The sequence below is a fragment of the Burkholderia sp. 4M9327F10 genome, assembly GCF_005503145.1.
Classification (GTDB): Bacteria; Pseudomonadota; Gammaproteobacteria; order Burkholderiales; family Burkholderiaceae; genus Paraburkholderia.
In genome coordinates this window covers 1-56914 of the sequence record NZ_SCNV01000040.1, presented here as the reverse complement: position 1 = coordinate 56914, position 56914 = coordinate 1, and the positions used below count along the sequence as shown (strand labels likewise).

At 63.2% G+C, this 56914-nt stretch carries 49 protein-coding genes and 1 pseudogene (1 of these 50 cut by a window edge); 28 read left to right on the top strand and 22 right to left on the bottom strand.

Annotated features, from left to right (window positions below):
* A protein-coding gene (locus FFS45_RS28430; RefSeq protein ID WP_137957963.1) for a mechanosensitive ion channel family protein crosses the window boundary here: on the top strand, positions 1-561 show its 3' portion. The gene continues 2064 nt to the left of window position 1, outside the view; 561 of the gene's 2625 nt are visible here — the last part of the coding sequence; the start codon falls outside the window, past its left edge; its stop codon occupies positions 559-561.
* Here the strand turns inward: FFS45_RS28430 and FFS45_RS28425 are convergent.
* Positions 558-1160, bottom strand: coding sequence for a cysteine dioxygenase family protein (locus FFS45_RS28425; RefSeq protein WP_249362967.1), 603 nt, complete (start codon positions 1158-1160; stop codon positions 558-560). The genes FFS45_RS28430 and FFS45_RS28425 overlap by 4 nt on opposite strands.
* A gap of 195 nt (positions 1161-1355) precedes the next feature.
* Here FFS45_RS28425 and FFS45_RS28420 point away from each other — a divergent pair, with 195 nt between their 5' ends.
* The 5 genes from FFS45_RS28420 to FFS45_RS28400 are packed head-to-tail and all read left to right on the top strand — an operon-like array spanning position 1356 to position 5535.
* The gene (locus tag FFS45_RS28420; protein WP_137957961.1) at positions 1356-1823 is read left to right on the top strand and encodes an Lrp/AsnC family transcriptional regulator; all 468 of its coding nucleotides are present in this window, start codon (positions 1356-1358) and stop codon (positions 1821-1823) included.
* A gap of 57 nt (positions 1824-1880) precedes the next feature.
* Complete coding sequence (locus FFS45_RS28415; protein ID WP_249362966.1) at positions 1881-2900, top strand: phosphatase PAP2 family protein; 1020 nt, start codon at positions 1881-1883, stop codon at positions 2898-2900.
* Positions 2901-2931: 31 nt separating this feature from the next.
* Positions 2932-3561 (top strand): PAS domain-containing protein, encoded by a 630-nt coding sequence (locus FFS45_RS28410; protein WP_137957960.1) that lies wholly within the window; start codon positions 2932-2934, stop codon positions 3559-3561.
* Entirely contained in the window at positions 3551-4522 is a 972-nt protein-coding gene (locus FFS45_RS28405) for an ornithine cyclodeaminase family protein (RefSeq protein WP_137957959.1), read from the top strand. Before FFS45_RS28410 ends, FFS45_RS28405 begins: the two co-directional genes overlap by 11 nt.
* 50 nt (positions 4523-4572) lie before the next feature.
* Positions 4573-5535: a threo-3-hydroxy-L-aspartate ammonia-lyase gene (locus FFS45_RS28400; protein ID WP_137957958.1), complete on the top strand. Its 963-nt coding sequence runs from the start codon at positions 4573-4575 to the stop codon at positions 5533-5535.
* A gap of 1 nt (position 5536) precedes the next feature.
* Here the strand turns inward: FFS45_RS28400 and FFS45_RS28395 are convergent, their stop codons facing one another.
* Positions 5537-6448, bottom strand: coding sequence for an AraC family transcriptional regulator (locus FFS45_RS28395; protein WP_137957957.1), 912 nt, complete (start codon positions 6446-6448; stop codon positions 5537-5539).
* Positions 6449-6548: 100 nt separating this feature from the next.
* Between FFS45_RS28395 and FFS45_RS28390 the strand changes: the two genes are divergently transcribed.
* Entirely contained in the window at positions 6549-7292 is a 744-nt protein-coding gene (locus FFS45_RS28390; RefSeq protein WP_137957956.1) for an SDR family oxidoreductase, read from the top strand.
* A gap of 92 nt (positions 7293-7384) precedes the next feature.
* On the opposite strand, the gene FFS45_RS28385 is transcribed toward FFS45_RS28390, so the two are convergent.
* Positions 7385-8158 carry an SDR family oxidoreductase gene (locus tag FFS45_RS28385; protein ID WP_137957955.1) on the bottom strand — a complete coding sequence of 258 codons (774 nt, stop codon included), beginning with the start codon at positions 8156-8158 and terminating at the stop codon, positions 7385-7387.
* Positions 8159-8313: 155 nt separating this feature from the next.
* Entirely contained in the window at positions 8314-9117 is an 804-nt protein-coding gene (locus FFS45_RS28380; protein WP_212745770.1) for a DeoR/GlpR family DNA-binding transcription regulator, read from the bottom strand.
* A 32-nt stretch (positions 9118-9149) separates the two neighbouring features.
* Between FFS45_RS28380 and FFS45_RS28375 the strand changes: the two genes are divergently transcribed.
* Positions 9150-9749 carry an NUDIX domain-containing protein gene (locus FFS45_RS28375; protein ID WP_137957953.1) on the top strand — a complete coding sequence of 200 codons (600 nt, stop codon included), beginning with the start codon at positions 9150-9152 and terminating at the stop codon, positions 9747-9749.
* Between the two features lie 65 nt (positions 9750-9814).
* Here FFS45_RS28375 and FFS45_RS28370 read toward each other — a convergent pair whose 3' ends face one another.
* A complete protein-coding gene (locus tag FFS45_RS28370; protein WP_137957952.1) occupies positions 9815-10594 on the bottom strand; it encodes a helix-turn-helix transcriptional regulator in 780 nt (259 codons plus the stop codon).
* Between the two features lie 143 nt (positions 10595-10737).
* On the opposite strand from FFS45_RS28370, the gene FFS45_RS28365 reads away from it, so the two are divergent.
* A complete protein-coding gene (locus FFS45_RS28365) occupies positions 10738-11505 on the top strand; it encodes an alpha/beta hydrolase (RefSeq protein ID WP_137957951.1) in 768 nt (255 codons plus the stop codon).
* Between the two features lie 120 nt (positions 11506-11625).
* On the top strand, positions 11626-11826 hold the full coding sequence (locus FFS45_RS28360; RefSeq protein ID WP_137957950.1) for a hypothetical protein: 201 nt from the start codon (positions 11626-11628) through the stop codon (positions 11824-11826).
* 138 nt (positions 11827-11964) lie between these two features.
* Here the strand turns inward: FFS45_RS28360 and FFS45_RS28355 are convergent, their stop codons facing one another.
* Complete coding sequence (locus FFS45_RS28355; RefSeq protein ID WP_137957975.1) at positions 11965-14427, bottom strand: FUSC family membrane protein; 2463 nt, start codon at positions 14425-14427, stop codon at positions 11965-11967.
* A 146-nt stretch (positions 14428-14573) separates the two neighbouring features.
* Complete coding sequence (locus tag FFS45_RS28350; protein ID WP_137957949.1) at positions 14574-15248, bottom strand: VC0807 family protein; 675 nt, start codon at positions 15246-15248, stop codon at positions 14574-14576.
* Positions 15249-15453: 205 nt separating this feature from the next.
* On the opposite strand from FFS45_RS28350, the gene arfB reads away from it, so the two are divergent.
* Positions 15454-15858, top strand: a complete 405-nt coding sequence (gene arfB / locus FFS45_RS28345) for an alternative ribosome rescue aminoacyl-tRNA hydrolase ArfB (RefSeq protein ID WP_137957948.1) — start codon at positions 15454-15456, stop codon at positions 15856-15858.
* 24 nt (positions 15859-15882) lie between these two features.
* On the opposite strand, the gene FFS45_RS28340 is transcribed toward arfB, so the two are convergent.
* Entirely contained in the window at positions 15883-17166 is a 1284-nt protein-coding gene (locus FFS45_RS28340; protein WP_137957947.1) for an EAL domain-containing protein, read from the bottom strand.
* Positions 17167-17651: 485 nt separating this feature from the next.
* Between FFS45_RS28340 and FFS45_RS28335 the strand changes: the two genes are divergently transcribed.
* Complete coding sequence (locus FFS45_RS28335) at positions 17652-17942, top strand: putative quinol monooxygenase (RefSeq protein ID WP_137957946.1); 291 nt, start codon at positions 17652-17654, stop codon at positions 17940-17942.
* Between the two features lie 121 nt (positions 17943-18063).
* On the opposite strand, the gene FFS45_RS28330 is transcribed toward FFS45_RS28335, so the two are convergent.
* The 3 genes from FFS45_RS28330 to FFS45_RS28320 all read right to left on the bottom strand — a co-directional run bounded on the left by FFS45_RS28330 (position 18064) and on the right by FFS45_RS28320 (position 19766).
* Entirely contained in the window at positions 18064-18321 is a 258-nt protein-coding gene (locus tag FFS45_RS28330; RefSeq protein WP_074264996.1) for a DNA-binding protein, read from the bottom strand.
* Positions 18322-18484: 163 nt separating this feature from the next.
* Positions 18485-18733, bottom strand: a complete 249-nt coding sequence (locus FFS45_RS28325) for a hypothetical protein (RefSeq protein WP_137957945.1) — start codon at positions 18731-18733, stop codon at positions 18485-18487.
* A gap of 355 nt (positions 18734-19088) precedes the next feature.
* The gene (locus FFS45_RS28320; protein WP_137957944.1) at positions 19089-19766 is read right to left on the bottom strand and encodes a YdcF family protein; all 678 of its coding nucleotides are present in this window, start codon (positions 19764-19766) and stop codon (positions 19089-19091) included.
* A 314-nt stretch (positions 19767-20080) separates the two neighbouring features.
* Here FFS45_RS28320 and FFS45_RS28315 point away from each other — a divergent pair, with 314 nt between their 5' ends.
* On the top strand, positions 20081-20395 hold the full coding sequence (locus FFS45_RS28315) for a hypothetical protein (RefSeq protein ID WP_137957943.1): 315 nt from the start codon (positions 20081-20083) through the stop codon (positions 20393-20395).
* 314 nt (positions 20396-20709) lie between these two features.
* Here the strand turns inward: FFS45_RS28315 and FFS45_RS28310 are convergent, their stop codons facing one another.
* Together FFS45_RS28310 and FFS45_RS28305 are read right to left on the bottom strand one after the other, a co-directional pair.
* Entirely contained in the window at positions 20710-20964 is a 255-nt protein-coding gene (locus tag FFS45_RS28310) for a hypothetical protein (RefSeq protein ID WP_137957942.1), read from the bottom strand.
* Between the two features lie 284 nt (positions 20965-21248).
* Positions 21249-21635: pseudogene (locus FFS45_RS28305) on the bottom strand (transposase); the annotation flags it as partial.
* A 408-nt stretch (positions 21636-22043) separates the two neighbouring features.
* On the opposite strand from FFS45_RS28305, the gene FFS45_RS28300 reads away from it, so the two are divergent.
* The 4 genes from FFS45_RS28300 to rluB all read left to right on the top strand — a co-directional run bounded on the left by FFS45_RS28300 (position 22044) and on the right by rluB (position 27790).
* The gene (locus FFS45_RS28300; RefSeq protein WP_137957941.1) at positions 22044-22946 is read left to right on the top strand and encodes a LysR family transcriptional regulator; all 903 of its coding nucleotides are present in this window, start codon (positions 22044-22046) and stop codon (positions 22944-22946) included.
* A 232-nt stretch (positions 22947-23178) separates the two neighbouring features.
* Positions 23179-24381, top strand: a complete 1203-nt coding sequence (locus FFS45_RS28295) for a pyridoxal phosphate-dependent aminotransferase (protein ID WP_137957940.1) — start codon at positions 23179-23181, stop codon at positions 24379-24381.
* A gap of 405 nt (positions 24382-24786) precedes the next feature.
* A complete protein-coding gene (gene scpB / locus FFS45_RS28290; protein WP_137957939.1) occupies positions 24787-25875 on the top strand; it encodes an SMC-Scp complex subunit ScpB in 1089 nt (362 codons plus the stop codon).
* Positions 25876-25936: 61 nt separating this feature from the next.
* Entirely contained in the window at positions 25937-27790 is a 1854-nt protein-coding gene (gene rluB / locus FFS45_RS28285; protein ID WP_137957938.1) for a 23S rRNA pseudouridine(2605) synthase RluB, read from the top strand.
* A gap of 29 nt (positions 27791-27819) precedes the next feature.
* On the opposite strand, the gene FFS45_RS28280 is transcribed toward rluB, so the two are convergent.
* Positions 27820-28140 (bottom strand): hypothetical protein, encoded by a 321-nt coding sequence (locus tag FFS45_RS28280; RefSeq protein ID WP_137957937.1) that lies wholly within the window; start codon positions 28138-28140, stop codon positions 27820-27822.
* Between the two features lie 112 nt (positions 28141-28252).
* Between FFS45_RS28280 and rimP the strand changes: the two genes are divergently transcribed.
* The 5 genes from rimP to truB all read left to right on the top strand — a co-directional run bounded on the left by rimP (position 28253) and on the right by truB (position 34769).
* On the top strand, positions 28253-28711 hold the full coding sequence (gene rimP, locus FFS45_RS28275) for a ribosome maturation factor RimP (protein WP_137957936.1): 459 nt from the start codon (positions 28253-28255) through the stop codon (positions 28709-28711).
* Positions 28708-30183: a transcription termination factor NusA gene (gene nusA / locus FFS45_RS28270; protein WP_137957935.1), complete on the top strand. Its 1476-nt coding sequence runs from the start codon at positions 28708-28710 to the stop codon at positions 30181-30183. The genes rimP and nusA overlap by 4 nt, the downstream gene beginning before the upstream one ends.
* 94 nt (positions 30184-30277) lie before the next feature.
* The gene (infB, locus tag FFS45_RS28265) at positions 30278-33247 is read left to right on the top strand and encodes a translation initiation factor IF-2 (protein WP_137957934.1); all 2970 of its coding nucleotides are present in this window, start codon (positions 30278-30280) and stop codon (positions 33245-33247) included.
* Positions 33248-33404: 157 nt separating this feature from the next.
* Positions 33405-33770 carry a 30S ribosome-binding factor RbfA gene (rbfA, locus tag FFS45_RS28260; protein WP_094779626.1) on the top strand — a complete coding sequence of 122 codons (366 nt, stop codon included), beginning with the start codon at positions 33405-33407 and terminating at the stop codon, positions 33768-33770.
* A gap of 63 nt (positions 33771-33833) precedes the next feature.
* Positions 33834-34769, top strand: coding sequence for a tRNA pseudouridine(55) synthase TruB (gene truB / locus FFS45_RS28255; RefSeq protein WP_137957933.1), 936 nt, complete (start codon positions 33834-33836; stop codon positions 34767-34769).
* Positions 34770-34920: 151 nt separating this feature from the next.
* Here truB and FFS45_RS28250 read toward each other — a convergent pair whose 3' ends face one another.
* From FFS45_RS28250 to FFS45_RS28235, 4 genes are read right to left on the bottom strand one after another with little or no spacing between them, the layout of a single operon-like run.
* On the bottom strand, positions 34921-36483 hold the full coding sequence (locus FFS45_RS28250) for a DHA2 family efflux MFS transporter permease subunit (protein WP_137957932.1): 1563 nt from the start codon (positions 36481-36483) through the stop codon (positions 34921-34923).
* Between the two features lie 33 nt (positions 36484-36516).
* The gene (locus FFS45_RS28245; RefSeq protein ID WP_137957931.1) at positions 36517-37779 is read right to left on the bottom strand and encodes an EmrA/EmrK family multidrug efflux transporter periplasmic adaptor subunit; all 1263 of its coding nucleotides are present in this window, start codon (positions 37777-37779) and stop codon (positions 36517-36519) included.
* Positions 37780-37834: 55 nt separating this feature from the next.
* Complete coding sequence (locus FFS45_RS28240) at positions 37835-39430, bottom strand: efflux transporter outer membrane subunit (RefSeq protein WP_137957930.1); 1596 nt, start codon at positions 39428-39430, stop codon at positions 37835-37837.
* Positions 39431-39482: 52 nt separating this feature from the next.
* Positions 39483-40001 carry a MarR family transcriptional regulator gene (locus FFS45_RS28235; protein WP_137957929.1) on the bottom strand — a complete coding sequence of 173 codons (519 nt, stop codon included), beginning with the start codon at positions 39999-40001 and terminating at the stop codon, positions 39483-39485.
* A 397-nt stretch (positions 40002-40398) separates the two neighbouring features.
* On the opposite strand from FFS45_RS28235, the gene typA reads away from it, so the two are divergent.
* The 6 genes from typA (at position 40399) to FFS45_RS28205 (ending at position 50211) form a co-directional block, all read left to right on the top strand.
* Complete coding sequence (gene typA / locus FFS45_RS28230; RefSeq protein ID WP_137957928.1) at positions 40399-42225, top strand: translational GTPase TypA; 1827 nt, start codon at positions 40399-40401, stop codon at positions 42223-42225.
* Positions 42226-42554: 329 nt separating this feature from the next.
* The gene (locus tag FFS45_RS28225) at positions 42555-45416 is read left to right on the top strand and encodes a 2-oxoglutarate dehydrogenase E1 component (RefSeq protein WP_137957927.1); all 2862 of its coding nucleotides are present in this window, start codon (positions 42555-42557) and stop codon (positions 45414-45416) included.
* Between the two features lie 123 nt (positions 45417-45539).
* The gene (gene odhB / locus FFS45_RS28220) at positions 45540-46817 is read left to right on the top strand and encodes a 2-oxoglutarate dehydrogenase complex dihydrolipoyllysine-residue succinyltransferase (RefSeq protein WP_137957926.1); all 1278 of its coding nucleotides are present in this window, start codon (positions 45540-45542) and stop codon (positions 46815-46817) included.
* A 141-nt stretch (positions 46818-46958) separates the two neighbouring features.
* Positions 46959-48389, top strand: coding sequence for a dihydrolipoyl dehydrogenase (gene lpdA, locus FFS45_RS28215; protein ID WP_137957925.1), 1431 nt, complete (start codon positions 46959-46961; stop codon positions 48387-48389).
* Between the two features lie 91 nt (positions 48390-48480).
* Positions 48481-49578 carry a cell division protein ZapE gene (zapE, locus tag FFS45_RS28210; RefSeq protein WP_137957924.1) on the top strand — a complete coding sequence of 366 codons (1098 nt, stop codon included), beginning with the start codon at positions 48481-48483 and terminating at the stop codon, positions 49576-49578.
* 177 nt (positions 49579-49755) lie between these two features.
* Positions 49756-50211: a transposase gene (locus tag FFS45_RS28205; protein WP_137957923.1), complete on the top strand. Its 456-nt coding sequence runs from the start codon at positions 49756-49758 to the stop codon at positions 50209-50211.
* Positions 50212-50351: 140 nt separating this feature from the next.
* Here FFS45_RS28205 and FFS45_RS28200 read toward each other — a convergent pair whose 3' ends face one another.
* The 4 genes from FFS45_RS28200 to FFS45_RS28185 all read right to left on the bottom strand — a co-directional run bounded on the left by FFS45_RS28200 (position 50352) and on the right by FFS45_RS28185 (position 56198).
* Positions 50352-50837, bottom strand: a complete 486-nt coding sequence (locus FFS45_RS28200) for a DUF2147 domain-containing protein (protein WP_137957922.1) — start codon at positions 50835-50837, stop codon at positions 50352-50354.
* Between the two features lie 147 nt (positions 50838-50984).
* Complete coding sequence (locus tag FFS45_RS28195; RefSeq protein WP_137957921.1) at positions 50985-52685, bottom strand: POTRA domain-containing protein; 1701 nt, start codon at positions 52683-52685, stop codon at positions 50985-50987.
* Positions 52686-52908: 223 nt separating this feature from the next.
* The gene (locus FFS45_RS28190; protein ID WP_137957920.1) at positions 52909-54363 is read right to left on the bottom strand and encodes a collagen-like triple helix repeat-containing protein; all 1455 of its coding nucleotides are present in this window, start codon (positions 54361-54363) and stop codon (positions 52909-52911) included.
* A gap of 140 nt (positions 54364-54503) precedes the next feature.
* The gene (locus tag FFS45_RS28185) at positions 54504-56198 is read right to left on the bottom strand and encodes a collagen-like triple helix repeat-containing protein (protein WP_137957919.1); all 1695 of its coding nucleotides are present in this window, start codon (positions 56196-56198) and stop codon (positions 54504-54506) included.
* Positions 56199-56914: the final 716 nt, after the last annotated feature.

Below are 56914 nucleotides of genomic sequence, written 5' to 3'. Positions count from 1 at the left end.
TTTGCGTATGCAGTGTTCGAAGTACGAATGAGTTTTTCCGCCGATGTGGACCAGGTGACGCAACTGATCCGTGACGTGGGCGCGGACCTGATGGCCGATTTCCGCTACCGGCGCGAAATGCTCGGGCCGATCGAGGTGTGGGGGCTCGACCGCTTCGATCCGAACTGGATGGTCGTGAAGGGGCAGATCAAGACACGGCCGCTGCAGCAATGGAGCGTGGCGCGCGCCTTCAACCTGCGCCTGAAGCGCAAGATGGACGAAGCGGGCATCGCGATTCCGGTGCCGCAGATGCGGATCTATACGTCGTCGAAGGATGATGAAGGGCAGCCGCTGGCAGAGGACGAAGCGCCGCTGCATGGGCACGGCGGCGAGCCTGGCCATGCAGCGGCGCATGCTGCACCACACGTTGCACCGCATGCCGGGCCGCTTTCGGGCGCGCGAGCGGCGAATCTGGCGGTGGCGCGCGACGTTTCCCACGAGCCGCGGCCGGCGCCGCCGCCAACCGGCACCGCACCGGTGCCGCCGCAGATTCCTACGGCGGGCGAGGCGGGGAAAACCTAAGCGATGGCCTGTTCCGCAGCCACCTGCGTGCGTTCGGCGACCTGCAGCAGATCGTTCACGTGGGTCGCGATCTGCGCGCCTTCGACGCCGTAGATATGTAGCGAAACGGCCGGCGCGCCGCTCGCGTTACCGAGCCGATGAATGCCGCCGCGACCCGCGCGCACGAACGACACGGCGCCGCTTGCGCGCGGGTGCGTGCGGGTTTCGCCGGCAAGCTGCTGCGTCTCGTCCCAGTCATACAGCGTTTCCGATAACGTTCCATCCAGTACCGCGTAGCCGCACCACGTGTGATGGGCGTGAACGGGGCTTGCCTGTCCCGGCATCCACACCAGCGCCGCGATCGCATAGCGGCCGTGAGGATCCGCGGCGAGCACATGACGCCGGTACGAGTCGGCCGCGCCCTCACGCTGCGAGGGCGCGAGCAGCGCAGGATCCGCGGCGGCCTCGGCGAGGGCGTTCCTGACGCGGGTCGCGAAATCCGACCGTCGTGACGGGTCGGTGGCGCCGCACGCTGCTTCGAAGGCGGCATCCAGCGCCTCGCAAAGGCGGACAACCGGTGCGGCCGCCGAAGGCGCCAGCGGCCGCGCTTCGCCGCGCATGACGAAGGGCGTGTGCGGGGCGGCGGAGCGGCCGTTGGACGACAGGGAGTTTTCTTGTTGGCTCATGAGGGCGGGCAAGCGCTTGAATGCGGTTATCGGGTAGGGATATTTATACCGGTTTGCGTGGAGAAAGAGTTTTCATATAATTCCCCTTGAAGTCGTAAAAGTAGAATAATTTTCTATCTGGGGGTGTGTATGGGAATGGATATCATCGACCGGAAGCTGCTTGAGCTGCTTCAGGAAGACGCGACCATGCCGATCGCCGAGTTGGCGGAGCGCGTGAACCTGTCGCAGACGCCATGCTGGAAACGGCTGCAGCGGCTGAAGGAGGCGGGGGTGATTCGCGCTCAGGTGGCGTTGTGCGACGCGCGCAAGCTTGGGGTGGGCACGACGGTGTTTGTTGCCGTGCGGACCAACCAGCACACCGAGGCGTGGGCGGCGACGTTTACGCGGGCGGTGCAGGATATTCCCGAAGTGGTCGAGGTGTACCGGATGAGCGGCGAGACCGATTATCTGTTGCGCGTAGTGGTATCGGATATTGACGATTACGATCGGGTGTACAAGCTATTGATTGCTGCTGTGCCGCTTTATGATGTGAGCTCGAGTTTTGCGATGGAGCAGATTAAGTATTCGACGGCGCTGCCGGTGCGTTTCGGCGCCTGAGTCTTGTTATCCAGTCACTTCTCTTGAAAGACACCTCGCATTCGAGGAGCAAAGCACGTGGACCAGGACCAAAGTACGGTTTGCCCCGACACGGATATTCAAAGACGATATTGGATGCGATACGTAACCGGATGGGTCGCTGTGCTGGCGATCTTTCTGGTCGACGTCGCGTGGCTTCACGTGGGCTCCTACTCGGTGCGTAGCGATCGTCTATCTGGTTTCGCGAAAGTAGTCGGGATTTTCATTGGCGTCGCCGTGGTGCTGAAAGTAGTCGCGAAAATTCCGCGCTATCGGAAACTGACGGAGCAACTGCGCTATCCGGAAGTGTCGGAGCTGTTTGCGTGGCTTGCCATGCTTTCCTGTTTCACGTGGGTGGGTTCGCTCCTGTCTTATCTTTGCGTGACTACGAATGCCCCCCTTATCGACAGCTCGCTTGTTCGATTCGATTCCGCGCTTGGATTCGATTGGCCGTCGGTCTATGCATGGGTTCATTCCCGTCCTGTCGTTCATCGCGTGCTTGCAATTGCCTACGCCAGCGGATTGTGGCAACTCATTGCGATTCCCGTATTCCTTGCGTTGGCGAGACGCCGCGAGGCGTTATCGGAGTTTGCAATGCTCTTTATATCGATGACCGTTTTGACTCTCCTTATTTCAACGCCATTTCCCGCCGCAAGCGCGTTCGTTCACTTCAACGTGACCGATCCGAATACTGCGTCGACGGTATCCGACTTTGCTCTATTGAGAAGCGGCACGTTGAGAACCATCGATCTCGCAGCGGCGCAAGGTCTTGTGTCCATGCCGTCGTTGCATACCGCGCTCGGAGTTTTGTTTGCCTACTCGCTACGTCACGTGCCGGTTATTTCCGTGATCGCATGCCTGCTCAATATGACAATGATCGCTTCCACGCCGACGCAGGGCGGGCACTATCTTGTCGACGTTCTTTCGGGTCTGTTGCTCGCATTTGCCGTCATTTATGCCTCGAAGCTTCTGCGTCGATGGATCGATCCGGTTTTTCTCGCCAGGAGACGGTCGCGAAGAGTCAGGGCTTCGACCCTCGAAACGCTCCAGAAAAATTGACAGAAATTACAACAATAGATATTCTGTCCAGATGACGAATCCATCCAAAGAGCAGCAACTTCTGGTCGAGCAGCTGAAGCAGGTAGCCAAGGGGTTAGGAGAGACCTTTGCGCCTTTCTGCGAGGTCGTTGTCCACGATCTGCTGCACGCCGACCAGGCGATTGTCGCGATCCACAACAACCTGTCGGGACGGGAAGAGGGCGACCCGGCAACCGAGCTGGGTCTTGCACGAATCGCGGACGAGACCTATCCGCAGGTCATCGCAAACTACGGCAACCAGTTCGCTGACGGACGGCAGGTGAAAAGCACCTCAATCGGCATCAAGGACTCCGGCGGCCGTTATGTGGCCGCGCTTTGTCTCAACATCGATCTCACGCTGTTCGGCACCTTGCAAACCATGCTCGGTCAATTCGTCAGTGCCGGTAATACTGCCGGTGTGAAGGAGTCTCTCGACCCGCCGGGAGCGGACGGAATCAGGCAGCGCATCGACCAGTTCGCCGCCCGGCTGGCAACCACGCCGCGAGCGCTGAAGACCGCCGAGCGGCGTGCGTTGATGAACGAGCTTCGGGAGTCCGGCAGCATGGAAGTACGGCGCGCGATGGAAATCGTCGCACTCCACCTGGGCGTATCACGAGCGACGGTGTACAACGATGCCAAATGACGCGCGTTTAGTACTACTCGACAAAGACGTTGTCGAGTCCCTGCTGCTTGCCGACGACGTGCTCGATGCGGTGCGCGAAGCATTCGTTTTACATAGCCAACGCGAAGGGCGGGTTTTTCCGGTCGTTCGCGAGGCGCTTGCCACGGGCGGCGTCTTTGGCATCAAGTTGGGCGACGTGCCGGCTCAAAACCTGCTTGGGTTTAAGGCCGCAGGGTTTTGGCCCGGCAATCGAGGGCTCGGCGGCGAGCCTCATCAAGCCACCATCGTTTTGATCGACCCCGGGACCGGACGCCCTGTTTGCATCGTCGATGGCAATGCAGTCACGACCATGCGCACGGCTGCCGCGGGCGGGCTGGGTCTGCAGCAACTTGCCCGGCCGGATAGTTCGGCTGTGTGTCTGTTCGGCACGGGTGTGCAAGCGAGGGCGCAGTTGACCTTCGCTCTGCGTGTGATGCCAACGCTGGAAAAAGTCCGCTATGTGAGCGCAACAGGGCAGCGTAATCCGGCGTTTGAGGCGGCTTTCTCGGCGCAGTGCGACATCGCACCGGCGCCTGATCGCAACGTTGCGGTCGCGGAAAGCGACATCGTGATTACCACCACGCCAGGCGCCGGAGCACTGTTCGATCTGGAGGCGGTGCGGCCAGGCACACATCTGAACTGCGTAGGCGCCGACACCAAAGGAAAGCGCGAACTTCCCGATGGCCTTCTGCAGCGCGTTCACCTGTTTGTCGACGATCGCGCACAAGCAAGCCAGATCGGCGAGACCCAGTGGGCACCTCGCACACCCAACATGGAGTTCGGCGATCTATTGACCCGCCGCGCCCAATTCAATCGCGGGCGCGACGACATCACCGTTTTCGACATGACGGGTCTCGCGCTGCAGGACCTGACCGTGGCCCGCATGCTGTTTGACCGCGCTTGCCAGTCGAATCTCGGCACCGCTCTTTCATGGCCGTGGTGACAGGCCTCGACAACCGCGTCGTTCGACGCACGAACTATTGATGGAATGACATGCTGAATCTTCCGACCTACATGGACGTTGCCGCCGCGGCAAAGCGAATCGAAGGCAAGGCAAAGCGGACTCCTGTCATGACTTCGCGCACAGTCAACGAGGAGACCGGCGCCGAAGTTTTCTTCAAGTGCGAAAACTACCAGCGCATGGGCGCATTCAAGTTCCGCGGCGCGATGAACGCACTGTCGAAATTCGACGAGCGTCAGCGCGCCGCGGGCGTGGTCGCTTTCTCATCCGGCAATCACGCGCAGGCCATTGCGTTGTCGGCGAAACTGCTTGGCATTCCCGCGACCATTATCATGCCGCTCGATGCCCCCGCCGCCAAAGTTGCAGCCACCAGGGGCTATGGTGGAAACGTGGTGACCTACGACCGTTATACCGAAGATCGTGAAGCGATCGGCCGGGACCTCGCGGACAAGCACGGAATGACCTTGATTCCGCCGTACGACCATCCCGATGTCATCGCGGGCCAGGGCACCGCTGCCAAGGAGCTGATCGAAGAGGCCGGGAGGCTCGACGCGTTGTTCGTCTGTCTCGGTGGCGGCGGATTGCTGGCAGGATCGGCGCTGGCGGCCCGCGAACTTGCGCCGGACTGCGCCATCTACGGCGTGGAGCCGGAAGCCGGCAATGACGGACAGCAATCGTTCAGATCCGGCTCGATCGTACACATCGCGACACCGAAGACGATCGCGGATGGCGCGCAGACTCAGCACCTGGGGGAATATACGTTCGCGATCATCAAACGCGACGTCAACGACATTCTGACCGCCACCGACGAGCAACTGGTGGCCTGCATGCGATTCTTCGCAGAGCGTATGAAAATGGTCGTCGAACCCACCGGTTGTCTGGCCTTTGCCGCGGTGCGCGAAATGAAGAGCCAGTTGAAGGGCAAGCGGGTCGGTGTGATCGTGAGCGGCGGCAATGTCGATATGGAGCGGTATAGCGCCTTCCTCGCCGGCTAGATCACGGCTGTAACGCTTCCATCTCCTCCCGCGCGTAACGCGTGGGAGGCAGTCCAACGTGACGGGTGAACGCGACGCTGAACGTGCTTGCGGAACTGTAGCCGACGCGTTGCGCCACCTCGGCAACCCCACACTCCCTCCGGCGCAGCAGGTTCTTGGCGATGGCCATGCGCCAGGCGAGCAGGTATTCCATCGGCGCAACGCCCACGGCGCGGCTGAATCGCTCGAAGAACGCCGAGCGGGAGAGGGCCGCCTCCTTCGCCAGTTGCGCGACCGTCCAGGCCCGGGTTGGGCTTTCATGCATCTGCCGTATCGCGGCCGCGAGTCGTCCGTCGGCGAGTCCGCGCAACAAGCCCGGTGACGCTGCGGTGTCCGCCGTGGATCTCAGCGCTTCGATCAGCAGAACCTCCAGCAGTCGTGCCAGCACGACATCCCGCGCGGGCCGCTGTTCGCGCGACTCTTCGCCCACAAGTTGCACGAGGGTGGCGAGTCTCTTATCGCCGCGCACGTGCACGAGTCGCGGCAGGAGCGAAACCAGCAGGGCCGCATCCGGCGAACCGAAGGCGCAGTGTCCGACCAGCATTCGAACGTCGGGCGGCCCGCTTTGAACGCCAAGTCTGAACTCGCCGCCGGGCAGTGCGATGTGCGCCGTGTCGAAGTCTTCCGGCGGCGGCTCGAGGCTCGACACTGAGTAGTCATACGCCGAGGGGATCAGGACAAAGTCGCCCGGCTGGAGAATGATCGGCTCCTGTCCGACGACCGCGAGGCGGCACGAGCCTTCAAGGGTCACGCAGTAGAAGGGTTGTCCCGCTTGCGAGCGGCGTACACGCCAGAGGCCTGCGCCGCTGACGACTTTGGAGAACGGGGCGCCAGGTTGGAGCAACGTCACTACCTCGGCTAGCGGGTCGATCATGGCAGGACTCTTGCAAACGAGATGTGGACTTTCTATTGTAGCAAGTCCGGATTCGGCGGCTTATTGTTTCGGTACTGCAAACCACCGACAGGAGTCGTCCATGAAAACCGTCCTGATTACCGGATGCTCGTCCGGGTTCGGCCTCGAAACCGCCCGGTATTTTCTCGATCGCGGCTGGGAGGTCATTGCCACGATGCGCACGCCGCGCGAGGATGTTCTGCCGCATTCGGAGCGTCTGCGCGTGCTAGCCCTCGACGTGACCGATGCGCGCAGTGTTCGTCAAGCCGTGGAGGCCGCAGGCCCGATCGACGTGCTGGTCAACAACGCCGGGATTGGCGTGCTGAACGCTCTCGAAGGCACTTCGATGGAAACGGCCCGTGAGGTCTTCGAGACGAATACGCTTGGCACGATGGCGGTGACACAGGCGGTGCTGCCTCAGTTCAGGCAACGTGAGTCGGGTGTGATCGTGAACGTCAGTTCGAGCGTGACATTGCGGCCGCTTGCTCTGCTTTCCGTGTACACCGCCAGCAAGGCGGCAGTGAATGCATTCACGGAATCTCTCGCGCTGGAGTTGAAGCAATTCAACATCCGGGTGAACCTGGTGTTGCCAGGACGAGCGCCTGAAACCCGCTTCGGTGAAAACGCCCGGTCCCGGATGCAAGGCGGCTTCCCGGAGGCTTACGCCGCCCTGGCGCAAAGTGTCTTCGAACGATGGACGCAGTCTTCGGAAGTCACCCACTCAGAGGATGTGGCAGAAGCCGTGTGGCGCGCGGCGAACGACCCGTCCTGCCCGCTACGCATTGCGGCCGGCGCAGACGCGCTGGCATGGGCCACGTCATCCTGAGCAAGGCGTGCGGCCCCGAGGAGGGGCGGCACGCCAGACAATCTTCGCTTGACTGACTGTCTCTGGGTGACGAACCGGGCTACGCCGGTCATTCAGCGTGTGGTGTATCCGCCATTGGCGAACAAGGTCTGCCCGGTGATCCACCAGCCGTCCGTGACGAGAAACTTGACCAGAGGCGCGATGTCTTCGATATCGGTCAAGCCGGTCCTGGAGAATTTACCCAACGCGGCGGCGGACTTGTTATAGGCGGCCGAATCAGCGGTTTCCTGGCCATAGAAGAACGGCGTATCCATGGGGCCGGGGCCGATTGCGTTGACGGAAATGCCGCGCTCGCCGAACTCTTTCGATGCCGCTCGTGTGTAGTGCTCGACCGGCGCCTTGCTGCCCGGGTAGATCGAGTAGAACGGCGTGTAGGCAGCCAGCAGCGATGTCACGATGGTGACAATGCTGCCTTCGTTTTCCAGCGTGCGTCCCGCTTGCTGAATAAAGAAGAAAGCAGCCTTGGAGTTGGCGGCAAAACTCTTGTCGTAGTCGGCTTCCGTCACGTCGAGAATGGGTTTCTTGATCACGACGCCGGCGGTGTTTACGCCGATATCGACGCGGCCGAAGTGCGACTTCGCGGTATCGAACAGCTTCTTGCTGGTGCCGGCGTCGGAGAGGTCGCCTTGAAATGTGATGACGTCGACGCCTTTCTCCTTCAGCGCGCCGGCGGTGGTTTCGGCCTGCTGCCGCGATGAGTCGCTGTTGTAGTGCAGGAGCAGGCCGCCGGCGCCTGCGTCCACCAGCTCGTTTGCGATCAGCGCGCCGAGGTTTTTGCCGCCACCGGCAATAACGACGACTTTTTGCGCCAGGGATCGTGAAGCCATGATGTTTCTCCTGTTCAGGTGAGAGGCAATGTCAAACGCGGTAGAAGATCGAGCTTGCGTTTGAGTCTATCGGCCGGTACCCGGACAGGCATTCAAAAAAATCTCTGGTTTTCAAATTCCTGCAGATTTATCCGATGGGGTTGCTGCCGCTTTTCTTAAGCACGCAGCACACTCACTCCCGCGGCCTCGAGCGCGTCTGTCAGCGTGGTATCGGTTTCCCGCTCGACTACGATTGTCTGCGCCAGGGTCACCTCGCCAATTGAATACGCCGACGCCGCATTGAGCTTGTCCATTGAAGCCAGCACGACAGTCTCGGCCGCCCGTGCGGCGAGCGCCCGTTTCACATACGCCTCTTCGAGGTCGCCGGTACTTAACCCCGCGGTGGGATGAACGCCGGTGACGCCCATGAAGTAGAGATCGGCGTGGATATGCGACATGGCCTCGATGGCCGCTGCACCGACGTTCACTATGGAGTGCTTGTACAGCCGCCCGCCGATCATGATGACGTCAATCGACGGATGATCGACCAGCGCAACGGCAACCGTCGGACTATGCGTGACGACAGTTGCCGACAGGGTGCGGGGGATGTGCTTCACGAGTTCAGCGGAAGTGGTCCCGCCGTCGATGATGACGATCTGCCCCGGCGCGATCATGGATGCGGCCGCGATGCCGATTGCGCGCTTGCCCGACGACTCCAGCGCGCGTCTCTCCGAAAACGAAGCAACCGCCGACGAGGCGGGCAAGGCGCCGCCGTGAACCCGCTGCAAGAGGCCTTCGGCAGCCAGTTCGCGCAGATCGCGCCGGATGGTGTCCTCCGACACGCCGAAGCTTGCGGCGAGCGGTGCGGCAAGCACCTGTCCGTCTTGAGCCAGCAATTGCAGGATCGTCTGTTTGCGTTGTGAGGTCAGCATCGTCTTGCACGTTTTTTCTTGATATTGCACGAAAATGCACGATATCATGAGTGCTCCTCTTTCGCCAGTGGGAGCAAGCCGTGACTGCAACACAAGAACGAGTGCGCATCATCGACACCGTCGTGCTGTCGGACGACTGGTATGTGCTGAAGAAAACGATCTTCGACTTCCAGCGGCGCGACGGCGCCTGGCAGCGGCAGAGCCGCGAGACCTACGATCGCGGCAACGGTGCGACGATCCTGTTATTCGACCGGGCGAGGAAGACGGTGATCCTGACGCGCCAGTTCCGGTTCCCGGTGTTCGTCAATGGCCACGACGGGATGCTGGTGGAAGCACCGGGGGGACTGCTCGACAACGCGTCGCCGGAGGAGCGGATTCGCGCCGAGGTGGAGGAGGAAACCGGCTATCGGGTGCGAGACGTGCAGAAAGTTTTCGAGGCGTATATGAGCCCGGGCTCGGTGACGGAGAAGCTGCACTTTTTCTTTGCTGAATACGACGCGGCGTCGCGCATTGGCGACGGTGGCGGGATCGAAGCCGAGGGCGAAGATCTCGAAGTGATCGAGCTGACGTTCGACGACGCGCTCGCGGCCGTGCGCCGCGGGGACATTGTGGATGCCAAGACGATCATGCTTTTGCAGCATGCGGCGCTGACCGGGGTGATGGAGCGGCGTACAAGATGAGTCTGCGGCGAGGTTAGTGTCGGCGTCGCTGGCGGATTCGGATGCTGCGCGAGGGTAGGGGCGCGCTATCGACGCTCTTTGAAATACCGGCTGGGCGGCGTACCCAGCACACGCTGGAACAACGCCGTAAAAGCACTCGGGCTGCCATATCCCAGATCCATCGCGACCGTGGTGACACTGTCGCCGTCGCCGAGCCGCGCAATCGCGGCTAGCAGGCACGCCTGCTGGCGCCATTGCGCAAAACCGATGCCGGTCTGCGCCCTGAAAAACCGCGTGAACGAGCGGCGGCTCATATTGAGCGCGTCAGCCATCTCGTCAATGTCGACTTGCAACGAGGGTTGATCGAGCAGCGCGCAGCACAGACGCGCGAGTTGCGGATCGGCCGGCAGCGGCGCGTTGAGGGAGAGCTGCGGCATGGTTGCGATCTCGTCGACCAGCAGTCCCATGATTTTGCCTTCCCTGCCGTCCAGGTCGTAATGCGCGGGCAGGTCGATGGCTTCGTCCAGAAGGCAGCGCAGAAGCGTCGACACCTCCAGCACGCAACACGTAGCGGGCAGCCCCTTGGCTTGCGCCGTCTCCGCCGTCACGAAGGTATTCAGCATGGTGACGGGGCCACGCATACGCATTTCATGCACGACTCCCGCCGGTACCCAGCAGGCCCGCAATGGCGGCACCACCCAGTTGCCTTGCGTCGTGAACATGCTGATCGTGCCGCAGGCCGCGTATGCGAACTGCCCTCTGCGATGCGAGTGCGCAGAAAACGCAGACGAAGCCGGATAGTCGTTCGCGGTGACGACGACGTTTCGGGGAATGTCTTCGTAGGGGGCCAGCAAGGTATCGCGCATGGCCCTAAGTCTACATAAATTGGCCTGGTGTCGAAAGCGGGTCAACTTGCTGCTCTTTAAGATGGGCGAACCGACTGCGTAGTCGTCTGCATCCGTGCCGACGCTTGCGCGGGGCAAGGTCATTTTTTATTGCGGAGAAGCAAATGATCAATACATTCCATCGGGTGGGCACAGGGCCGCATTCCGTTCTCGTTCTGCATGGCTGGTTCGGCGACGCGCGGGCTTTTGCTTCGCTCGAACCTGCGCTCGACGGCAACCGGTTCACGTATGTCTTCATGGACTACCGCGGCTATGGGCACATGCAAGCCATCGCGGGCGAATATACGATCGATGAAATCGCGCAAGATGCTTTAGCGCTGGCTGACGCGCTCGGATTCGAGACCTTTAGTCTGATTGGCCACTCGATGGGCGGCATGGTGATCGAGCGCATCGCGATGCTTGCGCCGAAGCGGGTCCGCATGTTGATACCGGTCGCGCCGGTTCCATGCTGCGGCGTTAAATTCGATGCCGACCGGCGCGGCTTGTTCGAGCGGGCGATCGGGCAGGTCGAAGCGCGTCAGGCGATTATCGACAGAAGCACAGGGAACCGCCTGCCGGAAACATGGACCCGATCGATGGCGGACTATTCGTGGCGCAACTCATCGTCAACCGCGTTCGGAGCCTACCTGAACGCATGGAGCAAGTCCGACTTCAGCGCCCGCGTCCACGGCGCTCGCTACCCGGTGCACGTGCTGATCGGCGAATACGACCCGACCTTCAACTCGGATCTGATGCGGGCTACCTACCTCGCCTGGTATCCGGGTGCAACGCTGGAGGTGCTGTCAAATGCGGGGCACTACCCGACGCACGAAGTGCCGCTTGCGCTGGCGGCGAGTATCGAGCGCAATTTGCAACAAGGCGAACGGGGCTGAGGGAAGGGCGCGGGCGGCGTTTGCGCACAAGCCGGCTTTCCGCGTATGCAAGCCACGTGCAAGCCGGGTGGGCGTAGAATGCCAGCCTTCCTGGACACTACCCGAGAGTCGAGCCGCCTCATGAACGAACCGCGCAAGAAGAACCCGACCTTAGGCATCGCCGTGTTTATCGTGATCGCAGTATTGCTGGTGATTGCGACGCTGCTCTATAACGCGATCAGCGGCAAGCGCGAGTTTGACCGCGAGAATGCCGAGGCCCCAAGCGTTGCTTCGAGCGCGGCAGCGGCTGCGGCCGCCGCGGCGAGTGGCGCGTCGCAATGACGCACTGAGTGAGGCATGGGGTAAGACACCGAGCGGGGCGCAGGCGATATGCTCCTGCGCCGCCGCGCCGCCGCGCCGCCGCGCCGCCGCGCCGCCGCGCCGCCGTACTGTGCTTGTGTGAGCCTCAGCCAGGCCCGCTTACTCGTCCGGCAGCCGGATCACGCTTGCGTCCTTGCGGATCAGGTTGGCTGCCGCGAGCATCTGCTTGCACTGGTGCGCGAGCAGTTTCAGTTCATGCACGGCGTCCGCCGTGTAGTCTGCCGATTTCTCGGCCTCCACCACCATTGCATCGAGTTCGCGGCCGAGCTGTCTGGTGAGTTCAGCCTGTTCGGCGGGCGCCGCCGAGCCGGCCTCGGCTTCCGTGAGATTGTCCCGCACCATGCTGAGCACACGCTGCAGCGGCTGAAGTGAGATGCTTTCCTGCTGCTGGGCGGAAGTGCGCAACAACGGCGCGGCTGCCGTGATCTGCGAGGCTAGCGCGTGACTGCGCACCAGCAGATCGTTGAGCTCGGGGACAAACTTCTGTGCGGCCTTCGGCTCCAGCATCATGCGCTGGAACGCCTGTCCGAGATTGGCGAATGCCACATGCACGTTCTTGCGGGCGAGCCGGTAGCGGTAGTCGCGCTCGAGCGCGGCCGCTGCCGCCGAGGCGGCAGGCGTTGCCGCCGCGGCAGTCGCAGTAGCGGGCGGAACTGACGGCGCCAAGGGAGCTGCCGTGCCTGGGGCGCCCGACCCGCCGCTTACCCCAACCGAGGCAAGCTTCGCTCCGCCAAAGCTCGCCCCGCCAAACCCCGCAGCGCCAAAACTTCCCGCGGGGTCTGCCATTGCAGCGGCCGGTGCGCGTGCGCCGGCCTCGGTCACGACGGCTGTCGCGACCGGAACCGGTTTGCCGCCCCACCACCAGCTTGCTTCCAGATACTGCCGGGTCGCGGCGATCATGCTGTTGACGAGCTTGCCCATCAGCCGGTATTCCCAGTAGGGGAACAGGTGGCTGGCAGCAATGGCTATCGCGCAGCCGACCACCGTATCGATAGCCCGCTCGCCGATGATCCGCATGCTGCCCGGCGCAAGCAGGTGAAACATCAGCAGCACGTATGCTGAGGTGAACACCACGCTCGCCGTGTAGTTGAACAGCAGCAGGCTGTAGCTCATTACCATTGAGGCGAACATCACCACCAGCAGGATGTGCGGTTCCTTCACGAACACCATCAGCGCGATGCTCGCCGCGCAGCCGATCAGCGTGCCGATAATCCGCTGGCTGTTACGCTGCTTGGTGAGCGAATAGCCGGGCTTCAGGATGATGACGGTGGTCATCACGATCCAGTAGGCATTGGTGAGCGGTAACAGCCGCCCGAGCCAGAAGCCGACGGCCACCGCGATCGTCACGCGCAACGCATGCCGAAAGCTCGGCGAGGCCATGGTCAGGTTCGAGAAGATCTGTCCGAACGGCACGCGCCGGCTCGACACGAAACGCGTCAGCGCCTGGTCCAGACGCAGTTCGGTTTCTGTCGTGCGCGCCTCGCTGGACAGGCTCTTGCGCATCTTGTCGATCAGGCGTGTCGCGCTCCAGATGCGGCGGAATGTGGCCGAGACTGCCGAATACGCCTCCGGGTTCTTCGCCGGCATATCGTGTTTGCGCATCAGTTCGATTTCGAACTCGATCGCGCGCAACTCGGCCTTCACATTGATGCGGCTGCGTGGTGGCTGGTTCTGCAGTACCGCGAGGCCAATCTCTTCGAGGTCGGCCGCCGCCTTGCGGATCAGGTCGCGATAGAACGTCAGCATGTCCGAGCCGCCGAAGGTGTTGCGCACCATCGGGTAATCGGTGTGCGCGCCGACAAACAGTTCGTGCAGATCGACCGTGTTGATGAACAGGTTGAACAGCATGGCGCGGCGCGGTTCGAGCTTGCCGGTCTTGAGCTTGGGGAGGTTGCGCAGCACGATGTCGCGCGCCGCGTCCTGGCGATCGACCGCGGCGATCTGCTTGGCGACCAGATTGCGATAGCACTCGTCGAGGTCGTTATCGAGGTCGTAGAAATCGGAGCGCGCGAGCAGATAGTCCGCACAGGCGAACACGCTTTCGGCGAGCGCCTGCTGTTCGATACGGTGCATCTGCCAGCGGCTCACCAGGGTTGACCAGTACGTGTACCAGAGACCGCCCGCCAGAATCCAGGCGGCGTTGACGAGGGCCTGCAGCGGCGTGAAGTGCTCTTCAAGCGTCATGATCATCATGAAGAGCGTGGCGAAGCTGATCTGCGGCCAGCGGTTGCCGTATACGACGATCAGCGACAGGACGAAGGTGAGCGGCACCACCGTGCACCACAGGGCTACCGGGTTGACGGTGGCAAGGCCGGTAGCGAGCGCCGACAGAAAGCCGATCACGCTGCACGCCAGCATTTCGTTGTGCTTGTACTTCAGCGGCCCTGGCATGTCGACCACGCATGCGCCGAGTGCGCCGGTCGCAATCGTGAAGCCCAGGTCCTGGTTGTGAAACAGAAGCAGGCAAATGACGGCCGGTAACGAGACGCCGACCGCGATCCGCAGGCCGCCATAAAAGTACTGGCTATATAGGAATTTTTTGATCTCGACCGAATAGCGCATCGACTGCCTGGAGTTTTCGTACCACGACAATAATGAGACTGCAGGGAAGCCCCAAACCGGTGATGAGTCTAACTGATTTTATGGCTCATCTGACCTCATCCGTTTGGCCAGCTTATGTCGTGCCGATGCGTTTGCTATGCTGTTTTTCAGGCGTCGCGTGAGGTGTTGCCGGGGCGGTTTAACCCTAGCATGCTGTTCGCCTGTGCCGCTGCGCCGGCCCGCTCGCGCAAGACCTTGCGGTACCACAGCGTCCACGTCAGCAGCGCGCCGTAAATGCCGTAGCCGATGAAAGGCGAGACTACCAGGAAGCGCTCGATCGGCCAGGTCCATGCCATCCATGAGCGCAACAGCGTTTCGCCGGTGAGACCCACGCCCCACACCGCGGTCATCAGGCGCAACGCAGCGGCAAAGGCGGGGCGCTCGTTGATCAGCGCGGTAATACGCGCGGCGCCGTCCGCCTGTTCGCGGGCCACCGTGGCGCGGGCCAGATAGAAGATGAGCGGGCGGCGCAGCGGCAGCGAGAGCAGGAACGCCACGCCAATCGCGCCGGACACCAGCGATTCGCGCAGCAGCAGCATGCGCGGGCTGCCGCCCAGCGCCATCGCGCAGATCGACAGCACAATGCCGGCCAGCACGATCACGCTGAGTGCGTCGACGCGCCTGAAGCGCGCCAGCTCGACAAGGCTCCAGATGATGGGCGGCACGGCCGAGGCGATCAGGCCGCCGGTCTCGCCCCAATGGGGCGCCGCGAGCCGGTACGCGAGCCACGGCAACAACAGGTTGACTGCCAGATCGAGCACGAAAGCGGGTCGCAGTTTCATATTAATTTACGTTGTAAGCGATAGATGCGAGTATCGATGAGGTGACGGCGTTCAGCAACTTTTTTTGTGCATCAGTCCGGCGCGCCGATAGCGGCTCATGTGTCACCTGTGGAAGTCCCGCTCGGCCGCAGCCGCGGATTTCGCCGTGCGAGACGGCCGCCGGGCGCGTGTGTACACTTGCGGTTCGTTGCCCCATACCCACGCCATGACATCCCGCTACCCGATCCCGCCCAATGAAGTCGAACTGACCGCCGTGCGCGCGCAAGGGGCCGGCGGGCAGAACGTCAACAAGGTGTCCAGCGCGATTCATCTGCGCTTTGACGTGCGCGCGTCGTCGCTGCCTGACGTTCTGAAGATGCGCCTGCTCGCGCTGTCGGATCGGCGGCTGACGCGTGACGGCGTGGTCATCATCAAGGCCCAGGAGCATCGCACCCAGGAGATGAATCGCGCATCCGCGCTGGCGCGTCTCGACGAACTGATTGAGAGCGTCAGCGTGACCCGCACTGCGCGTGTCGCCACCCGGCCGACGCGCGCCTCGAAGCTGCGCCGGCTCGATACCAAGGCGCGGCGCAGCGAGATCAAGTCGGGGCGTTCACGAGTGGACGAGTGAGCCTGCCGCGGTAAAGACTGCAGTTCAGCGCCTGCGCGGGCTGGGGGCGCTGCGGGCGGCGGGGATGAAATCGACGCACAGTATGATGGTCTTGCCTTCGCGCTCGAGTGTGACGGCGGCGGTATAGCAGTCTTCGCCGTCGATCAGCGAGTAGTGCGGTCCCATCATCGCAACCCGGCCCGGTGCGGCCAGCGCGTGCTTGAAGTAAGCGCGGCGCGACCAGTTGCTGCGCGTCGTCGCCAGAAGCGGTGCAAGCCGCTGCGGAGGGGGCGGCACGGAAGGCGCGGAGATCGACGGCAGCGTTTGCTCGCCCTGGTCGTCAGTGACGAACACCCGGCGTGCTTCGGGAATCGGAAACACGAGTTGTGCTGCCAGAGCCAGATCACCGGTATCTGCGAAGCTGCGCGAGGCCGCCAGCACGGCTTCGGCAAAGCCCTCGAAGCCGAGGCGCTGGTGGCGTGCGTGCTTGCGTTCGTAGTCGGCAAACTTGCGCCACATCGAGTCGATCAGTGCCGGGACCCGCGCGCATGCCGCCTGCACGGAGCCTTTCGGCTGGCCGAGCCAGAAGCCCTGTACGAAGTCCACGTCGGCCTGCATCAGGATCATCAGTTCGTCGTCGGTCTCGACCCCTTCGGCCAGCACCAGCGTTCCCGACTGATGCAGCATGGCGATCAGATGGCCGATCAGCGATTCGTCCCCCTGACGCTTGCCGGCCCGCGCCACCAGTGAGCGGTCCAGCTTGACGATGTCGGGGCGGAAGCGCCACACGCGGTCGAAGTTGGAGAAGCCGGTGCCGAAGTCGTCGATCGCAATCAGAAAATCGCGCGGCTGCGAGGCGGCCAGCATGCTGGCGACAGCCGATTCGTCGTCGGCCGGCTGCTCGAGCACCTCGATCACGATGCGTTCCTGCGGCAGTCCGAAATGTGACGACAACTCGTCGATGAAGGCCCGCTGCGGCCAGCCGGTTTCGAACACCTGCGGCCGGGTATTGAGGAACAGCCAGCCAACCGGAACGTTCTGCTCCATGAAGTTGGCGACGTGCAGGCAACGGGCAATCCGGTCCAGCTCGCGCGCCTCGCTGGCCGAGCGGGTGCCCGCAAACAGCATGTCGGGTGTTACCGGCAGTCCGACCGGGTCGAGCGCGCGCAGCAGCGCTTCATAACCAACAATGCGTTGATGGGTGATGGACAGTACTGGCTGAAACACGCTGTGCAGCGTGAGCGCTCGCCATGTGGCGGTCCAGCCTGATTCTTCGTGAACCAGATGGGGCAGGAGGCCGCTTAGCGTCAGTTCTTCGACTGTAGGCATGGTTGCGTGGTCTCAGGCGTGTGTGCGATGCGCAACGAAGTCCTGCGCCGCGCCGGCACGCATGCCGTGGCGTTGGCAGGGCTAAGACGCTGCCCGAAGAGACGGAGCTCAATCCCAGCCACGCTGGCCTCCGGCTGATTGGTCGAAAAACAGTCTAGCAGTTCGAACTTCTCGTGAATGTACGGGTAATCACACACGCACCAGCAGCACCGCCAGATGAGATCAACGCTAGCACGCAGGTGCGGCCGATGCACGCCAAACCACTGGCCGGCGCCTCGCTCGCGCGGCTTGGCGGGCCGTTTGTGCGTTTGTGCAGATGTTTGCAGCAGTTGCCTGGCGGTTCCCAAGCAGCTGCCTGCTAGTCGCCTGGTGGTTGCCTGGTGGTTCCCTGGCCGTTGCCTATTCCCCGCTCCTGCCATAGGTGCTGCGCCTGCAGGTTCGTGGCGCGGCAAGGTATCCTGCTGGTTTTTCAGACGGAGCTGAACATGGCGGAAGTCGCGGTAGTGGCAATCTCGGTGGCGAAACCGGGTCATGAAGAGAAGTTGCGCAAGGCGCTCGTAGGCATCATCGGGCCCACGCTCAAGGAGCAGGGCGCGCTTCAGTACGACTTGCATCGCGATGTGAGCGAGCCGCGCCGCTTTGTGTTCGTGGAACGTTGGGAAAGCAGGGAAGCGCTCGCCGCGCACGCGAAGTCAGCCCATATCGCGGCCTATGTCGAGGCCGTCGCGGATTGGGTCGAGCATTCGGAAATTCGCGTGATAGAGAAGATTGCCTGACGGCCGGGCCGCGTCCGCCAGGCGGCGGGTGCAACGAGTCAGGCGTGGCGGTCAGCCAGCCGGCGCAAATGCGCGGGCGCTGGCCATTGCGGCCGGTGCACCCGCCGTATGCGGCTGACGTTTAGTGCGTCGACTGCGGGACGTCGAGGATCAGGATGATGGTCCAGTCCGCATCGCCGTCGTGGTGATACTGGCGTTCCGCGACGATAAAGGGTTGCTGCTTGCCGTCCGGGCCGAGAAACAGCACGTCGCCTTCCATTGGCAGGCATTCGACGGGCGGCAATGCCAGATACGCTTCCTGGCCACCGCGCGGCATCAGCTTTTCAATTTTGCGGGATGCTGCTTCGGTCCATTCGATGTCCAGCTGGATGTTGCTCATTCTGTCCTCCGCACCAGGGTGCGCACGGGTTGGGGGTGGTTCTTCGGTGCGCGACTTTAGCATACCGTCAGCAGGCGCCGGACAACAAAAAGCCGAAGCCGGCGTGGCCGGCTTCGGCTTGGCATCGTAGCGACCGGAGCGGGCCTGCCGCCCCCGGTTGAGCTTACTCGCTCGCTGCTTTATCCATCTTCATGGCCGGCATCTTGTGATGCGGGGCCTTGTGATGTTTGGCCGGCATGGCGGGCTTCTCGCTTTCCATGGCTTGCTGCTGAGCTTCCAGCGCTTGTGCACGTTGCTCGACGTCGGCTGCCTTAGCCGGATCGGTGCTCATCGTGACGCCATTGTCCTGCGCATACGCGGCACCCGTCAGGGCCGAGAGGGAAACCAGGATCGCCAGGGACACTTTCTTCATCTTTACCTCCGTAGAGTGGTTGTGGCCGATTACTGCCTGTCCGATCGGAAGGACAATGCATTCTAGCGAGCAATATCCGCTCCAACAGAATCTTTGTAACAGATTTGACAGATAGTTACATTTAGTTACGTTTGGGTTGTTGGGCGGAATTGTTAAACGTCGTCAGACCGGGTGTTATTGCCACACGGACATGCTAGTTCTGCACTGATCGGCACAAGCTACAAGGCGAATATCCGAGGCCTTCGCGCGCCTCTGGAAACAGTACGGAAGCGTGAAACTCACGCAGTGGCAAGATCAATGTGTACAACTGAATAAGTGTCGAGGCCCGCACCCCGCTGTGCGGGGCGCGCTCGTCTCAGAACCAGCCTAGCAGGCGGTACACATGAAACTGCGCGATACCGATCAGCTCATGAAGCGCGATATCCGCGTTCACCAGATTTTCAAAGCGCGGTAGCAGGCCGATGCGTATCTCGCGTGCATTGGAGATAACTGGCTCAGGAGTCAGTGCGAAGCGGTGGAAGTCGAGCAGGGCGCGCGGCATCTGGTACGCCGAGGTGACGAGGATCAACGAATCGTAGGGGGCTGTCTGCAAGATTGCCGCCACGTTACGGGCGTTTTCGTAGGTGTTGAGACTGCGGTTCTCGAGAACGATGTCTGCGCGCGGCACCTGTCTTTGCAGCAGGTAGGGCAGGTAGTTGTCGGCCTCGGAGGTCTCGTGGCGCTGCGGGTTGCCCCCGCTGACGATGACGCGGCAGCTCGCGCCACTTCGTTTGCATGCCGAATAGAGGGCCGCACTCGTGGCAATGCGCGCGAGGGCGTCTTTTTTCGGCACTAGCCGATCGGCGTCATCGTAGTAAGTGCCGCTGCCGAGCATCACGATCGTCGTGCGTGCGGCGTAGCTTACCGGCGCGGCGCTGTGTGGCGCCCTCTGGGCCCAGTCGAGCAACGGCGCGCTGAGCCAGCCTGCGGCCAGCAGCCAGAACAGGACGAGAGCGGTGCATCCGAGGGGGACGCGCGCCCGCGGTCTTAGCACGATTGCTGCAAAAAAAAGCGCCAATAAAGTGAATAGAATCAATTTAAATGGGGTAACGTATGGTTTTTAGGGGTATTCACGCTGCCGCTATCGCGCCACGCCGGTTGCATCACAGGCTCGTGAAGAGAACGCTAACACGCAGTTCGAACGGGGACCCCAAAAACACGGAATAACAGGTGGCGCCTGGCGGGAGACGGTAGCATCGCCCTTGCGATGAGGCTCTCCGCCATGGGTGGGTGCTACGCGCGTCACTGGTGGCGCGGTGACGTGCTGCGCAAAGATGTGTCATGGCTGCACTTTAAGAAAGAAGTGAGATGACCACGTATTCCAACGAAGCAGTTCTTGAAGCGCTGCGGCGGGCGCAGTATCGCCAGGTCCCCTGGGCCCGGCGTCCGGGAGTATTCGAATATCTGCGCGCGCTCGGCTTGATGGAGACGGTCCGGCAACGCACCGTCGCACCCGCTCCGGGTTTTCATGCACCGGTCGACATCGCTGTGCTGACCGATCGGGGCCGGGCCGAATTTACCCGGCTCGAGCGCGACGAGCGATCGCTCAACTGGACCGCGCGCAAGATGAGCAATTACGTAGCCGGCGAGCACCGCACGGCCGATCTGGAAGTTCGTCCGTAGCTGTCCGGGCAGGGTAGAGTGCGAGGGGCCGGAGCCGGCATGCCGCCGTCCGGCCGTGAGCGCGGCTGGGCGTTGCGTTGTGGCCGGCGCAAAAAAAGCCCGTATCGCAAGGATACGGGCGTACCGGAATTACTACTGCCACGCTGCGCTAATGGCATAGATCAGACTGGGTTGTTCCGAGGTGGTTCCCGCGAGTTCCGCTGAGGTTTTCCCGCGCTTTTGCCCGCGATTCCCAATTACCGGTCAAGTTTGCGGCGACACGTGCGTCGCGACCGTGGCCGCTCATCGCGGATGGCTTGGCGGTTTATAGCGGTCTAGCGGCGGCGTGGCGCGTCCTCGCGCATCGGTTCTTCCGGGCGGGCGCGCACATTGCTGGCGATATCGCCGCGCAAGTCGCCGCGCGGCGCGGGCGGTCTGAAATCACGGTTGCGCTCAGTCTGCTGCCACGCATCGGGCGTGGCACGCCGGTCGGACGGCCAGTTCCAGCCAGAGGGTTTTTGCTGTGCGAAAGCGGGTGCGGCGATCAATGAAACCACAATGCCGCACAGAAGCAGGGACATTGGTTTCATGCTGGGCTCCGTTCAAACCTGAGGGGTCAGGTCTATGTGCATACTCGTACGGTATGCTCAGGAGCGAAAGCGTGCTGTAAGTAATCGTAAATGGATGTTTCACTGCGGCCTTGGCGTCCTGACAGTCGGAGGCACGCCAGCGGCGCTGGCGGGCAGCGTAGTCCAGCTGGACGGCGCTCGCAGTCCTGCCGTCGCTGGCGCTGCCTGCCTCGGATTCCGGCTGTCGGATAGACACCGGGCGCCCATAGGCGCCCGGCGGCAGAGCAACAGTGTCAGGCCATCTTGACCGGTGCGCGCCAGGATTCCGGATTGGTCCAGAAGGCGCCGCGCAGGCGGTCGCGGCTCGGCGGTGCTGGCGGCTTGGCAGCCGTCGCGCCGATGCGGCCGCGCAGCGAGATTTCCCGGCCGCTCGTGCCGAGTCGTTTCACTATTTCAGCGAGTGTGCCGTCGGCTTGCCACTCGTCAAAGCGGCGGCGGCACGTCGGCGGCGAGGGGTAGCGCCCTGGGAGCTTGGACCAGCCTTCTCCCGTCGACAGTACCCACAGAACCGCGTTGACAACCGCGCGTGCTTCCACGCGTGGCCGACCGCGACGTTCGCTCCGTGCTGGCTCCGCACAGAACAACGCCTCGACCAGCGCCCACTCGTTGTCTCTCAAATCGTCGAACAGCATCATGTCTCACCTCAGCGAAGCTAACTCCGGTGCGCTGCCCCGCGCCGCGCACTCTCCATGCACTCAATCCTGAGTGCCAGGCGGGATCGGGTTGCCACGGTTCTGGTTGTGCAGTCAGGTCCATGGCGCCGACCCAGTGCGCATCCAAATGCACGAAGCGTGCCATCTAATTAAAAACTGCCTCGAAGCCCCGTAACCTCGGGCCAGCGCGGGCGTTAGTCAGGGCCGTATAAGAATCCAAAAAACCCTTCCCGCAAATCGGGACAATCACCAATCTTGTGCAATCAAGCCCGCGCAGCGTGCGTTTGCGCCTTATTGCTGCATCGCAGCGAAACAATCGATAGCGCGTGTAGTGGCTAAAGAAACAATACAATGCTCATCAAATGACACTATTGATGAGACGCTGAAATGAATGTGACGCTGCGCCAGCTAAGGGTTTTCATTGAGGTCGCACGCTTGCAGAGCTTTAGCCGCGCGGGCGACGAGATCGGGCTGACCCAGTCCGCGGTGAGCCGTTGCGTGCGGGAGCTGGAGGCGGAAATCGGCCTGAAGCTGATTGACCGAACCACCCGCGAGGTGCAGTTGACCGACGTGGGCGGGAACCTGGTTTCGAGCGTGTCGCGCCTCTTGAGCGATCTCGACGACGCGTTGCGCGAGATTCGCGAGATCGGCGAGCAGCGGCGCGGGCGGGTGGTGGTGGCCGCTAGCCCCACGGTGGCTTGCCGGCTGATGCCGCAGGTGGTGGCGGCCTGCGGGCAGCAGTTTCCCTTTATTACGATGGGGCTGCGCGACGACGTGCAAAGCGATGTGATCCGCAAGGTCAAGTCGGGGGAGGTGGATTTCGGCGTCGTCATCGGTCCGTTCGCGGCGGACGATCTGTTGAGCGAGCGGCTGATGACGGACTCGTTCTGCCTCGTCTCGCGCGCCGACCATCCGCTGGCGTCACAGCAGCAGGTGACGTGGAGGGATCTCGACGGGCAGCGGCTTGTGATGCTCGACTACGCGTCGGGCAGCCGGCCGATTATCGACGCGGTCATGAGCGAACACGGCGTGAGCGCGAGTGTCGTGCAGGAGCTGGGGCACTCGGCTACCGTGTTCGGGCTGGTGGAGGCGGGCGTGGGCGTGAGCGTGCTGCCGTGGCTGGCGTTGCCGCTGCCGGCCGATACCTCGCTGGTCGCCCGGCCGCTCGTGCCGCGTGCGCAACGCACGGTTGAAGTGGTGCGGCGGCGCGACCGCTCGCTGTCGCCGGCCGCCGAGGCAGTGTGGGGCCTGATCCGGCAGCTGCCGGCGCGGACCGAGGATCTGCGCTAGGGTGCGGGCGCGGTACGGCTGGGCGAGTCTGTGCCACTTCTCGAAAACGCGCGCCACGGCCGGGAGTGCGTGCGCCACGTCCCGAAACCGCGTGGCGCGCTAAACTGACGTTCTGCCTGCGGTGCGCCGTTGCTTGAGCCGGGGCCTTGAGTCAACACTCATGGTCAGCACCAATGAGCGCACCTCATACAACTTGTCGTTATCCGAACCCACCCGCCTGGATATTTGATTGATGCGCGAATCCGATTTGCCCACGTCCCTTTTTCCCAGTGCGCGCGACGCCGTCCGCGCGTTGCGGCCGTCCCAGATCCGTGAAGTGGCGAATGCCGGCTTCGGTGTCGAGAACGTGCTGCCGTTCTGGTTCGGCGAATCCGACCGCGTGACACCGGAGTTCATCCGCACGGCGGCAAGCGAGGCGCTTGCCGCCGGCGCGACCTTCTACACGCACAATCTGGGTATCGCGCCGCTGCGCGCGGCGCTCGCCGAATATGTCACAAACCTGCATGGCGCGACGTCGGTCGAGCACGTCGCGGTCACGAGCGCAGGCGTCAACGCCTTGATGCTGGCCGCGCAACTGGTGGTGGGGGCGGGCGACCGGGTGGTCGCGGTCACGCCGCTGTGGCCGAACCTGGTCGAGATCCCGAAGATTCTCGGCGCTCATGTGGAGACGGTCGCGCTCAGCTATGGTGCGCAGGGCTGGGCGCTGGACCTCGAGCGTCTCCTGAGCGCACTCACGCCCGATACGAGAATGCTGCTGCTCAACTCGCCGAACAATCCGACCGGCTGGGTGATGAGCGCGGCACAGCAGCGCGCGGTATTGGAGCATTGCCGCCGCCATGGCATCTGGATCGTCGCCGACGAGGTCTACGAGCGTCTTTACTACGCTGACGACGGGGCGCCGAACGCGCCCTCCTTCCTCGATCTGGCAGCCCGCGACGAGCGTGTGATCTGCGTCAACTCGTTCTCGAAGGCGTGGCTGATGACCGGCTGGCGGCTCGGCTGGATCGTCGCGCCGGCGGCGTTGATGGACGACCTCGGCAAGCTGGTCGAGTACAACACCTCGTGCGCGCCGGCGTTCGTGCAGCAGGCCGGCGTGGCCGCCGTCCAGCACGGCGAGCCGTTCACGCGGAAACTGGTGGCGGACCTGAAGGCTTCGCGCGATCACCTGGTCGGCGCGCTATCCGCGCTACCGGGGATCGATGTGAAGGCCCCGCCCGGCGCGATGTACCTGTTCTTTTCCCTGCCGGGGGCCGCGCAGAGCCTCGCGCTGTGCAAGGCGCTGGTGCGCGAAGTGGGGCTCGGCGTCGCCCCGGGCAGCGCCTTTGGTCCGGAAGGCGAGGGCTTCGTGCGCTGGTGCTACGCCTGCGACACCGCCCGGCTCGACGCGGGCGTGGAGCGGCTGCAGCAGTTTCTCGGCCGCCACGCGGCGGGCTGAGGCGCGCGGGCCGCGGCGGGGCTGCGGTTGGTCCGTAGTTGGTCCGCAGGTGGTCTGCCGTTGGTCTGCGGATGAGCGCGGTTCACGGTTCGGCCAGCCGCGCCGGTCTTTTGTGGTGGATTTGACGCTTTTTGCACCTATCCGGCATGAACGGCTGAAAACGGGGGAATCGACGGGATTTCGTCTTTACGCACCGGATGTTTTTGCGTAATATGGCGTTCAGTCACGCGATTCCCTTCAGGAATATCGCTGCTCCGTCCGGCTGGGTTTGGCTCGATTGCCTGTTTCACCTCCCCCCGGTGCGTGCTCCCATCAATATGACCGATCAGAATCGGGCGAGCGCGTCTTCAGTTCCACATCGTCTGTTTGATCCGGTTCTTTGACCACAGGGTCTGACCTAGCTGCATGAATACCCAAGAGGCGAAGATCGTCCTCGAGACTGCCTTGATCTGCGCGCAGGAGCCTTTAAAGCTCGGAGAGCTGCGTAAGCTCTTTGCCGACGGCGTGTCGGCGGATACGGTTCGCACGTTGCTCGAAGACCTGAAGCAGGATTGGTCCGGACGAGGCGTGGAACTGGTCGGGCTGGCGTCGGGCTGGCGCTTTCAAAGCAAGCCTGCGATGCGTTCGTATCTGGATCGTCTGCATCCCGAGAAACCGCCGAAATATTCGCGCGCCGTTCTCGAGACGCTGGCGATTATTGCGTACCGGCAACCGGTCACACGGGGCGATATCGAAGAGATTCGCGGCGTAACCGTGAACACGCAGGTGGTGAAGCAACTCGAGGATAGGGGCTGGATCGAAGTGATCGGCCATCGTGATGTGCCGGGCCGTCCCGCACTGTACGCGACCACCCGGCAGTTTCTCGACGACCTCGGTCTGCGGGCGCTCGACGAATTGCCGCCGCTCGACGACCCGTCGGCGCAACTGAACGCTGACCTGCTCGGCCAGCATGCCATCGAGTTTCCGGATGCGGTGGCGCAGGATGGTGCGGAGTCGGAGACCGACGAGCCATCGGCCGCTGAGCTTCCGGTTACTGGCCAGTCAGCCGAAGAGCCGGCAGCAGAAGAGCCGTCGGCCGTCGACCTGGCCGTCAATGAGCAGCCGGCCAATGAGCAGGCCGCCGATGACCAGCCCGCCCACGCCACACCGGCGCAGCATGCCGATGAGGCAGAGCTGGCAGGAACGGCTGCAACTGAGGCCGCGGAGCCGGACGACAGGCCGGCCGGCGCACCAGCCGGGGAAGCACACGCTGAAGCCCATGCCGACGCAGCAGGCGCCGGCGAGGCCGCTTCAGAGGCAGCACAAGATCAGGACACGGTCTCCCAGGCCGGTCCCGCAATACTCGCGCATGACTCGGGCGAGCGCCGTACTCCGGAGTACGCCGTCGAGTCGAACCCGACACGTGTGGCGCAAGGCGATCCGGAAGATCGTCACGATGCCGCACAGGACGCGGGCGTACTGACCGACGACGAAAACGAGTCGCGCAGCGCCTGACGTAACCGAACTTTTGCCGCGCCCGCAATGGGCGCGCGCGACCTGACATTTTGAGGTTGTTTTGACAGATACCCACGATACCGATTCGTCCGAATCCGAGCGCGCCGTGCATCCCACGCGCGCCGGCGAAACGCGTACTTCGCAAGCGTCCGCAGGCGAGTCCGATCGTCCCGCGCATGCCGAAGGCGCCGAGGGCGAAGAACGTCCGCGCCGCGGACTGCGCCGCGGGCCGCGTAGCCTGATCGCGCGGCGTCGCGCGGGGGCAAAGAACAAGGCTGCGGAAGGTGCAGCCGAACCCGTCGTGACCGAAGCGCCGCCGGACGGTGAAGTGGTCGCGCAGGTGCGCATGCCGCGCAAGGAACCGGGCTCCAAGGGCCAGGGCCCGCGCCGCAATGCGGGCGCGAAGCGCGAGGGCGCCCCGCGCGAAGGCGCCGCCAACCGGGAGGCCGGCCCCCGCGAGGGCGGTGCACCCCGCGAGGGCGGCCGCACGCGTCAGAACCGTCGCGGCGAAGCGCCGGCGGCAGCGGCGGCGGAAGCCACCCAGGACGACCTGTTTTCGTATGTCACCTCGCCCGCGTTCGACGCGGACAACAGCACCACCGGCGGCGTGCGCGCCCCGATGCTGCGCCGTGGCAAGCCGGCAGCGCCCAAGCGCGTGCTGTCGCCGGACGACGACGCGCCGAAGCTGCACAAGGTGCTCGCCGAAGCCGGCATGGGCTCGCGCCGCGACATGGAGGAGCTGATTATCGCCGGGCGCGTTTCGGTCAACGGCGAGCCGGCTCATATCGGCCAGCGCATCATGCCGACCGACCAGGTGCGTATCAACGGCAAGCCGGTCAAGCGCAAGCTGCAGAACAAGCCGCCGCGTGTGCTGCTGTATCACAAACCGACTGGCGAAATCGTCAGTCACGCGGACCCGGAAGGCCGTCCGTCGGTATTCGACAAGCTGCCGCCGATGAAAACCGCCAAGTGGCTCGCGGTCGGCCGCCTCGACTTCAACACCGAAGGTCTGCTCATGCTGACCACGTCGGGCGATCTGGCAAACCGTTTCATGCATCCGCGTTACAGCGTCGAGCGTGAATACGCGGTGCGCGTGGTCGGCGAACTGGCCGAAGGGATGCGCCAGAAGCTGCTGCACGGTGTCGAACTCGAAGACGGCCCGGCGAATTTCCTGCGCATCCGCGATGGCGGCGGCGAAGGCACCAATCACTGGTATCACGTCGCGCTGGCCGAAGGCCGTAACCGCGAAGTGCGCCGTATGTTCGAAGCGGCCGGCCTGATGGTGAGCCGCCTGATCCGTACCCGGCACGGCCCGATCTCGCTGCCGAAGGGCCTCAAGCGCGGCCGTTGGGAAGAACTCGAAGACAATCAGGTGCGCAGCCTGATGGCCTCGGTGGGCCTGAAGGCCTCCAGCGAAGAGAAGGGCGGCCGCAGCGCGGCCCCCGAGCGCAAGCAGCCCGATCCGATGCAGACCTCGATGGGCTTCATCAATCGCGAGCCGGTGCTGATGTCGCACGGCCGCTTCGACCAGCAGCCGCAGCGTGGCGGTCAGCGTCGCGGCGCCGCCGGTGGCGGTTTTGGCGGTGGCGCGGGCGCGGGCTTCGGTGGTGGCGGCTATGGCCGTGGCGCGGGCCGCGGCGCGAGCGGCGGTTTCAGCGGCCCGATGGGTGGCGGTGCGAATGGGCCGCGCGGTGGCCGTGATGTGGACGGCAACCGTGCGCCGTCGGGCAATGGCAATCGCGCAGCAGGCGGCGGCAAGCGAGCTGGCGCGGGCGGCGGCAACCCCGGCAATGGCGGCGGCCGCGGTCCGGGCGCCGGCAATCGCGGTGGCAACCCGAACCGCTCGGGTGGCGGCAATCCGGGCGCCGGCGCAAATCGCAGCGGCGCGCCGCGTGGACGCTCGCGCGGCCGGTAAGCAGATGTGAGGCACGGCGTACGGGCGAATCAGCTGGCATAACGCAGCGGCCTCGGCAAAACCCGCTGCAAACGCCGGGGCCGGATCCAGGACAAGACCCGTCTTGCGATCGCGCCCCGCAAGCCGCGCCGGTTAGCTTGTGAAATATGCTGCTTGGCCTCATCTGCGTGAAAGATTGCAGCGAAATCAAGCGGAAATGCGGGTTTTACGCGTTCCGCCGGTTTGCGTTTGTCCTGAAAAATGGCTACAATCGCAGAGTCGCTGGGCGTGCGGCTTTTTATGTGCGGCTCAGATGCGACCACCGGCAATAAGATGATGGGCGTTTCGCCCATTTTTTTTTGCCGCTTCATTTGTGGTTCGGCATCTCGGGTAGCAGGAACGTGCGCCGGCTTGGCGCGCGGCCCGCAGGTTGTTTGCAGGTAAAACCGGCAGGCTTGCCGCGCGAACATCTTAGAGGGCACTGTGCAACTGACGGAACTGATTGAAACCACGGTCGTGGGCCTCGGCTACGAGCTCGTCGAACTTGAGCGCACCGGGCGCGGCATGCTGTGTATCTATATCGACCAGCCGGCCGGCATCGCAATCGAAGACTGCGAAAAGGTCACGCGTCAGCTCCAGCACGTTCTGACGGTCGAAAACATCGATTACGAGCGGCTTGAAGTGTCGTCGCCGGGTCTCGACCGCCCGCTGAAAAAACTGGCGGATTTCGAACGCTTCGCGGGCAGCGAAGTGGCAATTACATTGAAAAAGCCATTGGACGGACGGAAATCGTACCGGGGCATTCTGCATGCTCCGCAAGGCGAGACGATCGGTCTGGAATTTGAAGGGAAGGAAGGCGCCGCGATGCTCGATTTCACGCTCGCGGACATCGATAAAGCACGCCTCGTTCCGAAAGTTGACTTTAGGAGCCGCAAACAATGAGTCGCGAAGTGTTGATGCTGGTGGATGCGCTGGCACGCGAGAAGAACGTCGATAAAGACGTGGTATTTGCCGCGCTCGAAGCGGCTCTCGCTTCGGCCTCCAAGAAACTCTTCGAAGAAGATGCGGATATCCGCGTCCATATCGACCGTGAAAGCGGCGAGCACGAAACGTTCCGCCGCTGGCGCGTGGTGCCGGACGAAGCCGGTCTGCAAGAGCCGGATCAGGAAATCCTGCTGTTCGAAGCACGCGAGCAGAAGCCCGACGCACAGCTCGACGAGTTCATCGAAGAACCGGTGCCGTCGATCGAATTCGGCCGTATCGGCGCGCAGGCTGCCAAGCAGGTGATCCTGCAGAAGGTGCGCGACGCCGAGCGCGAGCAGATCCTGAACGACTTCCTCGAGCGTGGCGAGAACATCATGACCGGTACGGTCAAGCGTCTCGACAAGGGCAATTTCATCGTCGAGTCGGGCCGTGTCGAAGCGCTGCTGCGCCGCGACCAGCTGATTCCGAAGGAAAACCTGCGCGTGGGCGACCGCGTGCGCGCTTACATCGGCAAGGTCGACCGCACCGCTCGCGGCCCGCAGATCGAACTCTCGCGCACCGCGCCTGAGTTCCTGATGAAGCTGTTCGAGATGGAAGTGCCGGAAATCGAGCAGGGCCTGCTCGAAATCAAGGCGGCGGCGCGCGATCCGGGCGTGCGCGCCAAGATCGGCGTGGTCGCTTATGACAAGCGCATCGACCCGATCGGCACCTGCGTCGGTATCCGCGGCTCGCGCGTGCAGGCTGTGCGCAACGAGCTCGGTGGCGAAAACGTCGACATCGTGCTATGGTCAGAAGATCCCGCCCAGTTTGTGATCGGCGCGCTCGCGCCGGCAGCCGTGCAGTCGATCGTCGTCGATGAAGAAAAGCATTCGATGGACGTCGTCGTCGACGAGAACGAACTGGCGGTCGCAATCGGCCGTAGCGGCCAGAACGTGCGTCTTGCCAGCGAACTCACCGGCTGGCAGATCAATATCATGACGCCGGACGAATCTGCGCAAAAGCAGAATCAGGAACGCGGTGTTCTGCGCGACCTGTTCATGGCGCGTCTCGATGTCGACGAGGAAGTGGCTGACATCCTGATCGACGAAGGCTTTACGAGCCTCGAAGAGATCGCCTATGTGCCGCTTAACGAGATGCTCGAGATCGAAGCGTTCGACGAAGACACCGTCCACGAACTGCGCAATCGCTCACGAGATGCACTGCTGACGATGGCGATCGCGAATGAAGAAAAGGTCGAGAATGTTGCACTCGACCTGAAGAGCCTGGACGGCATTGACGCCGACCTGCTCGCGAAGCTGGCCGAACACCAGATTCACACGCGTGACGAACTGGCCGAGCTGGCTGTAGATGAATTGGTCGAGATGACCGGAATGCAAGAGGATGCCGCTAAGGCGTTGATCATGAAAGCACGTGAACATTGGTTCCAGTGAGAAATGACCATGGCGCACTAAATTGAACGCGGCCGTCAGGCCGCATGACCCGATGCTAACCGCAAGGAATCGGTCCTTGCATTAAGAGGAATGAATGGCGAGTAACAACGTAGCCCAATTTGCCGCGGAACTGAAAATGCCTGCTGGCGTGCTGCTTGAGCAGCTGCAGGCAGCAGGCGTCACCAAAGCGAGCGAAGACGACGCCTTGTCCGAAACGGACAAGGCGCGTCTGCTCGACCACTTGCGCAAGTCCCACGGCTCGACTGATGCGGACAAGCGCAAGATCACGCTGACGAAGCGGCATACGTCGGAGATCAAGCAATCCGACGCAACGGGTAAGGCTCGTACTATTCAGGTCGAGGTGCGCAAGAAGCGCACGTTCGTCCGCCGCGACGAAGCGGGTGGCGAAGGCGGCGATGCATCGAATCATGTGGCTGAGGCCGAGTCCGATACGGATGATCTCGAACTTCAACGCCGCGAGGAAGAAGCGCGTCACGAAGCCGAGCTGCTCGAAAAGCAGGCTCAGGAGCTGAAGGCGCGCCAGGAACAGCTGGAGCGCGAAGAGGCTGAGCGCCAGGCGCGCGAGCAGGCTGCCGAAGCCGAGCGCCGCCGTGCGGAAGAAGAAGCGGCGAAGAAGCGTGCTGCTGCCGCAGCGGAAGCGGCTGCGCAGAAGAAGGCCGAGCAGGCAGCGCAAGTCGCGCAGCCCGCCGCTGCGACGGCTGCCGCCGCATCGGCTGCGCCGGCTGCCGCTGCCGAGCAGGATGACGAGCGCGCTGCGGCAGAGCGTGCCGCGCAGCGCGAAGCCGCGAAGAAGGCGGAAGACGCAGCGCGTCAGGCCGCGGAAAAGACGCGTGCCGAGCAGGAAGAAATCAGCAAGCGCCGCGCGCGGGCAGAAGCCGAAGCGCGTGCGATTCGCGAGATGATGAGCACGCCGCGCAAGGCCCAGGTCAAGGCGCCGGAACCGGCGCCGGCGGCCAAGCCTGCCGAAGCAGCAGCCGCCCCCAAGGCGGCGGAAGCCAAGGGCACGCTGCACAAGCCGGCTCGTCCGGCTGGCGAAGCACCGGCACGACCGGCCGCGAAGAAGCCGGCAGCGGCAGCAGCACCGGCCGCTACCGCGGCGCCGTCGGCTGGCGACAAGAAGAAGCCGGGCGCAGGCAAGGGCGGCTGGCAGGACGACGCAGCGAAGCGCCGCGGCATCAAGACGCGTGGCGATACGAGCGGCGGTGTCGATCGCGGCTGGCGCGGTGGCCCGAAGGGTCGCGGCAAGCATCAGGATCAGAACACCACGTTCCAGGCACCGACCGAACCGATCGTGCGCGAAGTGCACGTGCCGGAAACCATCACGGTTGCCGATCTGGCCCACAAGATGGCCGTGAAGGCGTCGGAAGTCATCAAGTCGATGATGAAGCTTGGCCAGATGGTCACCATCAACCAGATGCTGGACCAGGAAACGGCGATGATCATCGTCGAAGAACTGGGCCACCACGCGGTTGCGGCCAAGCTGGACGATCCGGAAGCCATGCTGGTCGAAGGCGAGATCACCGACGCAGAACTGCTGCCGCGTCCGCCGGTCGTGACTGTGATGGGTCACGTCGACCACGGCAAGACGTCGCTGCTCGACTACATCCGTCGCGCCAAGGTGGCAGCCGGTGAAGCGGGCGGGATTACGCAGCACATCGGTGCTTACCACGTGGAAACGCCGCGCGGCGTGATCACGTTCCTCGACACGCCGGGTCACGAGGCCTTCACGGCCATGCGTGCCCGCGGTGCGAAGGCAACCGACATCGTGATTCTGGTGGTCGCAGCCGACGACGGCGTGATGCCGCAGACGAAGGAAGCGATCGCCCACGCGAAGGCAGGCGGCGTGCCGCTCGTCGTCGCGATCAACAAGATCGACAAGCCGGAAGCGAATCCGGAACGCGTCAAGCAGGAACTCGTCGCCGAAGGCGTCGTGCCGGAAGAGTACGGTGGCGATTCGCCGTTCGTGCCGGTGTCGGCCAAGACCGGCGCGGGTATCGACGACCTGCTCGAAAACGTGCTGCTGCAGGCCGAAGTGCTGGAACTGAAGGCACCGGTCGAAGCGCCGGCCAAGGGTCTGGTCATTGAAGCGAAGCTCGATAAGGGTAAGGGTCCGGTTGCAACGATCCTCGTTCAGTCGGGCACGCTGAATCGCGGCGACGTCGTGCTGGCAGGCAGCGCCTATGGCCGCGTGCGCGCCATGCTGGACGAAACCGGCAAGCCGACCAAATCGGCCGGCCCGTCGATCCCGGTTGAGATTCAAGGTCTGTCGGAAGTGCCGCAAGCGGGCGAGGAAGTCATCGTCATGCCGGACGACCGCAAGGCGCGTGAAGTCGCGCTGTTCCGTCAAGGCAAGTTCCGCGACGTCAAGCTGGCCAAGCAACAGGCCGCCAAGCTCGAGAACATGCTGGAACAGATGGGCGAAGGCGAAGTGCAGTACCTGCCGCTTATCGTCAAGGCCGACGTGCAGGGTTCGCAGGAAGCGCTGGTGCAGTCGCTGCAAAAGCTCTCCACCGACGAAGTGCGCGTACAGATCGTGCACGGCGCGGTGGGCGGCATCAGCGAGAACGACGTCAACCTGGCAACGGCTTCGAAGGCGGTCATCATCGGCTTCAACACCCGTGCTGACGCCCAGGCTCGCAAGCTGGCCGAGGCCAACGGTATCGACATTCGCTACTACAACATCATCTATGACGCTGTGGATGAAGTGAAGGCTGCGATGTCGGGCATGCTGGCACCGGAGAAGCGCGAAGTGGTGACCGGTATGGTCGAAGTGCGTCAGGTCTTCAAGGTGCCGAAGGTCGGCGCGGTGGCCGGCTGTATGGTCACGGACGGCTTCGTCAAGCGTTCGTCGTCGGTGCGCGTGCTGCGCAACAACGTCGTGATTCACACGGGCGAGCTCGATTCGCTCAAACGCTTCAAGGACGACGTCAAGGAAGTGCGTCAGGGCTTCGAGTGCGGTATGTCCATCAAGAACTTCAACGATATCGTCGAAGGCGATCAGTTCGAAGTCTTCGAGGTCACCGAAGTCGCGCGTACGCTGTAATTCAGGCGCAACGCTGAAGGGGCGGAGCGGGGCGCTTGGCGCCCCCCTCCGCCCCTTGTTTTTGTGCCCGCATTTGTAGTCAGGTTGGCGCGCGCCGCTTCCCGCGGCTGACGTGCCAACCTCATTGCCATCCGGTCAAACGGATCACGGATTCACCATGCCCAAGAAACGTACTTCTCCCAATCGCAACGTGCAGATCGCCGACCAGATCCAGCGCGATCTGTCCGAACTGCTGCGCGAGGTCAAAGACCCGCGCATCGGCATCGTCACGATTCAGAGCGTCGAGCTGACACCGGACTACGCGCACGCGAAGGTCTACTTCACGACGCTGACCGGCGATCCGCAACAGACGCTGGAAGCGCTGACCCATGCGGCCGGCCATCTGCACAACCAGTTGTTCAAGCGTTTGCATATCCATACGGTGCCGACGCTGCATTTCCACTACGACAAGACCATTGAGCGGGCCGTAGAAATGTCGCGCCTGATCGACGAGGCGAACGCCAACCGCGCCAAAGAAGACTGATTGCGCGCGGTTTGGTGCGCGGTTTGCTATGTCGCTGAATTTTGCCCGTCCTCACTATCTGATATGACCGCACCTCAACGGCCACGTGTGCCGCGTCGCGCGCTCGACGGCGTCTTGCTGCTCGACAAGCCCATCGGCCTGTCGAGCAACGACGCGCTGATCCGGGTGAAGCGTCTTTATCTCGCGAAGAAGGCCGGCCATACCGGTACGCTCGATCCGCTCGCGACCGGTTTGCTGCCGCTGTGTTTCGGCGAGGCAACCAAGTTCTCGCAGGATCTGCTCGAAGCGGACAAGACCTATGAGGCCACCATGCGCCTCGGTATCCGCACGGCCACCGGCGATGCGGAAGGCGATGCGGTCGAGACGCGCGAAGTGAGTTGCGACGAGGCGGCGGTAGTGGCGGCGATGGCGGGTTTTCTAGGCGATATCGTGCAGGTGCCGCCGATGTACTCGGCGCTCAAGCGCGACGGCAAGCCCTTGTACGAATATGCCCGCGCGGGTCAGACGGTTGAGCGGGAAGGGCGCCAGGTGACCATCCTCGCGCTGGAGATGCTTTCGTGTGCGCTGCCCGATGTGACGTTTCGTGTGACCTGCAGCAAGGGCACCTATGTGCGCACGCTGGCTGAGGATATCGGCGAGGCGTTGGGCTGCGGCGCGCATCTGGTGGCATTGCGGCGTACCGGTGTCGGCGCGTTGACGCTGGAGCATGCGGTGACGCTCGATGCGTTGTCTGATGCCGCCGAAGGCGAGCGTGACCAATGGCTGCAACCGGTCGATGCGCTGCTGTCGACGTTCCCGGCGGTACAGCTCGACGCTGAAGCGACGCGGCGGTTTCTGCATGGCCAGCGGCTGAGAATGGCGGATCTGGTGCTGACGAGCGAGGCGGTAAATGCCGAGCGCGTGCGCGTCTATGCAGCAGAAGGAAAGCTGCTGGGTGTGGCGAAACTGGGCGAGGGTGTGCTTGCGCCGGAACGGCTGGTGGTGACTGCAGCGAGCTAACGCGCGACCCGCGAGAAGCAAAAAGGCAGGACCGCATTACTGCGGCCCTGCCTTTTTCTTTGCTGCGTGACAGCCTCGAAGAGGGTGCCTGCCGTTATACCTTGCGAGATCTTTAGGACACCATCCTCGCCGCGACCTCAGGCATCATAAATCAATGCGCCGCCGAAGCCGCCGCGCCGGCGTCACCACCCGCGCGCTCGGGTCTCGTGATCCAGATCAGCCCGATCAGCGCGACAAAAATTCCCGCCGAGATAAAGAACAGATCGTTCACGCCCAACTGCGCGGCCTGTTGCGACGCCATGTTGTTGAACAGACCATACGCTTGAGGCTGACTGAAGCCGGCCGTGCCCATCTGCCGGATCGATTGATCGAACACCGGGTTGTACGCATTGGCCTGCTCGGTCAGTTGCGCGTGATGCAGGATCGTGCGGTGATCCCACGCGGTCTGGAAGATCGACGTACCGATACCGCCGCACATGATCCGCACGAAGTTCGACAGACCCGATGCGGCCGGAATCCGGTTGCCGGGCAGGCCCGACAAGGTGATCGACACGAGCGGAATGAAGAACCCCGCCATCGCGATGCCCTGAATCAACGTGGGCAGCAGCAGCGAGCCTTCATCCACTCCGGTCGTATAGCGCGAGCGCATCCAGAAGCACAACGCAAATACGAGGAACGACAAGGTGGCGATATAGCGCGGGTCCGTACGCGGCAGGATCTTGCCGGTGAGCGGCGAGAGCAGCACCGCGAACAGCCCGACCGGCGCCATCACGAGACCGGCATCCGTCGCCGTATAGCCGATGTCGGTCTGCAACCACAGCGGCAGCAACACGAGATTGCCGAAGTAGAGTCCGTAGCCGATCGATAGCGCAACCGTGCCGCCAGTGAAGTTACGCTTGCTGAACAGCGACAGGTCGACCACCGGATGCTCCGCGGTCAGCTCCCAGACAATGAAGAACGCGAGCGCGATCACGGCGGTCAACGCCAGCACCACGACAGTGGTCGACGAAAACCAGTCGAGATCTTTGCCCTTGTCGAGCATGATCTGCAGCGAGCCGACCCAGACAATCAGCAAGCCGAGCCCGACGCCGTCGATGGGCGCCTTGCGAATCACCGAGTCGCGATTGCGGAAGATCGACCATGTCGCAATGGCGGCTACCGTGCCGACCGGAATGTTGACGTAGAAGATCCACGGCCACGAGATGTTGTCCGAGATCCAGCCGCCCAGAATGGGTCCTGCCACCGGCGCAATCAGGGTGGTCATCGCCCACATGGAAAGCGCCATCGGCGCCTTGGCGCGCGGATAGCTGGCGAGCAGCAGGGTTTGCGACAACGGAATCATCGGCCCGGCCACCGCGCCCTGCAGCACGCGCGAGGCGAGCAGGAAGGGCAGTGACGGAGCCAGGCCGCACATCCACGACGAGATCACGAACAGGATGATCGACGCCATGAACAGGCGCACCTGGCCGATGCGCTCGGTGAGCCAGCCGGTCAGGGGCACGGAGATCGCGTTCGCCACGGCGAACGAGGTGATCACCCACGTGCCCTGATCGGACGAGACGCCGAGATCCCCGGAGATGGACGGGATCGACACGTTCGCAATCGAGGTGTCGAGCACGTTCATGAAAACGGCCAGCGACACTGCGATGGTGCCGATCACCAGTTGCGCGCCCTCTAACGGCGGATGAGGGACTTGCGCTTGAGCCTGAGCCATGTATTAGAAGCCTTGTTAGAACGTGGCGCAGCCTTACATTGCCTTCGTGGATGCCTTCGTATCGCGCGCAGCGGAATTCTGCGAGCCGGCGGGGCTTTGGCTAGTGGCCTGACTTGCACCGTGGCCTGCATTCGGGCCGGCGTTTTCAGCAATGATGCGGGCGATTTCCGCGTCGGCCTGGTCGCCGTACTTGTCGAACACATTGGTCTGGTAAACCGTGTTCGGCACATCGCCCAACTGGCCGCCGTTTTCGTCCTTGATGTTGACGTCGACGTTCATCGACAGGCCAATGCGCAGCGGATGCTTTTCAAGCTCTTGCGGGTCGAGCGCGACCCGCACCGGCAGACGCTGCACCACCTTGATCCAGTTGCCGGTCGCGTTCTGCGCCGGCAGCAGCGAGAAGGCCGAGCCCGTGCCTGCCGAGAAGCCCACCACCTTGCCGTGGAACACCACCGACGAACCGTACACGTCCGCCGTCAGTTCAACCGGCTGACCGATGCGCATATGCTTCAGCTGAACTTCCTTGAAGTTCGCGTCAACCCATACGCCGCCGAGCGGCACGATCGCCATCAGCGGGTTGCCCGGCGAGACGCGCTGGCCGACCTGCACCGAGCGCTTCGCGACATAGCCGGTGACCGGCGCCGGCAGCGTGTTGCGGGCGTTGGCCAGATAGGCGTCGCGCACCTTGGCGGCGGCTGCTTCGACGTTCGGGTGGTCGGCAATCGTGGTGTTGGCGGTCAGCGCGCGGTTCGAGGCGAGCTGCTGCTTGGCGGCGTCGAGCGCGGCCTGGGCGCTCTTCACGGCGTCGCGGGCGTGGGAGATCTCTTCCAGCGACACAGCGCCGGTCTGGGCCACCAGCATGCGGCGGCGCAGGTCGTCCTGGGCGCGCGACAGATCCGCTTCACGCACTTCCACTTGCGCCTGGTACTGGTTGTCGTCGGCGAACAGGCCGCGCACCTGGCGCACCACCTGGCCGAGATTGGCTTCGGACTGTTGCAGCGCGACGCGTGCGTCGGCCGGGTCCAGCACGACCACCGGGTCGCCGGCCTTCACTGTCTGCGTGTCGTCGGCATTGACCGCGATGACTGTGCCGGTCACTTGCGGCGTGATCTGCACGACGTTGCCGTTCACATACGCGTCGTCAGTCGACTCGTGGAAGCGCGCCACGAGGAAGTAGTACAGCCCGTAGGCGATTGCGGCAATCAGGATCACGATGACGAGCAGCGTCATCATGCGCTTGCGTTTGCCGTTGTTCGCTGCTTGTGCGCTGGCAGCGGGTTGCTGGGGGGTGCTCATGGATATGCTCCGTATTCTCTCAATCTGCGTCGTTTATTCGGATGGGCGTGCGCGTTCAGTTCGCTGCTGCCTGCGTGGCCGGTACGGCGGAGGCGGCTGGCGCTGCCTTTGCATCGGCCTGAGCGTCGGCCTTAGCGTCGGCCTTAGCGTCGGCCTTAGCGTCGGCCTTGGCGTCGGCCTTGGCGTCGGTAGGCACCACAAGGCCGGTCTGCGTCGCGTCGAAACCGCCGCCTAGTGCCTTGATGAGGCCGATCTGCATGTCACGGCGTCTCATCTTGAGGTTCGTCACCGTCTGCTCGGCGGCGAGGCGGTTCTGGTCGGCGGTCAGCACCTGCAGTTGCTCCGAGAGGCCGGCCTTGTAACGGATCACGGCCAGCTGATAGGCCTTGGTCGAGGCGTCGAGCGCCCGCTGCGCGTCGCCCGACTGCTGGTCGATCGAGCGGATCGTCGCAATTTGCGTGGCCACGTCCGACAGCGCATTGATCAGCGTCTGGTTGTAGTTCGCCACATCCAGATCGAAGTCGGCGTAACGGCCCTTCAATTGCGAGCGCAATGCACCGGCGTCGAAGATCGGCAGGTGAACAGCCGGACCGAACTGCATGTTACGGCTCGATGAAGTCAGGAATTTGCCCCAGCCGAACGCGTCGAAGCCGAGCCCCGCGGACAGGTTGATGTCCGGGAAAAACTCCGCCTTCGCTTCCTTCACGTCGTGCATTTCGGCTTCCACCTGCCAGCGTGCCGCCACGATATCCGGGCGGCGTGACACCAGATCGGCAGGCACGTTATCCGGCAGTGCGACGGTGTTGCCGGTCGTCAAAACCGGCTTGGCGATCTGCAGGCCGCGGTCGGGCCCCTTGCCGAGCAGGGCGCCGAGCTGGTAGCGCACCGTGGTGATCTGGCCGTCGAGGTCGGTCAGGTTGGACTGGCTGGTGGCGATATTGCCGTTCGCGGTCTGCCGCTCGACATTGGTGTCGAGGCCGGCGGCGACGCGTCCGTTGGTGATCCGGCCGATGTCCTGGCGATTGGCGATTTCACGCGCGGCGATATCGCGCAGCGCATACAGTTGCGCGAGCTGGTTGTAGGTGCTGGCAACCGAGGCGGCGAGCGTCACGCGCGCCTGCTGCATATCCGCCTCCGCCGCTTTTTCCTGCGACACCGCCTGGCCGAGGCGTTGCCGGTTCTTGCCCCACAGGTCCAGATCCCACGAGGCGCTCGCCAGCACGTTGTTTTCGCTATACCACGTGCCGCCATAGGGTGGCGGGTAGATCGAGTTTGCCGAGTAGATCTCGCGGTTCCACGAGTAGCTGCCGTTGACCTTCGGATACAGGTTCGAGCGCGAACTTTCGATGTACGACGAGGCCTTGGCGATGCGCGCCTGCGCCTGGGCGATCGACGGACTGCCTTCCAGCGCCTCCGCAATCAGTTGCGGCAGTTGCGGGTCGCCGAACTGGTTGGCCCAGTCGAGCGACGGCCACTGGCCGCCCTGCGACGGCAGGCTCTGGTTCGACTCGTACTGCCCCGGCGACGACATCTGCTTGTCGCTCTTGATACCAATGTAGTTCGCGCACCCTGTAAGGGCGAGCGCCGCCACCGCTGCGGTGACGGCGGCCCGGCACGACAGTGCGGGCGCGGACAGGGAAAGGGATTTCATCGCTCGACTCTTTGCGTGTGAGTGGAATGTAATGATGGACACTGCAATCAGCTTATGACGATCGGCCGTCGGAATTTATTGTCATGTCACGGGTTATGCCCGATAGATCGCAGCCGCTGTTGGTCAGCACACGGCGCAGCATGCTCTTCAGAAAACCGACTTCTTCCGGTGTGAAACCGGCCAGAAGACCGTCCATGACGCCGTTGAAAATCGCCGGCATGCGTCGCGCAATGCTGTGGCCTTCGGGTGTCAAGGCGAGCCGGACAACCCGCCGGTCTTCAACGCTGCGCACCCGGCTCAGCAGTCCGCGCTTCTCCAGCCGGTCGACTAGGCGCGTGACTGCGCTGGCGTCAATGCCGTATTCACGGGCCAGTTCGGCCGCCAGCAGGCATTTTCCGCTCGCCACCATGAACAGGATGCTGGCCTGCTGGCTGGTAATGCCAAGCTCGGCCATGGTGCGTTGCGTCACAAGATTGGACGCGGTCGATTTCACGCGCGAAATCAGATAGCCGACGCTTTCGCCTAGCTGGTAGGCACTGATTTCCGGCGACATTTGGGTCTGATCCGTCATGATTCTCATGCGACTGCAATGGTTGACTAAGCAGGATTATAAGAGGGGGTTAGTTGACACGGCAAGCGTTATTGCAGCTTAGGCAAGGATCTATACCCACTCAAGCTCTTAAAAGCCGACGACCGCCATGGGAGAATCGGAGCGCATGGGCGCGCCGGTGCTGGCCGGCACGGCTCCTGGCGCGGAGTGGCGCAGGTGCCGGCAAGTAGGAATGAAACGTAAGGAAAGGTGTGTCCCGATGTCGGGATCAGGGCAGTGGGATGGCAGCTAGTAAGGGAATACCAGAGAACCTTAATCTGCGCGTGCTATAATTTTGGGTTCCCAAAAGTGCGCTTTGGGCTTTGTTGGCTTTGTACACAATGCTGCTGCTGGCGCACTCAACTGTCCCCAGGTTCCTATGACCCGCGCCCTACGCAACATCGCCATTATTGCCCACGTCGACCACGGCAAGACTACGCTCGTCGACCAGCTCCTCCGTCAGACCGCCACGTTCCGTGACAACCAGCAGGTTGCCGAGCGCGTGATGGACTCGAACGACATCGAAAAGGAACGTGGCATCACGATCCTGTCGAAGAACTGCGCGGTCGAGTACGAAGGCACGCACATCAACATCGTCGACACGCCGGGCCACGCCGACTTCGGAGGCGAAGTGGAGCGCGTGCTGTCGATGGTCGACTCGGTGCTGCTGCTGGTCGACGCGGTCGAAGGCCCGATGCCGCAAACGCGCTTCGTCACGAAGAAGGCGCTGGCGCTCGGCCTCAAGCCGATCGTGGTGATCAACAAGGTCGACCGCCCGGGTGCGCGGATCGACTGGGTGATTAACCAGACGTTTGACCTGTTCGACAAGCTGGGCGCGACGGACGAGCAGCTCGACTTCCCGATCGTCTACGCATCGGGCCTGAACGGCTACGCCGGCCTGACCCCGGACGTGCGCGAAGGCGACATGCGCCCGCTGTTCGAAGCCGTGCTGGAACACGTGCCGGTTCGCCCGGCAGATCCGGAAGCCCCGCTGCAACTGCAGATCACCTCGCTCGACTATTCGTCGTACGTGGGCCGTATCGGCGTGGGTCGCATCACCCGCGGCCGTATCAAGCCGGGCATGGCAGTCGCCGTGCGTTCGGGCCCGGACGGCGCGATCCTCAACCGCAAGATCAACCAGGTCCTGTCGTTCAAGGGTCTCGAGCGCGTCCAGGTGGATTCGGCTGAAGCCGGCGACATTGTGCTGATCAACGGCATCGAAGAAATCGGCATTGGCGTGACCATCTGCGCACCGGAAGCCCCGGAAGCACTGCCGATGATCACGGTGGACGAGCCGACCCTGACGATGAACTTCCTCGTGAATTCGTCGCCGCTGGCTGGCCGTGAAGGCAAGTTTGTGACGAGCCGCCAGATTCGCGATCGTCTGATGAAGGAACTGAACCACAACGTGGCGCTGCGCGTGCGTGACACCGGCGACGAAACCACCTTCGAAGTGGCCGGCCGTGGTGAGCTGCACCTGACCATTCTCGTCGAAAACATGCGCCGCGAAGGCTACGAGCTGGCCGTCTCGCGTCCGCGCGTGGTGATGCAGGAAATCGACGGCGTGAAGCACGAGCCGTACGAAAACCTGACCGTCGACATGGAAGACAGCCACCAGGGCGGCGTGATGGAAGAGCTGGGCCGCCGCAAGGGCGAAATGCTCGACATGGCGTCGGACGGCCGCGGCCGTACGCGTCTCGAGTACCGTATTTCGGCGCGCGGCCTGATCGGCTTCCAGTCGGAATTCCTCACGCTCACACGCGGCACGGGCCTGATGAGCCACACGTTCGACTCATATCAGCCGGTCAAGGACGGCGCGGTGGGTGAGCGTCGCAACGGCGTGCTGATCTCGCAGGACGACGGCGCGGCAGTCGCGTATGCACTGTGGAAGCTGCAGGATCGCGGCCGCATGTTCGTGTCGCCGGGCGAGGCGCTGTATGAAGGCATGATCATCGGCATTCACAGCCGCGACAACGACCTCGTTGTGAATCCGATCAAGGGCAAGCAGCTCACCAACGTGCGCGCGTCGGGCACCGACGAAGCCGTGCGTCTCGTGCCGGCAATCCAGATGTCGCTCGAATACGCGGTGGAATTCATCGACGACGACGAACTGGTCGAAGTCACGCCGCAATCGATCCGTCTGCGCAAGCGCTACCTGAAGGAACACGAGCGCCGCAGCGCAAGCCGTAAGGGCGCGGTGGACTGATCCGCCTGCTTCTATCGTGCAATGCAACACAAAAGCCGCCTTTGGGCGGCTTTTGTTATTTCCAGCCCGGTAAACAGTTATCTCCGTTGGCTGTGAATAACACTGTTTCGTTTCCTGGAAAGGTCCGCGAAAGCCCGTCAGGAAAGGCTTTCGCGGCACTGTGTCTGCTATCTGCACTATCTGTTATGTGATATGCTTCCGCGGATGCAAGTTAAGGTCCTTCCAAGCAAGACTTGATTCGCGCAATCCGCCAAACGGTCAGGCCGTGTCGCGGAAGGTTTGAGTAACCCGCTATTTCTCGAGAAACTCGAAGAAAGGTGAGCGTAAACATGATGAAGCAATTCCAGTCGAACTCCTATCTGTTCGGCGGCAACGCTCCGTACGTAGAAGAAATGTACGAAGCGTATCTCGATAATCCGGCGTCAGTGCCCGAGAACTGGCGTGTGTATTTCGACGCGTTGCAGAACGTTCCTGCATCGGATGGCAGCAATGCCAACGACGTGGCCCATGGCCCGATCGTCGAGTCATTTGCACAACGGGCCAAGGCGAATGCCTTCATCCCGCGCACCGCAACGGGCGGCGAAGACCTCGCTACCGCGCGCAAGCAAGTCTATGTGCAGTCCCTCATCGGCGCGTATCGCTTCCTCGGCACGCAATGGGCCAATCTGGATCCCCTGAAGCGCCGCGAACGTCCCGCTATTCCCGAACTCGAACCTGCGTTCTACGACTTCACTGAAGCCGACATGGACCAGGAATTCAGCGCGACCAACCTGTACTTCGGGTTCGAGCGCGCGTCGCTGCGCGAGATCGTCAAGGCGCTGCGCGACACGTACTGCGGCACGATCGGTGTCGAGTACATGTACCTGAGCGATCCGGAACAGAAGCGCTGGTGGAAAGAGCGTCTCGAGTCGATCCGCTCCACGCCGAACTTCTCGGCTGACAAGAAGAAACACATCCTGAACCGCCTGACGGCCGCTGAAGGCCTCGAGCGCTTCCTGCACACCAAGTACGTCGGCCAGAAGCGCTTCTCGCTCGAAGGCGGCGAAAGCTTCATCGCCTCGATGGACGAAGTCGTGCGCCACGGCGGCGCCCGCGGCGTCCAGGAAATCGTCATCGGCATGGCCCACCGCGGCCGTCTGAACGTGCTGGTCAATACGCTCGGCAAGATGCCGGCTGACCTCTTCGCCGAATTCGAAGGCAAGCACGTCGACGATCTGCCGGCAGGCGACGTCAAGTACCACAAGGGTTTCTCGTCGGACGTTTCGACCGAAGGCGGCCCGGTTCACCTGTCGCTCGCGTTCAACCCGTCGCACCTTGAAATCGTCAACCCGGTGGTCGAAGGCTCGGCCAAGGCCCGTATGGACCGCCGCGGCGACGACAGCGGCCTGCAGGTGCTGCCGGTGCAGATCCACGGCGACGCGGCCTTCGCCGGCCAGGGCGTCGTGATGGAAACGCTGAACCTCGCGCAAACGCGTGGTTACGGCACGCACGGCACGCTGCACATCGTCATCAACAACCAGATCGGCTTCACCACGTCGGACCCGCGCGACTCGCGCTCGACGCTGTACTGCTCGGACGTCGTCAAGATGATCGAGGCGCCGGTGCTGCATGTGAACGGTGACGATCCCGAGGCCGTGGTGCTGGCTACGCAGCTCGCCATCGACTTCCGCATGCAGTTCCACAAGGACGTCGTCGTCGATATCGTCTGCTTCCGCAAGCTCGGCCACAACGAGCAGGACACGCCGGCGGTCACGCAGCCGCTGATGTACAAGACGATTGCCAAGCACCCGGGCACGCGCGCACTGTACGCTGAGAAGCTGGTGCAACAAGGCGTGATCACGGCTGCCGACGCGGAAGAATTCGTCAAGGCATACCGCAAGGCGATGGACGAAGGCCATCACACGGTCGACCCGGTGCTCTCGAACTACAAGAGCAAGTACGCGGTGGACTGGGTGCCGTTCCTGAACCGCAAGTGGACCGATGCAGCCGACACGGCAGTGCCGCTCGCCGAACTGAAGCGTCTCGCCGAGCGCATCACCACGATTCCGGAAAACTTCAAGGTGCACCCGCTCGTCGAGCGCGTCATCAACGACCGTCGCGCGATGGGCCGTGGTGAAGCGAAGCTCGACTGGGGCATGGGCGAACACCTGGCATTCGCGTCGCTGGTCGCATCGGGCTACGCCGTGCGCCTGACCGGTCAGGACTCGGGCCGCGGCACGTTCACGCACCGTCACGCAGTGCTGCACGATCAGAACCGCGAACGCTGGAACGACGGCACCTACGTGCCGCTGCAGAACATCGCCGAAGGTCAGGCGAAGTTCACGGTGATCGACTCGGTGCTGTCGGAAGAAGCGGTGCTGGGCTTCGAATACGGTTACTCGACCGCTGAGCCGAATACGTTTGTCGCATGGGAAGCGCAGTTCGGCGACTTCGTGAACGGCGCGCAAGTCGTGATCGACCAGTTCATCTCGTCGGGCGAAGTGAAGTGGGGCCGTGTTTCGGGTCTCACGATGCTGCTGCCGCACGGCTATGAAGGCCAGGGCCCGGAGCACTCGTCGGCACGTATCGAGCGTTTCCTGCAACTGTGCGCAGACCACAACATGCAGGTCGTTCAGCCGACCACGCCGGCGCAGATTTTCCACCTGCTGCGCCGTCAGATGATCCGCCTGTTCCGCAAGCCGCTGATCGTCGCCACGCCGAAGTCGCTGCTGCGTCACAAGGAAGCCGTGTCGGACCTGTCCGAACTGGCAAAGGGCGCGTTCCAGCCGATCCTCGGCGAAATCGACGAAGCGATCGAAGCGAAGAAGGTCAAGCGCGTCGTGGTCTGCTCGGGCCGCGTGTACTACGACCTGCTCGCACATCGCCGCGAAGCGAAGGCAAACGACGTCGCGATCGTGCGTATCGAACAGCTCTATCCGTTCGCGCACAAGCAGTTCGAAGCGGAAATGAAGAAGTACGACAATGCCACCGAAGTGGTCTGGGTGCAGGACGAGCCGCAGAATCAGGGCCCGTGGTTCTACATCGAGCACCACCTGAAGGAAGGCATGAAGGAAGGGCAGAAGCTGGCCTACAGCGGCCGTCCGGCTTCGGCTTCGCCGGCAGTTGGGTACTACGCGAAGCATTACGAGCAGCAGAAGGCGCTGGTTGAAGGTGCATTCGGCCGTCTGAAGAGCGCGTCGATCGCCAAATAACTTTTTGAACCGAACCGGGAAAGCGCAGCGCGCTTTCCCGCACCGCATCTGATGGCTTAAACGTCGCAGATCAGGGTTCGCAGACGGTTCGTTGTCACCAGATACGTATTCAGGAAAATCACAATGGCTATTGTTGAAGTCAAGGTCCCCCAGCTGTCGGAGTCGGTGTCGGAAGCCACCATGCTGCAGTGGAAGAAGAAGCCCGGTGAGGCTGTCGCGGTCGACGAAATCCTCATCGAAATCGAGACCGACAAGGTCGTGCTGGAAGTGCCGGCCCCCGCGGCTGGCGTGCTCGCACAAGTCATCTCCAACGACGGCGATATCGTTACCGCCGATCAGGTGATCGCCAAGATCGACACGGAAGGCACCGCTGGCGCCGCTGCTGTCGAAGCTGAAGTGAAGCCGGCTCCGGTTGCCGCCCCGGCACCCGCAGCCGCACCGGCTGCTCAGGCTGCATCCGCAACGGGTGCCAGCACGGTCGCTTCGCCAGCCGCCGCCAAGCTGCTGGCGGAAAAGAACCTGGCGTCGGGCGACGTCGCCGGCACGGGCCGTGACGGCCGCATCACCAAGGGTGACGTGCTGACCGCCGGCGCCGCTCCGGCACCGGCTGCCAAGGCCGCTCCCGCCGCCGCACCGAAGGCTGCCAAGCCGTCGCTGCCGGACGTCAAGGCTCCGGCATCGGCCGAAGCGTGGCTCAAGGACCGCCCGGAACAACGCGTGCCGATGTCGCGCCTGCGCGCGCGTATCGCCGAGCGTCTGCTCGAGTCGCAGCAAACCAACGCCATCCTCACGACGTTCAACGAAGTGAACATGGCGCCGGTGATGGACCTGCGCAACAAGTACAAGGACAAGTTTGAGAAGGAACACGGTGTGAAGCTCGGCTTCATGTCGTTCTTCGTCAAGGCTGCGGTCCACGCACTGAAGAAGTTCCCGCTGGTGAACGCGTCGATCGACGGTAACGACATCGTCTATCACGGTTACTTCGACATCGGTATCGCGGTCGGTTCGCCGCGTGGCCTGGTGGTGCCGATCCTGCGCAACGCAGATCAGCTGAGCCTCGCCGACATCGAAAAGAAGATTGCTGAATTCGGCCAGAAGGCCAAGGACGGCAAGCTGTCGATCGAAGAAATGACCGGTGGTACGTTCTCGATCTCGAACGGCGGTGTGTTCGGCTCGATGCTGTCGACGCCGATTATCAACCCGCCGCAATCGGCAATCCTGGGCGTGCACGCCACCAAGGAACGCGCTGTGGTCGAAAACGGCCAGATCGTGATCCGCCCGATGAACTACCTGGCGCTGTCGTACGACCACCGCATCATCGACGGTCGCGAAGCAGTGCTGTCGCTGGTCGCCATGAAGGATGCGCTGGAAGACCCGGCGCGCCTGCTGCTCGACCTGTAAGCGCCAGTTCGGCCGGCGCCGGCTCCTGCCATCGTGCAGACCGGCGCCATCTAAGCAGCACGTCTCCAGCATTCGGCAGTACTGGAACGGCGCGCGCCGTGAAACCTGGCCGCGTGCCGTCCCGCCATAAAAAGGATTGTCATGTCCAAAGAATTTGACGTCGTCGTGATCGGTGCCGGTCCCGGCGGCTACATCGCAGCTATCCGCGCTGCGCAGCTCGGCAAGACCGTTGCCTGTATCGAGAAGTGGAAGAACCCGGCCGGCGCGCTGAAGCTCGGCGGCACCTGCCTGAACGTGGGTTGCATTCCGTCGAAGGCCCTCCTGGCGTCGTCGGAAGAATTCGAAAATGCGCAGCACCACCTCGCCGACCACGGTATCAGCGTGTCGGATGTGAAGCTCGACATTACGAAGATGCTGGCCCGCAAGGAAGGCATTGTCGAGAAGATGACCAAGGGCATCGAATTCCTGTTCCGCAAGAACAAGATTACGTGGCTCAAGGGCCATGGCAAGTTCACCGGCAAGACCGACGCCGGCGTGCAGATCGAAGTGAGCGGCGAAGGCGAAACGGAAGTCGTCACGGCAAAGAACGTGATCATCGCCACGGGTTCGAAGGCGCGCCATCTGCCGGGCATCCCGGTCGACAACAAGATCGTCGCCGACAACGAAGGCGCATTGAGCTTCGACTCCGTGCCGAAGAAGCTGGCCGTGATCGGCGCCGGCGTGATCGGTCTGGAACTCGGCTCGGTGTGGCGCCGTCTCGGTGCTGACGTCACGGTGCTCGAAGCGCTGCCGGAATTCCTCGGCGCGGCTGACCAGGCCCTGGCGAAGGAAGCCGCCAAGCAGTTCAAGAAGCAAGGTCTGGATATTCACGTGGGCGTGAAGGTCGGCGAAGTCACGACGACCGACAACAGCGTCACGCTGAACTACACGGATAAGGACGGTAACGCGCAGAAGCTCGAAGCGGATCGGCTGATCGTGTCGATCGGCCGCGTGCCGAACACCGACAACCTCGGTCTCGAAGCGATCGGCCTGAAGGCCAACGAGCGTGGCTTTATCGACGTGGACGACCACTGCGCAACCGCAGTGCCGAACGTCTATGCGATCGGCGACGTGGTGCGCGGTCCGATGCTCGCGCACAAGGCTGAAGACGAAGGTGTGCTGGTCGCTGAAATCATCGACGGCCAGAAGCCGCATATCGACTACAACTGCATTCCGTGGGTGATCTACACCGAGCCGGAAATCGCATGGGTCGGCAAGACGGAACAGCAACTGAAGGCAGAGGGCCGCGAGATCAAGACGGGCCAGTTCCCGTTCATGGCCAACGGCCGCGCACTCGGCATCAACAAGGCGGATGGTTTCGTCAAGATGATCGCCGACGCGAAGACCGACGAACTGCTCGGCGTGCACATCATCTCGGCAAACGCATCGGACCTGATCGCGGAAGCCGTGGTGGCGATGGAGTTCAAGGCGGCATCGGAAGATATCGGCCGCATTTGCCATCCGCACCCGTCGTTGTCCGAAGTGATGCGCGAAGCGGCGCTCGCCGTGGACAAGCGCGCGCTGAACATGTAATCACGCACGCCTGACTGATCGCAGCAGCTTAGCTTCACGACGAAGGCGGGCGGGTTCACTCCCTCCCGCCTTCTTTTTTTGCAGCCACAAAATGAACGTCACCGAATACTACGAAAAAGAACTGCAGACGCGGGGTTATCAATCGGACCCGGCGCAACGCGCGGCGGTCGACCGTCTGCAGCGGTGCTACGAGGAGTGGGTGGAGTACAAGTCGCGCCGCTCGAACGCGTTCACGAAACTGCTGATTCACCCGGACCTGCCGCGTGGCGTTTACATGTGGGGTGGGGTGGGGCGAGGCAAGAGCTTCCTGATGGACAGCTTTTTTACGGTCGTGCCGGTGCAGCGCAAGACGCGCCTGCACTTTCACGAGTTCATGCGCGAAGTGCACCGCGAACTCGAAGAGCTGAAAGGCCAGGCCGATCCGCTCGATGAACTGGCGCGCCGCATCGGCAAGCGCTACCGTGTGATCTGTTTCGACGAATTTCACGTCTCCGACATCGCCGACGCGATGATCCTGTACCGTCTGCTCGACAAGCTGTTCGAGAACCGCGTGCAGTTCGTGATGACCTCCAACTACGATCCCGACACGCTTTACCCGGACGGCCTGCATCGCGACCGCATGCTGCCCGCTATCGAGCTGATCAAGGCCAAGCTCGACGTGGTCAACGTCGATGCGGGCGTCGACTACCGGCAGCGCACGCTGGCTCAGGTCGAGGTGTATCACACGCCGCTTGGCGCCGCGGCCGACAAGGCCCTGCGCGACGCGTACGGGCGTCTTGCCGCGGTGCCCGACGAGAGTCCGATCCTGCATATCGAAAAGCGCGAGCTCAAGGCGCTGCGCCGCGCCGACGGCGTGGTCTGGTTCGACTTCGCGACGCTATGCGGCGGCCCGCGTTCGCAAAACGACTATCTGGAACTGGCGAGCCGCTTTCACGCCGTGATTCTCTCGGGCGTGCCGCAGATGAGCGCGCGCATGGCCTCGGAAGCGCGCCGCTTCACGTGGCTTATCGACGTGTTCTACGACCACAAGGTCAAGCTGCTGATGTCGGCGGCCGTGCCGCCTGAGCAGTTGTACACCGACGGCCCGATGGCCAACGAGTTCAGCCGCACGGTGTCGCGCATTGTCGAGATGCAATCGAAGGAATATCTCGATGCGCCGCGCCGCATCGTGGATACCTCGCTGACCTGAGCGATTCTTAAGGTTGCCGTGATTCCCTAAGACACGGTTTCTATTGCGATAAATCAGGAGCCGCCAGCCTATCGCCGGCGGTCCCGCTAGCCTTTTCAAGATTCGGATTGGTCTTATATTCGCTCTGGGGGTGAACCGATATCTTCTTGGTCATAGATTTTGACGAAGGAGAAGTCCATGACCCCGTACCGCGATATCAATGATGAAGAATGGCAGCGCGTTGCACCGCTGCTCCCCGAGCTGCGTCCGCGCACCGAGTTGCGCGGCCGGCCCCTCGCCAACACGCGTTCCGTGCTCAACGGCGTGCTGTGGGTGATGTACAGCGGCGCCACCTGGTCCGCCATGCCGCGCAAATACCCGTCGTATCAAACCTGCCACCGGCGTTTCAAAGCCTGGCACGAATCGGGCGTGCTCAAGCGCGTGATGGACCAGTTGTACGGCGAGGCGAGCGCCGAGTTGTGCACCATGATGGAGTCGCGCATGCGCATCCACGCCAGCCCCGAAGAGAAGGCTGCGCGTGCGGAAGCCGCACCTGCTGCACCGGCCAAGTCCCCACTCTACGGACCGGCAGCGCCTCAACCGGCGGTGCCTTCGGTATTCGGCTTCGCAGGGCCCTTCAAGCAAGCTGCATGATGAGTCCAACGAATTGAATCCGCTCAAGCAAAAAAACCGGCCGCGCGAAAGAATCGTCGGCCGGTTTTTTTATGGGTTCCTGCAGCGTTGCTGATTGACACCGCACACATGCGGTTGCACTGTGTACGTGACCCTTAAGCCTATTGCTGGCGAATCCAGGTCTGCGAGCGGCCCAGCAGCGAAACGCCGATATACCCCCGCACCACCAGCTTTTGACCGCCGTCTTCAAGGTGCATCTTGCACTTGTAGACCTTGCCGTTTTCCGGGTCGAGAATCTCCCCGCCGTCCCAGCCGTCGCCATCCTTTTTCAGGTCGTTGATGATCGTCATGCCGAGGATCAACTGGTCCTTGCGTGCGTCCGTGCACTCCGTGCAGCGGCGGTCGGGCTGGTCGTTCGGACCGAGCCCCTTGATGACCTTGCCGTCCAGTGCGCCATTGCTGTCCTGGGTGATCTGCACGAGCGCCTTGGGCTGGCCCGTGTGATCGTCGATGGTTTGCCAAGTGCCGATGGGGCTGTCGGCCTGCGCCATGGCGGTGACGGCGCTGGCGAGCAGCACGCCCGCGAGAGCCGCCTGTTTAGCGGTGCGCATCATGATGACGCGGGTGCGTTGAGTGAACGATGTCATTGTCTTCCTCCTTGATGAAAGTCGGCGCGATCGTGGTCGCGCGGCGTTATTGAAAGCGCAGAATACGTGAAAGTGCGCCCGCCGTTTGATAGTGGACCCTCTAATCAAAACGGCGGTACGTACCGGTCACGGTGCAAAACCCGTGCCTCAATTCAACTGATACGAAAAGGTCGCGTTGATGCGCGGGCTACGCGAAGCGCTTTCCACCGGCGCATCGCCCACGGCCTTGCCCACCGAAAGGTCGAGCGTGTAGTACTTGGCGTCGGAGATGCGGAACCCGAACGCAATCGACGAAAGTTTTGAAGGCGAGGGCGTACCCGCATGCAGATACACGCGCGCCATGTCGAACGACACATACGGCGTGAACGTCTGCAGATAAGTGAGGCCCGGCGTGAAGCCGCGATTCAGTTCAATCGACGCACCCCAGCCCGAATCCCCGGACGCTTCACCGGGCTCGTAGCCTTGCGCGAAGTGTTGCGCGCCGAACGAGATCTGTTCCGAGGTGGGCAGCGAATCGGGACTGTACTGGCCCGTCATGGCGACCGCTGTGCCGATCTTGAGCGGCCACTCGTTGGTCTGCGAGAAGCTCGCGCCCGTGCGCGTGAATGTCAGCGAAGCGGGGTTGGTTTCGACGACGCCAGGTATGTTCGACTCGCCGGATTTCGATGCGCCCAGAATATCGAAGGCCTGCGCGACGTTCACGCTCGCCTTGCGCACCTGGCCGGTTTGCACGCTCGCGTAGTCGGCCTGCAACTGCAGCACGCGCACTTGCGAGCGCAGCCCGATCCGCGCGCCGTTGATCTGGTTCTGATAGTCGTCTTCGTCGTGCGACGCGTAGGCCGACACGGTGCCGATCACGCTCTGGCTGTTGCTCAAAAGAAGCGGATAGGACAGCGAACCGCCTATCTTGTCGTTGATGACCGTGCGCTCCACGTAGGAGGGCAGGCCCGGGTTGTCCACCGGATTGCCGCGGTAGTGCGACGCATCGATCTTCGCTACGAGGCCGTCGCTGCCGATCGGCACTGCGCCGTGGGCGGCAAGGTAGGTGACGTTGTCGCGGCCCTTGGGCAGCAGCGCCGAGACGCTCAGTTGCTCGCCGAGCGAGGTCAGGCCGTTTTCGGTCGCGGTGAGGAGTCCCTGCACACCGGGCTGATTGAAATTGACCCCGGCACTCAGATTGACCGGCTTGTGCTCGACCTTGAGTTCGAGCGTGGTGGCGCCGTCGGTGTTTTGCGGCGGCGGCACGTTGGCGGCCACCTTGATGCCCGGCAGTATGCCCAATACATTGATGTAACGCTCGAAGGTGGCGCGCCGCAATGGCCGGTCCTCGCGTATATGTTCGGCGATTGCGCGGATCTTCTCTTCTTCCTTACCCGGGTTGCCGGTGACCTTCACTTCCGACACATAGCCTTCGACCACCGTCACACGCACCACGCCGTTCTCGAAGTTCTGCGCGGGTATGAAGGCAAATGACAGCGCGTAGCCGCGTGACTGATACAGCTTGGTGACCCCGTCGGCCACCTGGATCAAGTCGCCGATCGTGATGTCCTTGCCGACGAGCGGGGTGAAGCGCTGCGCAACTTCGTTGAACGAAATCGTTTTCACGCCTTCCACCTGAAACTTGGTGGGGGTGAGATGCGTCGCCAGCAACGCCTGCAACTGCGGCGCCTGCTGCTGCACCTGCAGCGTGACGTTGGGCCCCTTGTCGGGTGCGTTGACCTGAGGCAACGAATCCATCGGGTTGCCCCCGACGGGACTGCCGCCGACCGCGGGACGCGATTGCGCCTGCACTGCGCCTGCGGCGATGGCCGCCAGCAGGAGTGTCCATCTGCCATACCCGAGTTTCATCGGATTTTCCCTCGTATTGCCGTTTTTATCATTCGAGCGCACCGCCTGGCCTGACGGGGCGTGATCGCTTGTGTGTGGCTTCGCGCATACTGCCATGCTTGCGCGTGTTACGCCACGTGCTCCGTTCGTTGCGGAGCACGTGAGCATGCGAACTGCTTATGCAAACCGCCGCGGCCCTTGCGGAACGCGGCGGCGAGCGGCTGGCGCCGTCCACTGCTGCGGACTACTTATGTTGCGTCGGGATCAGCCCGCCCAGCAGCGAGGTCGCGCCGCTGGCAGCGCTGCTCGTCGAGCCGGTCGCCGAGGTGAGCGTGCCGGTGAGCGTCGAGAGCAGGCCCGTGACAGGCGAGAGCAACGAGCCCGCCGGCGTGCCGTTGGCTGCGGTGGTCACCGTGCTTACGACGCCGGTGACTGCCGAGAGTGGGTTGGAGCTGTTCGCGGCGCTCGTGACGTTACCCAGAGCCGAAGTGACCGAGCCCAGCGGGACGCTGCCGAGCAAGCCCGTGACCGACGCCAGCGGCGTGCCGGCGGTAGCCGACGAGAGCGCTGAGAGCGGCGAGCTGCCGAGCAGCGAGGTCACCAGATTGAGCGGATTGGAGCCGAGGCCCAGGCTGCCGAGCGACGCGTTCAGCGGTCCGAGCAGGCCGTTGGCGGCGGCGCCGGTGGGCGGGCCATTGGCGACGACGACGCTGGTGCTGCCCACGAGGCTCGTGATCAGACCGGGAATCGGCGCTGCGCCGTTCGGGCCGTTCGGATTGACGAGACCGCCGGCGTTCGTGACGGTGTTGCCGATCGAGCCGATCAGTTTGCCCACGTCGGTGCCGAGCGGATTTTGCGTGGTCGAGCCGACGCTCGATCCGGCCGTGCTGATGGCGCCGCCGATCTGCCCGAGCAAGCCGGAGACCGGTGCGCCGAGGCCGGTGGTCGTCCCGACTGTCTGCGTGAGGATGCCCGCCGTCTGCACGAGCGGCGTAATGGCGGTGCTGACAGGCTGCGTGATCTGCTGCACCGGCCCTGACGACAGCACGTTGCCAAGCACCGTGCCGCCGACGTTGACCGCGCCGGCAACCGTGCTGAGCGTGCTTGCCAGCGGCGTCGTAATGGGCGAGAGCGGGGCCAGCGTGCCCGTGCCGAGTCCGGCGACGGTGGTGCTCAAGCCCTGCACGACGCCGCTCGTGGACGACACAACCGAGCCGAGGCCGCCCACCGTCGTGCCGAGCGGATTGGCGACGGAGCCGGTCTGGCCGACGCCGTTGCTGACCGCGTTGGCGAGCGCGGTCAGCGGAGTGCTGGCGGCCGACACGGTGCTGCCGAGTCCTTGCGTTACCTGCGAGCTGAGACCTGGGATGCTTTGCGACGAGATCGTATTGCCGAGGTCGTTGACGGTTTGCGCTGCTGCCGTCACCGCGCCGGTGGTGCCGGTAGAGCCGGTGGTCGTGGTAGTGGTGGTCGTGCCGCCGCCGGGCGTGCTACCGCTGCTGCCGGTGCTGCCGCCGGTGGTGGTGGTCGTGCCGCCGCTCGAGCCGCTACCGGTGGTGGAGGCGACCGGCGGCACGGTGAGGCCGCTGCCGCCACAAGCGGCGAGGAGGCACGCGACGGCGAGTGCGGTAAGCGGTGCGCGCAGTGACGACACGGTCGCGCAGGCCGCCTCGGGAACAAAAAAACGTGGGGTGGACATAGGGTGCTCCTCGGTCTCTTGTGAGTCTGAATGGATGGTCTCCGCGCGCCTGTGCAGCCATCTCTGAGCGGCGCCGCTCAGTTCAGGCGAAGCTGGGGAAGCCGCGTATCCGCTGCTGCCCGCTTCGCCTGGTGATCGGATTACTTTTTCGGGCTGCCGCCGAGCAGGCCACCCAACAGCGAGGTGACGGGCGAAAGCAGGCCGCCGACGGCGTTGCTGCTGCTGCCGGTAGTCGAGGTCAGGCCGCTGATCGGGCTGGCCGAGGCGGTGGTTGTGACGCTCTTGGTGGCGTTGCTGGCAGTCGTCGTCGTGCTGCCGAGCGTGCCGGTGACCGTCGAGAGCAGGCCCGTGACCGGGGCGAGCGGGCTGCTGCTGCCGCCCGTTGCGCCGTTCAAGGCGCCCGTGACGCTCGACAGCAGGCCGGTGACGGGCGCCAGTGCGCCGCCGCTGGAAGCGCTGCCTGCGGCGCCGGTTACGCTGCCGAGCAGACTGGTCACGGGAGCAAGCGGGTTGCTGCTGCCGCCCGTTGCGCCGCTCAGGGTACCGGTGAGACCGGAGAGCAGGCCGGTGACAGGAGACAGCGGGTTGCTGCCGCTGGTGCTTCCGCCGGCTACTGAAGTCAGGCTGCCGAGCAGGCCGGTGACCGGGGCGAGCGGGCTGCTGCTGCCGCCCGTTGCGCCGCCCAGGGTGCCGGTGAGACCGGAGAGCAGGCCGGTGACAGGAGCCAGCGGGTTGCTGCCGCTGGTGCTTCCGCCTGCGACCGAGGTCAGGCCGCCGAGCAGGCCCGTAAGCGGGGCGAGCGGGTTGGTGCTGCCGCCCGTCAGCAGGCCGCCGACCGACGAGACCGTTGTGCCTGCACTCGTCACGACGTTGCCGAGGCCCGTGGTGACCGGGTTGTTGCCGGTCGAAGCGAGCAGGCCGCCGGCCTTGCCGAGGCCGCCGCCGATCGTCGACAGCAGGCCGTTGACCGGCGCGCCGAGACCCGTCACCGTGCCGACCGTCTGGGTCGTGGAGGCGACCATCGAGGTGATCGGCGTGATGGCCGTGCTGAGGGTTTGCGTGACCTGTTCGACCGGACCGGTGGAGAGGGCCGTCGTCAGCGTGCTGCCGCCGTTGGTGACGGCGCCACCGAGTGTGTCGATCACACCGCCGAGCGGCGACGTAAGCGCTGAGAGGGGGGCGAGCGGGCCGCTGCCGAGGCTTGTCACGAGATTGCCGGTGCTGGTGACCGCGCCGCCGACGTTGCCGACCACGCCGCCCAGACTGGAGACCGTGGTGCCGATTGCATTGCCGCCGGTGCCGAGCTGGCCAAGGCCTTGCGTGACGCCATTGCCAAGGGTGGAGACGGCCGCGCCGACGTTCTGCACGATCCCGCCGAGCGACTGGGTGGTTGCCGAGCTCAGCCCCGGGACGGTTTGCGAACCGATCACCGAGCCGAGCCCCGAGACCGTCGAGCCGACGTTGCTCACGATATTGCCGGTGTTGCCGGCCACGGTGCCGAGTGCGTTGGCTTGCGCCGAGGCGCTGCTCGAGCCGCCGCCCGAGCTCGATGAGCCGCCGCCGGTGACGCCACCCGTGGTGCTTCCTGAGGTGCTGCCGGCGCCGTTTCCTGAACCCGAGCCATCCGAGGCGCCGGATGTCGCGCCCATACCCGAGCCGTTGCCGCTCGTCGTCGACAGCGTGCCCCCATCGCTGCCGCTACCGCTGCTACCGTTGCCCCCCGTCCCCGAACTCAAGGTGCCCGAGCCGCCGCAGGCGCTCAGTGACAGCATGGCTGCTGCCGTTGCCGCGAGTAACGTTGCCCGTACCGTGAAGTTAGCCGTTTGAATGTTCATGTCGCCCTCGAATCGCATGTGTTGTTGGGTAGTGCTGCGGGCCTATCACTGCAACACCCATGCCATTTCAACTGGAGAATGCGCAATGAATCTGCTGGGCAGGGCTGAAAGCAAGCGACAGCGCGGCTTTGCGGGCGATTGATGGAGCATTTATCGAATCGGAATGACGCTTGAATGGCGCGTTTGAAATCGGTTTCTTGCCGTGCGTAACGTAACGAGCCGGATTCGGCGTTACGGTGGGATGCGTAACGTGGGGATGGGCGGCGCTTGAAACGATCTGTTCAAACGGATAATTAGTGCAGCGAATCTAACCTATGGTTAGTCCTATGTGCTGCAACGCACGAAGTGCCGTTAATCTAGCTGGACAGATGGCTTCAAACAAAATAGCGCCCATAGGGCGGCGGACAATTGCTTTAATACGATTGGTACGCTATAAAAGCCCTGAGCATCTAAGTTTGACGAGGGAGGTGCGATATCGAACAGACGGCCAAACGTAATTTAATGCTTTGAAGCCGGCTGCGATGACTGTGCTGTGGCAGTGCAAAAGACCCGCGATCGATGAGCGAGAGAATCATCGGTTACGGCACTGCAGAGGCGGTCATCATGGCGTTGTTGCATAAATCGAATTTGAAGGCAAAGGTGGACCTTTGATGCTGACTTCAAACGATGCGAACGGATTGCGGGCGAGCGAGAGCCGTCATGCGGTTGAGCACGCC

What these genes read in the sequence shown, in the direction of transcription:
- FFS45_RS28205 (WP_137957923.1), top strand. Translation starts at nt 49,756, where the DNA reads ATGACCCCGTACCGCGATATCAATGATGAAGAATGGCAGCGCGTTGCA.
- zapE (WP_137957924.1), top strand. Translation starts at nt 48,481, where the DNA reads ATGAACGTCACCGAATACTACGAAAAAGAACTGCAGACGCGGGGTTAT.
- rbfA (WP_094779626.1), top strand. Translation starts at nt 33,405, where the DNA reads ATGCCCAAGAAACGTACTTCTCCCAATCGCAACGTGCAGATCGCCGAC.
- FFS45_RS28365 (WP_137957951.1), top strand. Translation starts at nt 10,738, where the DNA reads ATGATCAATACATTCCATCGGGTGGGCACAGGGCCGCATTCCGTTCTC.
- FFS45_RS28190 (WP_137957920.1), bottom strand. Translation starts at nt 54,363, where the DNA reads ATGTCCACCCCACGTTTTTTTGTTCCCGAGGCGGCCTGCGCGACCGTG.
- FFS45_RS28245 (WP_137957931.1), bottom strand. Translation starts at nt 37,779, where the DNA reads ATGAGCACCCCCCAGCAACCCGCTGCCAGCGCACAAGCAGCGAACAAC.
- FFS45_RS28330 (WP_074264996.1), bottom strand. Translation starts at nt 18,321, where the DNA reads ATGAGCAACATCCAGCTGGACATCGAATGGACCGAAGCAGCATCCCGC.
- FFS45_RS28335 (WP_137957946.1), top strand. Translation starts at nt 17,652, where the DNA reads ATGGCGGAAGTCGCGGTAGTGGCAATCTCGGTGGCGAAACCGGGTCAT.
- FFS45_RS28385 (WP_137957955.1), bottom strand. Translation starts at nt 8,158, where the DNA reads ATGGCTTCACGATCCCTGGCGCAAAAAGTCGTCGTTATTGCCGGTGGC.
- infB (WP_137957934.1), top strand. Translation starts at nt 30,278, where the DNA reads ATGGCGAGTAACAACGTAGCCCAATTTGCCGCGGAACTGAAAATGCCT.
- FFS45_RS28420 (WP_137957961.1), top strand. Translation starts at nt 1,356, where the DNA reads ATGGGAATGGATATCATCGACCGGAAGCTGCTTGAGCTGCTTCAGGAA.
- FFS45_RS28185 (WP_137957919.1), bottom strand. Translation starts at nt 56,198, where the DNA reads ATGAACATTCAAACGGCTAACTTCACGGTACGGGCAACGTTACTCGCG.
- FFS45_RS28300 (WP_137957941.1), top strand. Translation starts at nt 22,044, where the DNA reads ATGAATGTGACGCTGCGCCAGCTAAGGGTTTTCATTGAGGTCGCACGC.
- FFS45_RS28195 (WP_137957921.1), bottom strand. Translation starts at nt 52,685, where the DNA reads ATGAAACTCGGGTATGGCAGATGGACACTCCTGCTGGCGGCCATCGCC.
- FFS45_RS28315 (WP_137957943.1), top strand. Translation starts at nt 20,081, where the DNA reads ATGACCACGTATTCCAACGAAGCAGTTCTTGAAGCGCTGCGGCGGGCG.
- typA (WP_137957928.1), top strand. Translation starts at nt 40,399, where the DNA reads ATGACCCGCGCCCTACGCAACATCGCCATTATTGCCCACGTCGACCAC.
- nusA (WP_137957935.1), top strand. Translation starts at nt 28,708, where the DNA reads ATGAGTCGCGAAGTGTTGATGCTGGTGGATGCGCTGGCACGCGAGAAG.
- FFS45_RS28225 (WP_137957927.1), top strand. Translation starts at nt 42,555, where the DNA reads ATGATGAAGCAATTCCAGTCGAACTCCTATCTGTTCGGCGGCAACGCT.
- FFS45_RS28235 (WP_137957929.1), bottom strand. Translation starts at nt 40,001, where the DNA reads ATGACGGATCAGACCCAAATGTCGCCGGAAATCAGTGCCTACCAGCTA.
- FFS45_RS28325 (WP_137957945.1), bottom strand. Translation starts at nt 18,733, where the DNA reads ATGAAGAAAGTGTCCCTGGCGATCCTGGTTTCCCTCTCGGCCCTGACG.
- FFS45_RS28200 (WP_137957922.1), bottom strand. Translation starts at nt 50,837, where the DNA reads ATGACATCGTTCACTCAACGCACCCGCGTCATCATGATGCGCACCGCT.
- FFS45_RS28240 (WP_137957930.1), bottom strand. Translation starts at nt 39,430, where the DNA reads ATGAAATCCCTTTCCCTGTCCGCGCCCGCACTGTCGTGCCGGGCCGCC.
- FFS45_RS28425 (WP_249362967.1), bottom strand. Translation starts at nt 1,160, where the DNA reads ATGCGCGGCGAAGCGCGGCCGCTGGCGCCTTCGGCGGCCGCACCGGTT.
- FFS45_RS28295 (WP_137957940.1), top strand. Translation starts at nt 23,179, where the DNA reads ATGCGCGAATCCGATTTGCCCACGTCCCTTTTTCCCAGTGCGCGCGAC.
- FFS45_RS28250 (WP_137957932.1), bottom strand. Translation starts at nt 36,483, where the DNA reads ATGGCTCAGGCTCAAGCGCAAGTCCCTCATCCGCCGTTAGAGGGCGCG.
- FFS45_RS28410 (WP_137957960.1), top strand. Translation starts at nt 2,932, where the DNA reads ATGACGAATCCATCCAAAGAGCAGCAACTTCTGGTCGAGCAGCTGAAG.
- FFS45_RS28370 (WP_137957952.1), bottom strand. Translation starts at nt 10,594, where the DNA reads ATGCGCGATACCTTGCTGGCCCCCTACGAAGACATTCCCCGAAACGTC.
- odhB (WP_137957926.1), top strand. Translation starts at nt 45,540, where the DNA reads ATGGCTATTGTTGAAGTCAAGGTCCCCCAGCTGTCGGAGTCGGTGTCG.
- FFS45_RS28280 (WP_137957937.1), bottom strand. Translation starts at nt 28,140, where the DNA reads ATGAAGCGGCAAAAAAAAATGGGCGAAACGCCCATCATCTTATTGCCG.
- truB (WP_137957933.1), top strand. Translation starts at nt 33,834, where the DNA reads ATGACCGCACCTCAACGGCCACGTGTGCCGCGTCGCGCGCTCGACGGC.
- FFS45_RS28405 (WP_137957959.1), top strand. Translation starts at nt 3,551, where the DNA reads ATGCCAAATGACGCGCGTTTAGTACTACTCGACAAAGACGTTGTCGAG.
- FFS45_RS28360 (WP_137957950.1), top strand. Translation starts at nt 11,626, where the DNA reads ATGAACGAACCGCGCAAGAAGAACCCGACCTTAGGCATCGCCGTGTTT.
- FFS45_RS28355 (WP_137957975.1), bottom strand. Translation starts at nt 14,427, where the DNA reads ATGCGCTATTCGGTCGAGATCAAAAAATTCCTATATAGCCAGTACTTT.
- FFS45_RS28350 (WP_137957949.1), bottom strand. Translation starts at nt 15,248, where the DNA reads ATGAAACTGCGACCCGCTTTCGTGCTCGATCTGGCAGTCAACCTGTTG.
- lpdA (WP_137957925.1), top strand. Translation starts at nt 46,959, where the DNA reads ATGTCCAAAGAATTTGACGTCGTCGTGATCGGTGCCGGTCCCGGCGGC.
- scpB (WP_137957939.1), top strand. Translation starts at nt 24,787, where the DNA reads ATGAATACCCAAGAGGCGAAGATCGTCCTCGAGACTGCCTTGATCTGC.
- FFS45_RS28395 (WP_137957957.1), bottom strand. Translation starts at nt 6,448, where the DNA reads ATGATCGACCCGCTAGCCGAGGTAGTGACGTTGCTCCAACCTGGCGCC.
- arfB (WP_137957948.1), top strand. Translation starts at nt 15,454, where the DNA reads ATGACATCCCGCTACCCGATCCCGCCCAATGAAGTCGAACTGACCGCC.
- FFS45_RS28310 (WP_137957942.1), bottom strand. Translation starts at nt 20,964, where the DNA reads ATGAAACCAATGTCCCTGCTTCTGTGCGGCATTGTGGTTTCATTGATC.
- FFS45_RS28340 (WP_137957947.1), bottom strand. Translation starts at nt 17,166, where the DNA reads ATGCCTACAGTCGAAGAACTGACGCTAAGCGGCCTCCTGCCCCATCTG.
- FFS45_RS28380 (WP_212745770.1), bottom strand. Translation starts at nt 9,117, where the DNA reads ATGATATCGTGCATTTTCGTGCAATATCAAGAAAAAACGTGCAAGACG.
- FFS45_RS28390 (WP_137957956.1), top strand. Translation starts at nt 6,549, where the DNA reads ATGAAAACCGTCCTGATTACCGGATGCTCGTCCGGGTTCGGCCTCGAA.
- FFS45_RS28400 (WP_137957958.1), top strand. Translation starts at nt 4,573, where the DNA reads ATGCTGAATCTTCCGACCTACATGGACGTTGCCGCCGCGGCAAAGCGA.